Annotated in this window: 46 protein-coding genes (1 of these 46 running past the window's edge); 11 read left to right on the plus strand and 35 right to left on the minus strand. The window is 39.3% G+C overall.

The genetic code is table 11. The features are described 5' to 3' along the window. Positions 1 to 664 precede the first annotated feature (664 nt). The 3 genes from V6W77_RS11030 to V6W77_RS06645 all read right to left on the minus strand — a co-directional run bounded on the left by V6W77_RS11030 (position 665) and on the right by V6W77_RS06645 (position 3,481). The gene (locus tag V6W77_RS11030; RefSeq protein WP_428981779.1) at positions 665 to 892 is read right to left on the minus strand and encodes an IS1/IS1595 family N-terminal zinc-binding domain-containing protein; all 228 of its coding nucleotides are present in this window, start codon (positions 890 to 892) and stop codon (positions 665 to 667) included. A gap of 188 nt (positions 893 to 1,080) precedes the next feature. Beyond that, entirely contained in the window at positions 1,081 to 2,994 is a 1,914-nt protein-coding gene (gene parE / locus V6W77_RS06640) for a DNA topoisomerase IV subunit B (protein WP_334228935.1), read from the minus strand. Between the two features lie 97 nt (positions 2,995 to 3,091). Beyond that, positions 3,092 to 3,481, minus strand: a complete 390-nt coding sequence (locus V6W77_RS06645; protein WP_334254166.1) for a Cu(I)-responsive transcriptional regulator — start codon at positions 3,479 to 3,481, stop codon at positions 3,092 to 3,094. 74 nt (positions 3,482 to 3,555) lie between these two features. Between V6W77_RS06645 and V6W77_RS06650 the strand changes: the two genes are divergently transcribed. Further along, positions 3,556 to 3,756, plus strand: a complete 201-nt coding sequence (locus V6W77_RS06650) for a heavy-metal-associated domain-containing protein (protein WP_334254167.1) — start codon at positions 3,556 to 3,558, stop codon at positions 3,754 to 3,756. Next, positions 3,756 to 5,903, plus strand: a complete 2,148-nt coding sequence (locus V6W77_RS06655) for a heavy metal translocating P-type ATPase (protein WP_334254168.1) — start codon at positions 3,756 to 3,758, stop codon at positions 5,901 to 5,903. The genes V6W77_RS06650 and V6W77_RS06655 overlap by 1 nt, the downstream gene beginning before the upstream one ends. Before the next feature lie 52 nt (positions 5,904 to 5,955). Here V6W77_RS06655 and truA read toward each other — a convergent pair whose 3' ends face one another. Continuing rightward, the gene (gene truA / locus V6W77_RS06660; RefSeq protein WP_025235642.1) at positions 5,956 to 6,741 is read right to left on the minus strand and encodes a tRNA pseudouridine(38-40) synthase TruA; all 786 of its coding nucleotides are present in this window, start codon (positions 6,739 to 6,741) and stop codon (positions 5,956 to 5,958) included. 72 nt (positions 6,742 to 6,813) lie between these two features. Then, a complete protein-coding gene (gene folE, locus V6W77_RS06665; RefSeq protein ID WP_025235641.1) occupies positions 6,814 to 7,503 on the minus strand; it encodes a GTP cyclohydrolase I FolE in 690 nt (229 codons plus the stop codon). Positions 7,504 to 7,602: 99 nt separating this feature from the next. On the opposite strand from folE, the gene V6W77_RS06670 reads away from it, so the two are divergent. Further along, positions 7,603 to 8,313 (plus strand): 3-deoxy-D-manno-octulosonic acid kinase, encoded by a 711-nt coding sequence (locus V6W77_RS06670; RefSeq protein WP_334254169.1) that lies wholly within the window; start codon positions 7,603 to 7,605, stop codon positions 8,311 to 8,313. A 63-nt stretch (positions 8,314 to 8,376) separates the two neighbouring features. Here V6W77_RS06670 and apbC read toward each other — a convergent pair whose 3' ends face one another. From apbC to V6W77_RS06690, 4 genes are all read right to left on the minus strand, one after another. Next, positions 8,377 to 9,474, minus strand: coding sequence for an iron-sulfur cluster carrier protein ApbC (gene apbC / locus V6W77_RS06675; RefSeq protein WP_334254170.1), 1,098 nt, complete (start codon positions 9,472 to 9,474; stop codon positions 8,377 to 8,379). Beyond that, positions 9,471 to 11,024 (minus strand): peptide ABC transporter substrate-binding protein, encoded by a 1,554-nt coding sequence (locus V6W77_RS06680; protein ID WP_334254171.1) that lies wholly within the window; start codon positions 11,022 to 11,024, stop codon positions 9,471 to 9,473. The genes apbC and V6W77_RS06680 overlap by 4 nt, the downstream gene beginning before the upstream one ends. Before the next feature lie 20 nt (positions 11,025 to 11,044). Next, positions 11,045 to 11,695, minus strand: coding sequence for a YchE family NAAT transporter (locus V6W77_RS06685; RefSeq protein WP_025235637.1), 651 nt, complete (start codon positions 11,693 to 11,695; stop codon positions 11,045 to 11,047). 99 nt (positions 11,696 to 11,794) lie between these two features. Then, positions 11,795 to 13,666 (minus strand): SurA N-terminal domain-containing protein, encoded by a 1,872-nt coding sequence (locus V6W77_RS06690; RefSeq protein ID WP_334254172.1) that lies wholly within the window; start codon positions 13,664 to 13,666, stop codon positions 11,795 to 11,797. A 187-nt stretch (positions 13,667 to 13,853) separates the two neighbouring features. Here V6W77_RS06690 and rpsO point away from each other — a divergent pair, with 187 nt between their 5' ends. Both rpsO and V6W77_RS06700 read left to right on the plus strand, forming a co-directional pair. Next, positions 13,854 to 14,123, plus strand: a complete 270-nt coding sequence (rpsO, locus tag V6W77_RS06695) for a 30S ribosomal protein S15 (RefSeq protein WP_005597777.1) — start codon at positions 13,854 to 13,856, stop codon at positions 14,121 to 14,123. Positions 14,124 to 14,194: 71 nt separating this feature from the next. Next, the gene (locus V6W77_RS06700; RefSeq protein ID WP_025235635.1) at positions 14,195 to 15,058 is read left to right on the plus strand and encodes a DUF808 domain-containing protein; all 864 of its coding nucleotides are present in this window, start codon (positions 14,195 to 14,197) and stop codon (positions 15,056 to 15,058) included. Positions 15,059 to 15,097: 39 nt separating this feature from the next. Here V6W77_RS06700 and grxB read toward each other — a convergent pair whose 3' ends face one another. The 5 genes from grxB to hemC are packed head-to-tail and all read right to left on the minus strand — an operon-like array spanning position 15,098 to position 20,199. Next, entirely contained in the window at positions 15,098 to 15,745 is a 648-nt protein-coding gene (gene grxB, locus V6W77_RS06705) for a glutaredoxin 2 (protein WP_334254173.1), read from the minus strand. Between the two features lie 59 nt (positions 15,746 to 15,804). Next, positions 15,805 to 17,070, minus strand: a complete 1,266-nt coding sequence (locus tag V6W77_RS06710) for a heme biosynthesis protein HemY (protein ID WP_025235633.1) — start codon at positions 17,068 to 17,070, stop codon at positions 15,805 to 15,807. 21 nt (positions 17,071 to 17,091) lie between these two features. Continuing rightward, positions 17,092 to 18,483: a uroporphyrinogen-III C-methyltransferase gene (locus V6W77_RS06715; RefSeq protein ID WP_334254174.1), complete on the minus strand. Its 1,392-nt coding sequence runs from the start codon at positions 18,481 to 18,483 to the stop codon at positions 17,092 to 17,094. A gap of 11 nt (positions 18,484 to 18,494) precedes the next feature. Then, entirely contained in the window at positions 18,495 to 19,259 is a 765-nt protein-coding gene (locus V6W77_RS06720) for a uroporphyrinogen-III synthase (RefSeq protein WP_283385605.1), read from the minus strand. A 1-nt stretch (position 19,260) separates the two neighbouring features. Next, positions 19,261 to 20,199: a hydroxymethylbilane synthase gene (hemC, locus tag V6W77_RS06725; RefSeq protein WP_334234118.1), complete on the minus strand. Its 939-nt coding sequence runs from the start codon at positions 20,197 to 20,199 to the stop codon at positions 19,261 to 19,263. Positions 20,200 to 20,488: 289 nt separating this feature from the next. Between hemC and adhE the strand changes: the two genes are divergently transcribed. Continuing rightward, positions 20,489 to 23,101, plus strand: a complete 2,613-nt coding sequence (gene adhE, locus V6W77_RS06730) for a bifunctional acetaldehyde-CoA/alcohol dehydrogenase (protein WP_334254175.1) — start codon at positions 20,489 to 20,491, stop codon at positions 23,099 to 23,101. Between the two features lie 127 nt (positions 23,102 to 23,228). On the opposite strand, the gene V6W77_RS06735 is transcribed toward adhE, so the two are convergent. The 4 genes from V6W77_RS06735 to V6W77_RS06750 are packed head-to-tail and all read right to left on the minus strand — an operon-like array spanning position 23,229 to position 29,552. After that, entirely contained in the window at positions 23,229 to 24,623 is a 1,395-nt protein-coding gene (locus tag V6W77_RS06735) for a TolC family protein (RefSeq protein WP_334254176.1), read from the minus strand. A gap of 3 nt (positions 24,624 to 24,626) precedes the next feature. Then, a complete protein-coding gene (locus tag V6W77_RS06740) occupies positions 24,627 to 25,751 on the minus strand; it encodes an ABC transporter permease (RefSeq protein WP_334254177.1) in 1,125 nt (374 codons plus the stop codon). After that, entirely contained in the window at positions 25,752 to 28,487 is a 2,736-nt protein-coding gene (rbbA, locus tag V6W77_RS06745) for a ribosome-associated ATPase/putative transporter RbbA (protein WP_428981780.1), read from the minus strand. A gap of 3 nt (positions 28,488 to 28,490) precedes the next feature. After that, the gene (locus tag V6W77_RS06750) at positions 28,491 to 29,552 is read right to left on the minus strand and encodes an HlyD family secretion protein (protein ID WP_188155917.1); all 1,062 of its coding nucleotides are present in this window, start codon (positions 29,550 to 29,552) and stop codon (positions 28,491 to 28,493) included. Positions 29,553 to 29,724: 172 nt separating this feature from the next. Here V6W77_RS06750 and V6W77_RS06755 point away from each other — a divergent pair, with 172 nt between their 5' ends. The 3 genes from V6W77_RS06755 to V6W77_RS06765 all read left to right on the plus strand — a co-directional run bounded on the left by V6W77_RS06755 (position 29,725) and on the right by V6W77_RS06765 (position 32,714). Continuing rightward, positions 29,725 to 30,279, plus strand: coding sequence for a TetR/AcrR family transcriptional regulator (locus tag V6W77_RS06755; protein ID WP_334236098.1), 555 nt, complete (start codon positions 29,725 to 29,727; stop codon positions 30,277 to 30,279). 116 nt (positions 30,280 to 30,395) lie between these two features. After that, complete coding sequence (locus tag V6W77_RS06760) at positions 30,396 to 31,292, plus strand: homocysteine S-methyltransferase family protein (protein ID WP_334254179.1); 897 nt, start codon at positions 30,396 to 30,398, stop codon at positions 31,290 to 31,292. A gap of 9 nt (positions 31,293 to 31,301) precedes the next feature. After that, positions 31,302 to 32,714 carry a basic amino acid/polyamine antiporter gene (locus V6W77_RS06765; RefSeq protein ID WP_025235622.1) on the plus strand — a complete coding sequence of 471 codons (1,413 nt, stop codon included), beginning with the start codon at positions 31,302 to 31,304 and terminating at the stop codon, positions 32,712 to 32,714. A 58-nt stretch (positions 32,715 to 32,772) separates the two neighbouring features. On the opposite strand, the gene V6W77_RS06770 is transcribed toward V6W77_RS06765, so the two are convergent. From V6W77_RS06770 to trhP, 6 genes are all read right to left on the minus strand, one after another. Beyond that, positions 32,773 to 33,942, minus strand: a complete 1,170-nt coding sequence (locus tag V6W77_RS06770) for an N-acetylmuramoyl-L-alanine amidase (RefSeq protein ID WP_334254180.1) — start codon at positions 33,940 to 33,942, stop codon at positions 32,773 to 32,775. A 19-nt stretch (positions 33,943 to 33,961) separates the two neighbouring features. Continuing rightward, positions 33,962 to 34,453: a tRNA (adenosine(37)-N6)-threonylcarbamoyltransferase complex ATPase subunit type 1 TsaE gene (gene tsaE, locus V6W77_RS06775; protein ID WP_334234018.1), complete on the minus strand. Its 492-nt coding sequence runs from the start codon at positions 34,451 to 34,453 to the stop codon at positions 33,962 to 33,964. Beyond that, positions 34,453 to 35,007: an oligoribonuclease gene (gene orn, locus V6W77_RS06780; protein ID WP_025235619.1), complete on the minus strand. Its 555-nt coding sequence runs from the start codon at positions 35,005 to 35,007 to the stop codon at positions 34,453 to 34,455. Before orn ends, tsaE begins: the two co-directional genes overlap by 1 nt. Before the next feature lie 23 nt (positions 35,008 to 35,030). Next, positions 35,031 to 35,507, minus strand: a complete 477-nt coding sequence (coaD, locus tag V6W77_RS06785; RefSeq protein WP_334254181.1) for a pantetheine-phosphate adenylyltransferase — start codon at positions 35,505 to 35,507, stop codon at positions 35,031 to 35,033. A gap of 9 nt (positions 35,508 to 35,516) precedes the next feature. Beyond that, positions 35,517 to 36,797, minus strand: coding sequence for a lipid IV(A) 3-deoxy-D-manno-octulosonic acid transferase (gene waaA, locus V6W77_RS06790; RefSeq protein ID WP_334254182.1), 1,281 nt, complete (start codon positions 36,795 to 36,797; stop codon positions 35,517 to 35,519). Between the two features lie 116 nt (positions 36,798 to 36,913). Continuing rightward, positions 36,914 to 38,293 (minus strand): prephenate-dependent tRNA uridine(34) hydroxylase TrhP, encoded by a 1,380-nt coding sequence (gene trhP, locus V6W77_RS06795; RefSeq protein ID WP_334254183.1) that lies wholly within the window; start codon positions 38,291 to 38,293, stop codon positions 36,914 to 36,916. A 129-nt stretch (positions 38,294 to 38,422) separates the two neighbouring features. Between trhP and V6W77_RS06800 the strand changes: the two genes are divergently transcribed. Continuing rightward, entirely contained in the window at positions 38,423 to 38,794 is a 372-nt protein-coding gene (locus tag V6W77_RS06800; protein ID WP_334254184.1) for a cytochrome b562, read from the plus strand. Positions 38,795 to 38,834: 40 nt separating this feature from the next. Here V6W77_RS06800 and dnaE read toward each other — a convergent pair whose 3' ends face one another. The 4 genes from dnaE to V6W77_RS06820 form a co-directional block, all read right to left on the minus strand. Beyond that, entirely contained in the window at positions 38,835 to 42,311 is a 3,477-nt protein-coding gene (gene dnaE / locus V6W77_RS06805; protein WP_334254185.1) for a DNA polymerase III subunit alpha, read from the minus strand. Between the two features lie 84 nt (positions 42,312 to 42,395). Continuing rightward, positions 42,396 to 43,493, minus strand: a complete 1,098-nt coding sequence (gene lptG, locus V6W77_RS06810) for an LPS export ABC transporter permease LptG (RefSeq protein WP_334254186.1) — start codon at positions 43,491 to 43,493, stop codon at positions 42,396 to 42,398. After that, positions 43,493 to 44,602, minus strand: a complete 1,110-nt coding sequence (gene lptF, locus V6W77_RS06815) for an LPS export ABC transporter permease LptF (protein WP_025235612.1) — start codon at positions 44,600 to 44,602, stop codon at positions 43,493 to 43,495. Before lptF ends, lptG begins: the two co-directional genes overlap by 1 nt. A gap of 174 nt (positions 44,603 to 44,776) precedes the next feature. Then, positions 44,777 to 45,592 carry a hypothetical protein gene (locus tag V6W77_RS06820; protein WP_334234030.1) on the minus strand — a complete coding sequence of 272 codons (816 nt, stop codon included), beginning with the start codon at positions 45,590 to 45,592 and terminating at the stop codon, positions 44,777 to 44,779. A 210-nt stretch (positions 45,593 to 45,802) separates the two neighbouring features. Here V6W77_RS06820 and pepA point away from each other — a divergent pair, with 210 nt between their 5' ends. Next, positions 45,803 to 47,299 (plus strand): leucyl aminopeptidase, encoded by a 1,497-nt coding sequence (gene pepA / locus V6W77_RS06825; RefSeq protein WP_334254187.1) that lies wholly within the window; start codon positions 45,803 to 45,805, stop codon positions 47,297 to 47,299. A 68-nt stretch (positions 47,300 to 47,367) separates the two neighbouring features. On the opposite strand, the gene V6W77_RS06830 is transcribed toward pepA, so the two are convergent. The 7 genes from V6W77_RS06830 to V6W77_RS06860 all read right to left on the minus strand — a co-directional run. Further along, positions 47,368 to 48,915 carry an ATP-dependent endonuclease gene (locus tag V6W77_RS06830; protein ID WP_334254188.1) on the minus strand — a complete coding sequence of 516 codons (1,548 nt, stop codon included), beginning with the start codon at positions 48,913 to 48,915 and terminating at the stop codon, positions 47,368 to 47,370. An 18-nt stretch (positions 48,916 to 48,933) separates the two neighbouring features. Beyond that, on the minus strand, positions 48,934 to 50,301 hold the full coding sequence (ppnN, locus tag V6W77_RS06835; protein WP_334228966.1) for a nucleotide 5'-monophosphate nucleosidase PpnN: 1,368 nt from the start codon (positions 50,299 to 50,301) through the stop codon (positions 48,934 to 48,936). Between the two features lie 163 nt (positions 50,302 to 50,464). Further along, on the minus strand, positions 50,465 to 51,223 hold the full coding sequence (tcdA, locus tag V6W77_RS06840) for a tRNA cyclic N6-threonylcarbamoyladenosine(37) synthase TcdA (RefSeq protein ID WP_334254189.1): 759 nt from the start codon (positions 51,221 to 51,223) through the stop codon (positions 50,465 to 50,467). 1 nt (position 51,224) lies between these two features. Then, positions 51,225 to 53,153: an ABC transporter ATP-binding protein gene (locus V6W77_RS06845; protein ID WP_334254190.1), complete on the minus strand. Its 1,929-nt coding sequence runs from the start codon at positions 53,151 to 53,153 to the stop codon at positions 51,225 to 51,227. A 79-nt stretch (positions 53,154 to 53,232) separates the two neighbouring features. After that, positions 53,233 to 56,328 (minus strand): type I restriction endonuclease subunit R, encoded by a 3,096-nt coding sequence (locus V6W77_RS06850; RefSeq protein ID WP_334254191.1) that lies wholly within the window; start codon positions 56,326 to 56,328, stop codon positions 53,233 to 53,235. After that, positions 56,318 to 57,412 (minus strand): anticodon nuclease, encoded by a 1,095-nt coding sequence (locus V6W77_RS06855; RefSeq protein WP_334254192.1) that lies wholly within the window; start codon positions 57,410 to 57,412, stop codon positions 56,318 to 56,320. Before V6W77_RS06855 ends, V6W77_RS06850 begins: the two co-directional genes overlap by 11 nt. 15 nt (positions 57,413 to 57,427) lie before the next feature. Continuing rightward, positions 57,428 to 57,671, minus strand: the end of a protein-coding gene (locus V6W77_RS06860) for a restriction endonuclease subunit S (RefSeq protein WP_334254193.1). Its footprint extends 956 nt past the window's final position; 244 of the gene's 1,200 nt are visible here — the last part of the coding sequence; its start codon lies off the right edge, out of view; its stop codon occupies positions 57,428 to 57,430.

The raw sequence follows: 57,671 nt of genomic DNA on the forward strand, positions 1-57,671 counted from the left end.
TTTTTATTCAAAAAATCCTGTATAAACAATATATTATGCTTTCTCCTTAAGCTACTATATGGGCTTAACTTATCCTTTAATTCCTTAAATAATCCTCTATCCTATTTGTTGTCTTTTCAATATTTAATTCAAGGTGTTTTTCATAAGTAAATAAATAGTCAAAATACCGATTAATACTTGCTAATGCACTTATGACATTTCGATGTTTATACGGATATTTTCCTTCTCGTTCGGTTTATCTGAACGCTCATTTAAAAAATGATTATGTTTTATTTTCCAATCATATATTTTTAAATAAAATTAATTTCTTGAACTCGTTTTTAACGTTTTAATAATAGATTTCAATTCTCTTCTCTACCTGTGTGAGATTGATGTTTCTTTCTTAACGTTCTCATCACAATAGCGACTAAGTGAAATTGACACATTTGCGTAGGCGTATTTAACATATCTTTTACCCCCCCCCCCCCCCGCCTGCCATCACAGGTAATGGATTGAATTTATATAGCCTTTGTCTCGCAAACAATTTAAGGCTTTCTTATAGTAGATATCTTTCTCCGTTCTTACGATTTGATGATACACCACCTTTTTAGACAGTGAATCGATAAATACCATTACACCCAAATCTCGATGAAAGAAGGTGATATTAATAATTAAATTAAGATATTTATGAGAAGGGAGGCTTTAATAAGGATTTAGGGGATTTTTCTAAATATCGGCGTATTGTTCGGGGAGAACAATGACATTTATCGGCTAATTGTTTTTGCGTTTGTTTTCCAACAGAATAATCATACCAAATTAATTCAGGATTTAATTTTTGTTTGAGGGTAAATGTTTTATTACAGTTTAAACATTTATAACGTTGAAGATTATTTTGATTGCCATATTTCTGTATTGGAGAATATTGGCAAAAAGGACAGTTTTTTGTACATTTTTCAAAAAGGTGGCTTAAAGCCTTGTAATATAAAACTTTAAGCTACTTTTTACCAACTATTTTTCCTATATGCCTTTATAGTTTACTTGGTATAGGGAGATGTACCTATCCGTAAATATTCTCGGGTGGGCACAGGACCCGCCCTACATTTACACTGCTAAATCTGCTTCATCACCTCGATTTTGCAGCCATTGTTTACGATCTTCCGCTCTTTTTTTGCCGAGCAACATATCCATAATTTCAAAGGTACTGACCTCGCCCTCTTCTACATCCACACTTTCATCAAATGTGAGTTGCACTAAACGGCGAGTACTCGGATCCATCGTGGTTTCACGCAATTGACTTGGGTTCATTTCACCCAAACCTTTAAAGCGTTGTACATTCGGCTTGCCTTTTTTCTTGGATAAACGTGCTAAAATCGCCTCTTTTTCGCTCTCATCTAAGGCGTAATGCACTTCATCTTTCCCAATATCAATACGATAAAGCGGTGGCATTGCCACATAAACGTGCCCGTTTTTCACTAATTGTGGGAAATGACGGAGGAATAAAGCACAAAGCAAGGTGGCAATATGCAAACCGTCTGAATCCGCATCGGCAAGAATACAAACTTTGCCATAACGTAATTCCTCTAAATTATCGCTATCCGGATCAATTCCCAATGCAATCGCAATATCGTGAACCTCTTGTGAAGCTAATACTTGGTCTGATGATACTTCCCACGTGTTTAAAATTTTACCACGTAGAGGGAGAATGGCTTGATACTCTTTATCACGAGCCTGTTTTGCCGAACCGCCGGCAGAATCCCCTTCCACCAAGAAAAGCTCAGTGCGACTTAAATCTTGTGCAGTACAATCCGCTAATTTACCCGGCAGAGCCGGTCCGCTTACCAGCTTTTTACGTACCACTTTTTTCGCTGCACGCAAACGGCTCTGGGCGGAACTAATCGCCATTTCTGCGATCAATTTACCGGTTTGCACATTTTGATTTAACCACAAACTAAACGCATCTTTTAAAGTGTTATCCACATAGCTTGAGGCTTGGCGAGAAGATAAACGCTCTTTCGTCTGTCCTGCAAATTGTGGCTCTTGAATTTTGAGTGAAAGCACATAAGCACAACGGTTCCAAACATCGTCAGCGGTCAGTTTCACGCCTTTCGGCAACAGGTTGTGGATTTCGCAGAACTCCACCATCGCTTTAAGCAAACCGTTACGCAAACCATTAACGTGTGTGCCACCTTGTGCAGTTGGAATAAGGTTTACATAGCTTTCCGCCACTAACTCCCCACCTTCAGGCAACCAAGTTAAAGCCCAACTTACTGCTTCCGTTTCAGCAGTTACATCACCAATAAACGGTGGATTTGGCACGGTTTCATAACCATTTAAGGCTTCGGTTAAATAATCGGATAAACCGTCTTCATAGTACCAAGTTTCTTCGGTGTTATTGATTTTATCAATGAAATTAATGGTGAGTTTCGGGCAAAGTACCGCTTTGGCACGTAACAAATGACGTAAACGGCTCACCGAAAATCGAGGGCTATCAAAATATTTTGGGTTTGGATAAAAACGAACGGTTGTCCCGGTTTGCTTTTTCGGACAAGTGCCGATAACCGTCAGCTCTTCCACTTTTGCTCCGTTGGCAAATGCAATGGAATACACCTCACCGCCACGTTTAATTTGAATTTCCACACGCTCGGAAAGGGCATTTACCACCGAAATTCCCACACCATGCAAACCGCCGGAGAAGGTATAGTTTTTATTTGAAAATTTACCTCCCGCGTGCAGTTTCGTTAAAATAAGCTCAACGCCTGAAATTTTCTCGGTAGAGTGAATATCCACAGGCATTCCTCGCCCATTATCCACGACTTCTAATGAATTATCGCTATGGAGAATAACATCAATTTTATCGGCATAGCCCGATAATGCTTCGTCCACACTGTTATCAATCACCTCTTGCCCTAAATGGTTAGGACGCGTGGTATCGGTGTACATTCCCGGACGAAGTTGCACCGGCTCAAGATCTTTCAGAACGGTAATTTCATCCGCCCCATAGCGTTTTTCTGACATTATTCTTTCTCTTAGGCTACAAAATAAAATAAGGCTGAATTTTAAGAAAATTTAGCCTGTTTTGCAAAGTTTTAGGTAAATTTGACCGCTTGTCGGCTCAATGATCTCTCAATCCATTTAAAATCGAACACTCAGGGCTGTTGTTGCCGCAACAAGTACGGCTCCAGCTTCTGAGTAATTTAAGCATTTCGTTTAAGCCATTGATTTTTTGTTCCAGCTCCGCAATATGTTGATCGGTCAGCTGTTTTACCTCTCGACTGGTGCGATTTGGGTTGTCATTTAATTTCAATAATGCGGTAATTTGAGCAAGTGAGAAGCCCACTTTTCTTGCATTACCGATAAAAAACAATCGATCTAAATCTGTTTCATTATAAAAGCGATAACCCGATTGTGTACGACTTGGAGCAGGGAGCAGCCCTGCTTTTTCATAATCTCGAATTTGTTTGGTGGATAATCCTGTTTTTTCGGCGGCTTGGCTGATATTCATTTTTCCCTCTTGACTTTAACCTAAGGTTAAACTTTATTATACGCTTAAATAATTACTCAAAATAGGAGAAAATAATGACAATCAAATTACAACTAGACGGATTACATTGTGGCAACTGCGTAAAAAGCGTCGAAAAAGCCTTAAATGAAGTAGTTGGCGTAACACAAGCCCGCGTAACCTTAGAAAATCAAACTGCGATAATCGAAGGCAATGTTGTAGCTGAAGATTTAATTGCTGCGGTTGAAGATATTGGTTTTGAAGCGAAATTAGCGTGATGATAATCGAACAACAACTTTTAATTGACGGAATGCATTGTGCCGCCTGCGTTCGGCGAGTTGAAAAAGCGTTGCTTAAAGTAGAAAACGTCAGTTTTGCCTCTGTTAATCTTGCCGATCAAACCGCTTTTGTGCAAGGAAATGCCCCTTCAGAAGCACTTATTGCCGCCGTTACTAAAATCGGTTTTGGGGCAGAGATATTGGAAAGTGAGGAAGAACGCAGAGCTAAGCAACAAGCTCAAACAAAACGCGTGCTAAACCATAAGCGTACACAATTTATTGTGGCTCTTGTTATTGGCTTTGTATTAGTCGTGTTTGGCTTTTACAAAGGTATGCAGATTACCGAAAACAACCGTTCACTTTGGTTGATTTGGTCTCTCATCACACTTGCTACAATGTATTTTTCAGGCAGAGCGTTCTTTTTAGGAGCTTATAATGCTCTTAAAAATAAATCTGCGAATATGGATGTGTTAGTAGCAATCAGCACCGGCACGGCTTGGCTTTATTCACTTTGGCTTACGCTGTTTCCACAGCCGAATGCTCACGTTTATTTTGAAGCGAGTGTGATGATTATCGGCTTTATCAATTTAGGCAAATATCTTGAACTTAAAGCCAAGCAACGCTCTTCCCTTGCATTGGAAAAATTGCTCGATCTCGCCCCGAAACAAGCGGTCATTTTTGAAGAAAATATTGCAAAAACCATTCCGGCGAAAGGCATTAAGCCTGCAATGCGAGTGCAAGCCTTAACGGGTGATCGTATTGCGGTTGATGGTATTTTAGCAAGCGGCTCAACTTGGGTTGATGAATCAATGCTTACAGGCGAAGCATTGCCGATTGAGAAAAAAATAGGCGATAAAATCCGAGCCGGTACGCTGGTTCAAGATGGCTCAGGTATTTACATTGCCGAACAAGTTGGCTCTCAAACCGCTCTCGCCCGTGTAATTAATGCCGTTCGCCACGCACAAAGTAGCAAGCCTCCACTGGCTCAATTTGTCGATAAAGTCGCCGCTGTGTTTGTGCCTGTGGTGGTTTCTATCGCTTTACTTGCCGCCTTGATTTGGCTTTTTGTCGGGCAAGATTTCGCCTTTGTACTTTCCATTTTTACCACCGTATTAATCATTGCCTGCCCTTGTGCGTTGGGATTAGCCATTCCGCTTTCCACCATTGCGGGTGTAGCTCGTGCGGCAGAATTTGGCGTATTGGTCAGAAATATTCAAGCTTTACAAGCAGGGAGCGAAATTGATACTTTAGTTTTCGATAAAACCGGTACGCTTACCACCGGGCAAATGGAGGTTACGGAAGTTATTACGTTCAATGATTTTGATAAAAATCATTTGATTGCTCTTGCCAAAAGTTTAGAGCAACACGCCTCTCACCCTATTTCGAAGGCGATTGTAAAATTTGCGGAAAATCAGACCGCTTGCGAGGTAAGTGAAATTCAAGTGGAGAAAGGATTAGGCATTCAAGGCAAAGTGGGAGAAGATAAAATTAAAATCGGCAATGCCGTATTTGTAAATTTTTTGGAAAAAACCACCGCTTGTACTGCCACACTTATTTATGTTGCAGTTAATGATGAAGTTGTTGGTAGAATTTCGGTGCAAGACCAACTGCGTCCTGAAGCCAAATCTACAATCCAACAGTTCCAAGCTGAAGGTTATCAATGCTTGATGCTTACAGGCGATCGCCAAGAAACGGCTGACTATTTTGCTAACACGTTAGGCTTAAATGGCGTAATTGCTGAAGTTCTGCCCGAGCAAAAAGCCGAAAAAATTCGTCAGTTGCAGGCTGAAGGGAAAAAAGTCGCAATGATTGGCGATGGCATTAATGATGCTCCGGCTCTCGCCCAAGCGAATGTGGGTATTGCAATGCATAACGGCTCGGATATTGCGGTGGAAACTGCCGATCTTTCCCTAATGAAAAGCGGATTAGAGCCGGTGAGCCAAATCTTCCCTTTCTCAAAACGTGTGCTACAAAATATGAAACAGAGCTTGCTTGGTGCTTTTTTCTATAATATCGTTGCGATTCCTGTCGCTGCGGGAGTGCTTTATCCGTTTACCGGTTGGTTACTTAACCCGATGATTGCTGCGATTGCGATGACATTGTCCTCTATTACGGTAGTGCTGAATAGCCAAAGATTGTTGAAATAATTCAAGCGGTTGAATTTGCAAAAAAATTTACAAATTCAACCGCTTGCCTTAATTAATCTGCCAAAAACAAGGGGCCTAATGCCGTTTTCGGAATACCGAAACGTTCCGGATAATGCACTTCTACCAAATACAAACCTTCCGCTTTGGCTGTGGGAGCGGCTTTTTCTCTATCTCGTTGCTCTAGCACCCATTTTGCCCATTCTACCGGCTGTCTGCCTTGCCCGATTTCAAGCAAAGTGCCGACAATATTTCTGACCATATGATGCACAAAAGCGTTGGCTTGAATATCGACAATCACATAATTGCCTTGACGAGAAACATTTAAATGGTGAATATTTCGCCACGGCGTGTTTGATTGGCATTTCGCCGCACGGAAAGAGGAAAAATCGTTTTCACCCAATAAAAACTGCCCTGCTTGGTGCATTTTGCTTTCATCAAGAGGGAAATGAAAATGGGTTACGCCTTTTGGCAGAATGGCAGAACGCAATTTGCTGTTATAAATAATATAACGATAACGGCGAGCAGTGGCACTAAAACGGGCGTGGAAATCCTCACTGACTTCCACCGCCCATTTCACCGCAATATCATCCGGCAAATGAGCATTAGTGCCGAAACACCAGCTTTGCAGCGGTCGTTCAACTTCTGTTTCAAAATGCACGACCTGCCCTGTGCCGTGTACGCCGGCATCGGTTCTGCCAGCACAAAACACCTCCACTGGCGAATTTGCTACAACCGATAAGGCTTGTTCTAGTTTTTGTTGTACGCTTTCCACCGTCTCTTGCTTCTGCCAGCCAAAATAGCGGCTGCCGTCATATTCAATGCCTAATGCGATTTTCATTATAATATCCAATAAGCAAGCGGTAGAATTTTTGCAAAATTTTGCAAAAATCTTACCGCTTGTAATACAAAATTATTTATTTAATAAGCCTAAAAACTCTTTGCGGGTTTCTCTATCTTCTAAGAACACGCCACCAAATGCAGAGGTAACAGTATAGCTATTAGTATCTTTTACGCCACGACATTTCACGCAAAAGTGCGTTGCTTTCACATATACCGCCACATCATCGGTTTCCAAAATAGTTTGGAAAGCAGTTAGAATTTGCTCGGTAAAACGCTCTTGCACCTGTGGACGTTGAGCGAAAAACTGCACAACACGGTTGATTTTTGAAAGTCCAATCACCCATTTTTTCGGGTAATAAGCAACTGCAACTTTGCCATCAATAGTTACAAAATGGTGTTCGCAAGTTGAGGTAAGGGTAATATCATCAACTAACACCATCTCACTGACTTTCATTCGGTTCTCAATGTTGGTGATTTTCGGGAAAGTCGCATAATCTAAACCGCTAAAAATCTCGTCCACATACATTTTCGCCAAACGATGAGGGGTTTCTTCTAAGCTATCATCCGTTAGATCCAAGCCGAGTAATTCCAAAACCGCTTGCATATGTTGTTGAATTTCCGCTCGGCGACTGTCTTTATCTTTTTGATGTGCAACAGTTGGCGTTTCAATGCCTTTTGCCAATAAAGCTTGGCGAACTTTTTGGGCTTCAGGCGAAAGTTGATTTTCTGCACTATTTAATTCGGGCGAGATCGTTGTCATTGGTTTTCCTCTCAAATATAAGCTGGAAATTCTAACAAATTGACATCAAAAAAAATAGCTCTAAAATGGGCTATTTCAGCCATCACTATTTTCTAAACTATGCAAAATATTCAGTATCTTTTTAATGCCGATCTTATTCCTGAAGAGCAGGCAGAATTTGTGCAATCTTTATTAAGTTGCAAAACGTTTGAAAATTCTGACCGCTTGTTAGGCTTTTCTAAAGGGCGTGGCACAACGTGGTTTTTAAACACAGTGCCGGAGCTCGGCATCAATGTGGTACTACGCCACTATTATCGTGGTGGTTTGTTTGGGAAATTCATTAAAGATAGCTATTTTTTTACCCGTTTTGAAAATACCCGTGCTTATAAAGAATTTTTCTTGTTACAACAAATGTTAGCTTGGGGATTGCCCGTACCTCGTCCTGTTGCAATTAAAGTAGAAAAAACACTTTGCTGCTATCGTGCTGACATTATGCTGGAAAAACTAGAGAATACGCAGGATTTAAGCAAGATTTTGCAATCTCAAGCTCTCTCAAATGAGCAATATGAACAGATCGGAAAACTCATTCGCCGTTTGCATAACCATCAAGTCCATCATTCTGATTTGAATATTCATAATATTTTACTCGGTAATGAGGGGAGATTTTGGCTGATTGATTTTGACAAATGTGGTATTGAGCAAGGTGAAAGTTGGAAACAAAGCAATTTAGATAGACTGTTGCGTTCGTTCAAAAAAGAACAAACTCGGTTGAATATTCTATTTAATGAAGAAAATTGGCAGGCGGTTTTGAAAGGATACTCTGCCCGATAAAAATATACCGCCTGAAGATCATTACAGCTACAAGCGGTATATTTTCCATTTATTTTTGCAAAATTATTTCACTTCACGGATCATAATTTCAGACGGAATAACACTCCCTTGCCAGTAAAGCTCAGCCGCTACTTTTTCAGCCAATGCTAAATAGGCTTGACTGATTTCGTGTTCCGGTGCTGCGACAACCGTTGGCATACCGCTATCTAAATCTTCACGCAGGCGAATGTGTAATGGTAGTTGAGCAAGTACTTGCGTACCGTATTTTTGTGCGATTTTATCCGCCCCACCTGTGCCGAAAATCGCCTCAGAGTGTCCGCAATTTGAGCAAATGTGCATTGACATATTTTCAATCACTCCCAACACCGGCACAGAGACTTTTTCAAACATTGAAATGCCTTTTACCGCATCTAATAATGCAATATCTTGTGGTGTGGTAACTACCACTGCACCTGTTACAGGGATTTGTTGTGAAAGCGTAAGCTGAATATCCCCCGTACCCGGTGGCATATCAATCACCAAGTAATCCAATTCATTCCACCACGTTTCATTTAACAATTGGCTTAATGCACTACTTGCCATCGGTCCACGCCAAATGGTCGCATTGTCTTCTTCCATCAAATAACCAATTGAGTTTGATTGCAAACCGTGAGCTGTAATTGGTGTAATATGTTTGTTATCCGGTGAAGTTGGGCGTTGATCTTTCGCACCAAGCATATGCGGAATAGACGGACCGTAAATATCCGCATCTAAAATTCCTACCTTTGCCCCTTGTGCTTGCAACGCTAACGCAAGATTTACCGAAGTGGTTGATTTACCCACTCCGCCTTTACCGGAGGTTACCGCAATAATATTTTTTACTCCATTTACCGCAGGGTGCTTGTTGGCACGTTTTAAGGTAGCAATTTGGTAATTTAAGACCCATTTTACACCGCTTGCAGCCGTTGCTTGCTTCAGTTTTTCTTCAGTTTCTGCTTTTAATGCGGCAAAACCGCTGTTCCACGCAAAAGGCATTGTTATTTCAATGCGTAAAATGCCTCCACCTAATTCTGCTTTTTTGAAAGCATTAAGGGCAACAAGATCTTTTTGCAATGTCGGGTGAGCAAATTGTTGTAAAATATTTTTAATTTCAACAAGTTGCGGTTCGGTTAATTGGTTCATTGTTTATCCTTTTGTTCTGAAATACGTTTTAAATCCTTGCTATAAATTACTTCGCTATCGTTGCTTAAATCAATACCCCAAAGGGAGGAAACTACGCCTATTCTGTGTTGATACTGAAATAACGGTAATACTGCAACATCGTTATAAAGCTGGTCGTTAATCTCGTTAATCAATAGTGAGCGTTGCTCTTGGTTTAGCGTTTCTGCTTGTAATTGATTTAACTTTTCATCAACTAAATCGTTTTTATAACCGGAGTGATTATCCGGGCTTGCTGAATGAAATTTCTGTAAAAAGATGAGCGGATCAGGATAATCTGCACACCAGCCGGAGCGTATTAGCTGATAATCTTTCTGCTCGCGTAATTGATTAGCCGTCTGCCAATCCACCGGTTTCGGCGTAATATTAAACAGTTCTGATTGTGATAATGTGCGAGTAATCTGGTTTGCAATATCACTATTCATCTCACTATCATCATATAACAGAGCAAGTTTTAAAGGATTATGCAAACTCACACCGGCTTTCATTAACAGTTGCTCAATAATGATTGGCTGCCATTGTCTTTCTCGATCTTTTACTAAGTTATGTGGAATAACCGACTGGCTTTGAATACCGTGATCGTACCCAATATTTGCCGAAGCTACCATCGATCTTAATGCTTCGCGAACTTCTTTCTTACTGAGCTGCTCGTCATTAAAATTAAATTCATAATAATATGAACATAAACGAGGAAGCTTAACGATATTAGTTTTCTGGCTTGATAGTGGATTTTCCACAATATCAAACGGCGAATAATTTTGGATAGTCGTAATCAAATTGTACTCGACGGTTTGAAACGGCACATTTTCAGAACGAGCTTGTAGCAGGAGTTTTTTATCTGCTATTTGTTTGATTTGGTAAGCCGCATTGCTGACAAAACCAGCAGAATCAGGATCTTTTCCTTGATAAGTCGGTAACAATGCAACGTGTGCCAACATTGCCGGTAATTGGCGATTTGGCTGGTTAAGGCGAATTTGTAGGGTATGGTCATTTAATGCACTAACACCTAGCTCCGAAGCCGGTTTTTGCTGTTCTGTAATCGCTTTAGCATTTTCAATACCCATATAAACCAGATATTTTGCCAATAAAGAATGATTGGTCGGGTCAATCAAGCGTTGCCAGCTTGCGACAAAATCTTGTGCGGTAACAGTTTTACCGTTCGACCAAGTAGCTTTATCGTCTAAAATAAATAACCACGACTTTTCATCTTCAGTAAACCAATTTTGTGCAATGGCTGGCACAACATCACCTTTTACGTTGTATGCCATCAAACCTACCAATAAATCTCGTAGCGGTGCAGCATCAGCCGATACCTTTACTTTATGCGGATCGAGCTGGAAAATCGCAGAATAGATAGCTCGTTTAAGCTCCGTGCTACTTGGCTGATTTTCAATAGGCGACTGAGAAATCGGTTTCGGGCTATTTAATTTATCACAAGAGGTGAGCAGTAACACGCAAGCGGTCATTTTTGCAAATCTTTTTGCAATTTTAACCGCTTGTAACAATTTCAACATAAGCATCTCGCCAAAATAAGTTATTTAACAAGAAGTGCAGGGAACAATGTTGTCAAACCTGCCACAATAATTTCAATACCAAGAGCCATTAGAATTAACCCCATAATACGGGTAACCACATTTGAGCCTGTTTTGCCTAATTTTTTAACTAACGGAGCTGAGTAACGAAATAAGATATAACAAATTAATGCAAAAATAATGATGGCAATACTAAAGCCGACATAGTCTTCCCAAGCGTGATAACGCGTTCCCCATACAATGGTTGAGCCTATTGCTCCCGGTCCCGCCATAATTGGCATTGCAAGTGGCACAACACCAATATTTTCATATTCGGTAATATCTTCGTTTTTCTCTTCTTTATTTTGCTTGTGTTCACCGAGCTTACCGCTAATCATCGTCATTGCTATGCTGACAATCAAAATACCACCTGCAACTCTAAAAGAACTGAGTGAAATACTAAAGGCATTTAGAATGAGATTTCCAAAATAAAGGCTGACTAATAAAATCACACCAATAGAAACAGCAGTAATAAGACTGGTGCGGTTTCGCTCCCCTTCATATTGGTGGGCTGTCATACTGAAGAAAATAGGTAAAGAACCAAAGGGATTAACAATAGCAAACAACCCAATGAAGAATTGGAGGTAAATGGCAAAATTAATGACGATTTCCACAAACACTTTCTCAAATAACGATATTTCAGCCGTATTATATAGGAAAAGCACCCGGTCTTAAACAAGACCGAGTGCTTTTTTACTTAAGCAAAATTTAGACTATCGTGATGAGTTTTGTTGCATAAACTCGTCATTAATTTCTACAGAGGCTTTTGCTCGAAGGGCTTTTAATAGCTCATTACGCAACATTAGTTGGTTAGCTTGCTCAAATTGTGGAGCAAGAGCTTTAAATTGTTCCGTATTCCCCTCTACAATTTTATCCAATGCCACAATCACAACATCACCTTTTTGATTACGTGCAATTTGGTAAGCCGGTTTATTTTGCTCTTGTTTCATTGCAAACACTGTTTGAGCTAAGGCAGGATTTTCCACCTCTGACTGCATATAAACTAATGTTTGTGGAGGATTAAATTTCACATTAGCTGATTTGCCTTCATTTAACGCTTTTACGTTTTCTTCTGCCTTAGCTAATAATGCTTTCTCCGCTTTCTCTGCTTTCACAAAGTTTTCAACCGCCGATTTTGCTTCTTCTAACGTTTGTGGGCGTTCTGCTTCGTACTCACTCACACGCACAAATAATGTTTGTGGGGCGGTATCTGTACCGATATCTAACGCATCAGAGTTTTGTTTATTTTGGCGTAGCTCGCCTTCAAATAACGCTTTTAATACTTTCTCATTCTGTAATGCAGCCGGTACATTTGCACGAGTAAATTGTTCGGTTTTTTGAACTTTCACATTACCGGCTTTTGCGACTTCTTCCAGTGAAGAATTATTTTCAAACGCTCTGTTTGCCATTTCACGAGCGATATTTGAATATTCGGTTAATACTAACTCTTGACGAATCGTTTGAGCAATTTTGTCTTTTACTTGAGCTAACTCAATCGCTTGCTCAGGCTTGCGTTCTAACACTTTGATAATATGGTAAGCATTATCCACTTTAACCGGATTACTTACTTGCCCTACCTCTAAATTTGCTACTGCATCTTCAAATGCTTTCGGGAAAGTGCCTGCTTTTGCCCAGCCTAAATCACCGCCGTTATTAGCTGATAATGTATCTGCTGATTTTGCTTTTGCAGCAGTGGCAAAATCTGCACCGTTTTTAAGTTCTTGCTCAACGGCTTGAGCCTCTGCTTCTGTTGCAACTTGAATATGGGCTAAATGTGCTTCACCTTTAGTAACATAATCGCCTTTATTGCGTTCATAATAGGTTTGAATTTGCTCATCAGTAATATCTATTTTGCTCTCAACATCTTTTGGTGAAAAAGCTACATATTCAACCGTTAATTTTTCAGGTGCCAATAACTTGGTTTTATTCGCATCATAGTAGGTCTGTAATTCTTCTTGTGAAGCGGTCTGATTTTCCATTTCTTTTGCAATTGAAAACTCAGCTAAACGCACTTCACGTTGTTGTAGCAATAATTTTGCTAATGTTTCTTGCTGTGCCGGCACAGTAAAATCACTACTTACGATCCCTTCTTGAATTTGGGATTGCAACATACCCTCGTGTACAATTGCTGCATAAGCATCAGGGCTTAAATTATTGTGGCGTAAGGTTTGTTGATATAATTCATTACTAAATTTACCATCTTGTTGGAACATTTGGCTGTTTACGATTTCAGATTTAATTTGTTCCGCACTCACGCCTAATTTTAGATCTTTTGCATATTGGCGTAACAATTCTTCATCAATCAAGCTATTTAGCACTGATTGATTAAATTGTTTTGTATATTCAGGGTTGTCCATTAAATCCCAAAAACGGCTGCCCATTTCGGTATTTAAAACATTTTGCTGACGATTAACCGCGTTATTAAAAAGCTGTTGGCTAATTTCTTCGCCATTCACTTTAGCCACAGAATTATCTGTCGCCATTAAACCAGAACCCACTCCACCAATAACAAATGAAAGTGTGATTAAGGCAAAAATAATTTTAAACACAGGTCCTTTTGACCGCTCGTGCATTGATTCAATCATTTAAAAATTCCTAATACTTAAAACATAAAAAATTGCTATTGATTATACTCTTTCTCACATTAGAAATAAATTGCAAATTTTTATTGAAATTTAGCCGCTTTCTCTTTAAAATTCGCAATTCCTGTCATAGCTGAGTTAGAGATCGGCTATTGATGTATTATCAACCCTTAACAAAAAGGAAATAAAAATGTCTCTAAGCGTAGAAGCAAAAGCAAAAATCGTTGCTGAATTTGGTCGTGATGCAAAAGATACCGGTTCTTCAGAAGTTCAAATTGCATTATTAACTGCACAAATCAACCACTTACAAGCACACTTTGCTGAGCACAAAAAAGATCACCACGGTCGTCGTGGTTTATTACGTATGGTTTCACGCCGTCGTAAATTATTAGACTACTTAAAACGTACTGATCTTGCTAAATATTCAGAAACTATCGCACGTTTAGGTTTACGTCGCTAATTTCAAATATTGAATATGAGAGCCGAGCTGAAAAGTTCGGCTTTTTTATAAATTTTATTCGAGGAAAAATTATGGCATTTGCATCATTATTTACTTTATTAGATGATATTGCTGCTGTTCTTGATGATGTGTCTATTATGACTAAAATGGCTGCAAAGAAAACCGCTGGTGTAATTGGCGATGATCTTGCCTTAAATGCCAATCAAGTGAGCGGAAAAAATGTAACCCCAGAGCGTGAATTGCCGATTGTTTGGGAAGTTGCCAAAGGATCATTTATTAACAAAGTGATCTTAATTCCCGTTGCATTACTTTTATCATTCTTTCTTCCACAATTAATTGTTCCATTATTAATGATTGGTGGAGCTTATTTGTGTTTTGAAGGTGTGGAAAAATTACTTCATCACGTCTTCCATAAAGGCGAAGACAACCCTAAAGAAGAACTTTCGGAAAAAGATAAAATCAGAGGAGCTATTCGTACCGATTTTATTTTATCTGCAGAAATTATTATTATTGCTTTAGGAGTGCTACAAGACTCATCTACTCTGACCAAAATTTTATCGCTTTCTGCTATTGGAATCGGTATTACAGTGTTTGTGTATGGTTTGGTTGCATTAATTGTAAAATTAGATGATATCGGCTTATGGCTTATTCAGAAAAAAAGTGCATTCTCACAAGCGGTCGGAAAAGGCTTATTATTTACAATGCCTTGGTTTATGAAAGGACTTTCTGTTATCGGAACTATCGCAATGTTTTTAGTAGGCGGTGGAATCTTTACCCATAATTTACCAATAATTCATCATTTCGTCGAAACATTAAATATCAACCCAAATTTTTCATTCTTAGTTGATTTAGTGGTTGGTATCATTGTCGGCACTATTGCTTGTTTAATTATCTTACCTCTTATAAAAGTATTTTCTAAAAAGAAAGCACACTAAAATTTAAAAGCGTTGATTTTCAAAACCAACGCTTTATTTCTAAATTGCTTTAGCAAAATATAAATCAATTTTGCTCAATTCTGCCATTTTATTAATATAATCTAACACTTTTGGTGAGAATTGGAGGGCTTTCACACAAGTTAAATTTCTAAGCATCGGGAATACGATAATATCCTCTAAAGATAACTCACCGTTCAATGCTCTCTCTGATTTAATCAGATCTGATAAGTCATCAATTAATGGTTGAACAGTAGCAATGTGTTTATCCGTTTCTGCTAAATTCTGCTCAAAATCGCCAATGTTTTCTGTTTTCTTTTTCACGAAATAGTCAATTGCACTCTGCTTTTCAAATTCCGCTAGATCTAATTTCACGAAACGAGGAAGTAATAAATGATTATAAACTTTCGATAATTTGCTAACCCATTGTTCAATTTCCGGTCGAATGTTATCTGTAATCATCGGATTGCTGTAATGCGTATCGACATAACGTACAATATCTAAACTTTCAGGCATTGCAGTGCCATCTTCTTTCACTAAAATCGGCACAACTTTTTTGCCTACTAAGCCAATAGGTGTTGCTTCATCATCATTTGCAATCATTACCAATTCCACCGGTAAATCTTTTAATCCAAAAACCATTCTAGCCCTTGCACAATATGGGCAGTGATCGTAAACGTATAATTTCATAACAACTCCGTTGAAAAGGAAAATACAAAAATAGCAGGGAAAACCTGCTATTTTTAACATTATAATGCTTTCACATTATCTACATTTTCAGGTAACGCGAGAACCTCATCTGGCTTAGGTAAAACGTCCATATTTACTTGTTTGAGGTTCTCCTCACGGATACGATTTGCAAGTATATGGTCATTTGTTTGTTCTGCAACGTGTAACGCCATAATGCGGTCGTCAGGCTGACATTCATCGTGGGCTAATAACAACTCAAACTGCGTTTTCGCTTTTGCATATTCACTGTTACGCGTGTAAACATAACCTAAAGCTCTTGCATAATCATCTGTATATTTAATATTCGCTTTATCGGCACGTTTAGTTAATACTTTCACTAATTTGCTGTCAGAAGCCACTTGTAGGCGAGTTAATTGTACGAATAATCCGTGTAATTGCTCATCTTCAAATTTTTTCAAGGTTTCTAACGCAATTTCTTCTGCTGATTGATGATCATCACTGTCAATTAAGCGTTTAATCACACCAACACGGCTGTAAACCGATTTACGACGGCGATTTGGCTGATTTTCCCACCAAGTGAGTAGACCTTCTTGCCCTTCTTCTTGTAAGCGTTCATCTTGTAAACCATCATCAACAAAATGTTCTAATTCCGCATACTCTACAGGTGTTAAGAAATTACGTTGCCCTATTTCTGATAATAAGCGATCTAAAGCGATATAGGCTTTTGATTCTCTGTAGATTTGAACTGCTAAACGTAGTACTTCATCATTATGCGGAGCTAACTCTAATAAGCTATCAATCGCAGTACGAGCAGCCGGTAGTTTACCTTGCTGTAATAAGATTTTGGTGCGAGCCAACTCAATCGCAACATTATTTGGTCCTGCAATTTCAGTGGCTTTAATTAAATATTTATTCGCCGCTAAATCATCACCATTTTGTTGAGCAGCTTCAGCCGCTTTAATCAGGTTCAGTACAGGCTCATCTGCGTGTTTTGCATTTTTACTAAATAGTTTCTCTGCTTTGGAGTAGTTACCTTCACTCATACGCATTAAGCCTTCAAGGGTTTCTTGCTGAGCTTTTTTATGCTTACGTGTTGAGAACCAATTATAAGCCCCACTACTCATACGACAAATTTTAGTAAAAATCCATTCAAGCAGATAAACTACCGCCATCGTAACTACAAAGAACACCACAAGCATTACAATGCTCATTTCAATAACTGTAGTTGCCGTTTCAATTCTGACGTAACCTTGATTTCCTGAAATATAAGGTCCTGCAATTAAGCCTGCCAATAATAAAAGCATTAAAAAGAGCGTTCTAAACATAATTTAATTCTCCTTTTATTCTTATTGTGCGGAAGGAGTTGGCTGTTCAGAAACTTCCTCTGATTTAGCCGCTTCTGTTTCTGCAGGTTTCCCAGACTCTGTCTGTTCTTGCTTCACAGGTTCTGCTTGCTCCAATTCTTTCTCAGCTTTAATTTCTACTTTCTCAATTTGTTGAGGTGCTTTATTAATTTGCTGAGATAATACTTTCAAACTTTGTAATGAATCCGGAGTATCAACATAAATAGTTTGTTCTGCTAAATCATCAACTTCTTTTAAGAAATTTTGTACATTTTCATTTGAAGTATCAAAATAACTTCTTACCCAAGAACCCACTGTTTGCAGTGATTTTTTATAGAATTCACTTTGCTGGCGAGGAATTGCTAAAATCGCAATCTGTAAACGTAAACGGATATTTTCACGCAAGTAAATTTCCTGGTTAGGGGCAACAAAAGCTTTTTCATCAGCAACGTTACGTTTAGAAACACGAATAAAATGATCTAAGAATGAACTTGCACTTTTCTCTAAGTTTTTCTCCCAATCAGCAATCGAATCACTGACTTGACCTTCTGCAATAGCAGCTTGCGATTGTTCACTTTCTAAAATCGGCAAGTCATCTAATCGGTTAGTTAAATTCGCTACACGCTGCATTAATGCATTTTGATCAATGTTGTTGATACTGGTTAAAGTATTCAAATCGGATTTGATTGCTTCACGCACATTTGTTGCACTCGGTACTTGAGTTAAAACTTGATCAGCCTCTAACAACAGATTTTTCGCTGTATCAATATCATTATCCAAAACCACTTTACGAGCAGCATTGTTTAATAGGAAATCGGCTTCTGATAATAGCCAGAAGGTTTTATCCGAACCCGAAGAATTATTTAATTTTTGCAATTGTAGCTGTAAACCACTAATTTGTTGAGTATAACCACTTTGTGCGTTTTCAAGCTCTTTAATACGATCTAACGCTTTTTGATAATGAGTTGAAAGCTCTGCAATTTGAGCTTTTTCATTATCAAAATTTGGCATTTCAACTGCAGTTTGGGCTGATGCTTGCTGATTTGCTTTAGTAGATAAGGCTTGAATTTGGGCTTCCACCTCATCAAATTTTTTATTTGCCATAAAATGACCGGCACCACCCACAGCAAGTGCCACTAACAAGGCTAATAAAGCCAAACCTTTTCCGCCCGACTTCTGAACAATCACTTTTTCTTCAGCTGTGATTTTTTCCTCTGCCGGAATACTCTCTTTTAGCGGTGCTTCTTTTTCTTCAATAATAGTCTCGTTCAAAATATCTTCCTCAATCTCATTTTTTGCAAAAGATTGTGTAGAATTGACCGCTTGTTGGTTTTCTACTACAACATCCTCTGTCGTATTTTCTACTTTTTCAGGTACTTTTCTTGATTTTGACATACTCGCCCACCTTAGTTAGATTTGTCAATTTTAAATAATAATGTATTCATCAACGTTACATTATCTGCTTTATCCGATACAAAAATTTTATCTGATTGCCACCCCATCTGCTTAGCAATTTTGCCTATACGCTGGCTTACCACCACAAGATTACACTCAAATAGCCATTCTCGGCAATTTTCATTTGTTTGTTCATACAGGCTTTTTAAAATTTCACTGCTGGTAATCACAATAGTATCCACGCCTAAACGCTTGCAAACGCTAATTTTTTCCGGAATATCTACCGTAACAGGTTCTCTACGATAACATTCCAAATATTGAATGCTTGCCCCACGCAACATTGCAGTTTCAGCTAACAACTCACGCCCGGAATTTGCCCGTAAAATCAAAATCGTTTTATCGGTTAAATCTTGCATATCCGGCAATGCTAACACACCTTCACTATTTTCTGATTCTAGCGGATAAATAACCGCTTGTTCAGCTTTTTCGGTAAAATATTTTGCCGTTCGTTGTCCTACCGCAAAATATTTTAAATCCGAACGAAAGTGGAACCCTGTATCCGTTAATGTTTTCACTGCATAATCCACTGCATTTGGCGAAACCACAAAAACATAATCGCCCGATTTAAGACGAGACAGTACAGAAGGCAATAGCGGTAATTCACTGCCTGCCTCAATCGTAAATAACGGCTGATGTACGGCAAAAATTTGTCGTTCATTGAGCATATCGACCAATTCTTGCCCTCGATTATCAGGGCGTGTTACAAGTACATTCATTTTATTTGATAGGATTATCGCTATAAACTTCGGCTAAAATTTTATCTGCACCTTGTGCAAGTAATTGTTCCGCAACGGAAATGCCCAACTGCTCTGCATTTTCTTTATGCCCTTTTGCAGAGGCTCGAATAATCTGCGAACCGTCTAATGCTCCCACTAAAGCATTTAGTGTAATTTCATCACCGTCTAAAGTGGCAAAACCACCTATCGGAACTTGGCAACCACCTTGCAAGCGAGTGTTCATCGCTCGCTCAGCCATCACACAACAAGCGGTCGAATTATGCTTTAATTTTGCAACATAATTTAGCACACGCTCATCATTCACTCGGGTTTCAATCCCTACTGCACCTTGACCCGCTGCCGGCAATGATTGTTCCACCGAAAGATAACTACGAATTCTCTCTTGTAACCCTAAACGAATTAACCCGGCAGAAGCCAGAATAATTGCATCGTATTCATTGTTGTCCAATTTGCTTAAACGAGTTCCAACATTACCACGCAGAGATTTCACTTCTAAATGCGGATATTTTGCCATTAACTGACACTGACGGCGTAAACTTGATGTGCCAACAATCGCCCCTTCGGGTAAATCATCTAAACTATCATATTTATTGGAAACAAAAGCATCACGCGGATCTTCACGCTCACAAATGACCGCCAAACCTAATCCATCAGGAAAACTCATCGGCACATCTTTCATTGAATGCACGGCAATATCGGCTCTGTTTTCCAACAAGGCTAATTCTAACTCTTTAACAAACAAACCTTTTCCGCCAATTTTTGCCAACGGCGTGTCTAAAATCACATCGCCTTTTGTTACCATCGTAACCAGCTCGACAGATAATTGTGGAAAATGTTTTTCCAACTCATTTTTTACAAAATTAGCCTGCCATAAAGCAAGTGGGCTTTGGCGAGTTGCAATGCGTAAAATGTCTTTCATAAGTTCTAAAAATTAAAACAGCATAGTAAATGCTAATTATCCTAACACTTTTTTAGCTTAACTGCCAAAAATAATCGCGGTTTTCTATTTGCGTTTAATCAAAACCCGGGCTTTTTCTTAAAAAATTATTTCCCTATTTTTATAGCATATATACAACCTTAAAAAGGTTGACATAGATCAAATCAACAATAAAACTTTGTGAATTTTTAACGACAAAATAACTCTTTTGGGTAATAATTTCATCAGTTAAAAAAATTATCAAATTTTAAATCTTATGAGGAAACAAACTATGGCTAAAAGCACTCAACCATTTGATGCCCAAGCAGAAGTCAATTCACTTGTCGAAAAAGGCTTAAAAGCACTTGATGAGTTTAGAAAGCTGAATCAAGAGCAGGTCGATTTTATTGTCGCCAAAGCCTCTGTTGCCGCCCTTGATAAGCACGGCATTTTAGCAATGCACGCTTATGAAGAAACAGGACGTGGCGTATTTGAAGACAAAGCCACTAAAAACCTGTTCGCCTGTGAGTATGTTGTCAATAATATGCGACATTTAAAAACAGCAGGGGTAATTAGTGAAGATGATGTATCAGGTATTACCGAAATAGCCGACCCGGTCGGTGTTGTCTGCGGAATTACCCCAACTACTAACCCAACCTCAACCACTATCTTTAAAGCGTTAATCGCCCTCAAAACCCGTAATCCAATCGTTTTTGCTTTCCACCCATCAGCTCAACAATGTTCTGCTCACGCTGCTCAAATTGTGCGTGATGCTGCCGTTGCCGCAGGTGCTCCGGAACATTGTGTGCAATGGATTACACAGCCTTCAATGGAAGGCACTTCCGCATTAATGAAACACCCTGGCATTGCTACCATCTTAGCTACTGGTGGTAATGCAATGGTGGAAGCCGCTTACTCTTGCGGTAAACCGGCGTTAGGGGTTGGAGCAGGTAATGTACCCGCTTATGTGGAAAAAACAGCCAAATTAAAACAAGCGGTGTATGACATCGTAATGTCGAAATCTTTCGACAACGGTATGATTTGTGCTTCTGAACAGGCTGCAATTGTCGATAAAGAAATCTACAACGATTTCATCAAAGAAATGCAATCTTACGGCGTTTACTTAGTAAATAAAAAAGAAAAAGCTTTACTTGAAAAATATATCTTCGGTGTTGATAAAGCCAAAGACGAAAACTGCTCAGGGGCAAAACTCAATGCGGCAGTGGTTGGTAAACCAGCAGCGTGGATTGCAGAGCAAGCAGGTTTTAAAGTGCCGGAAAAAACCAATATTTTATTAGCAGAATGTGCTTTTGTAGGCGAAGGCGAGCCACTTACACGTGAAAAACTTTCACCTGTGTTAGCTCTACTCAAATCGAACTCAACTGAACACGGCTTAGAACTTTCTGAAGCAATGGTGAACTTTCACGGTTTAGGACATAGTGCGGCGATCCACACAGAAAACAAAGAGCTTGCTAAAACATTCGGCGAGCGTGTAAAAGCCATTCGTGTGATTTGGAATTCACCGTCTACTTTCGGCGGTATCGGCGATGTGTATAATTCTTTCCTCCCATCGCTCACATTAGGTTGTGGCTCTTACGGCAAAAACTCCGTAGGCAACAACGTGAGTGCAGTGAACTTAATCAACATTAAACGTGTGGGCAGACGGAGAAATAATATGCAATGGTTTAAAGTACCATCAAAAATCTACTTTGAGCGTGATTCAATCCAATATTTAAAATCGATGCACGATGTACATAAAGTGATGATCGTAACCGACCGTTCAATGGTAGATCTCGGCTTTGTGGATAGAATTACCGAGCAACTCCGCCAACGCCGCAATCAAGTAATGATTCAACTTTTCACCGATGTTGAACCGAATCCAAGCCTACAAACCGTGCAGCGTGGTACAGAATTAATGCGTAGCTTCCAACCGGATACCATTATTGCATTAGGCGGCGGCTCGCCAATGGACGCAGCGAAAATTATGTGGTTATTCTACGAACAACCTGAAGTGGATTTCCGTGATTTAGTGCAAAAATTTATGGATATTCGCAAACGTGCGTTTAAATTCCCACAATTAGGCAGAAAAGCGAAATTTGTTGGTATTCCAACCACTTCCGGTACAGGTTCTGAAGTAACACCATTCGCAGTAATTACTGACGGAGATATTAAATATCCGTTAGCAGATTACTCTTTAACACCAACCATTGCGATTGTTGATCCTGCATTAGTGATGTCAGTACCGTCTCACGTTGCAGCTGATACCGGCTTAGACGTTTTAACCCACGCAACCGAAGCCTATACCTCGATTTTAGCTAACGACTACACAGATGGTTTGGCGTTACAAGCAATCAAATTAGTGTTTGAAAACTTGGAAAAATCGGTAAAAGAGTTTGACGAAGCTGCTCGTGAAAAAATGCATAATGCCTCTACAATGGCAGGTATGGCATTCGCCAATGCATTCCTTGGTATTTGCCACTCAATGGCACACAAAATTGGTGGTAAATTCCACACAATTCACGGCAGAACCAATGCGATTTTACTGCCACACGTGATTCGCTATAACGGTACTCGCCCAACTAAAGTAGCAACTTGGCCAAAATACACCAACTATGTTGCGGATATTCGTTTCCAAGATATCGCAAGAATGCTGGGCTTACCAGCTGAAACACCGGAACAAGCAGTTGAATCTTACGCCAAAGCGGTTCACGATTTAGCCGTACGTTGCGGTGTAAAAATGTCATTACGTGAGCAAGGCGTTGATGAGCAAGCATTCTTAGATGCTCGCCGTGAGCTTGCACTACACGCATTTGAAGACCAATGTACGCCGGCAAATCCACGTTTGGCAATGATCGAGGATATGGAAGAGATTATGACAAAAGCCTACTACGGCAAAACAGAATAATCTTTCACTATGACAGAATGACCGCTTTACAAGCGGTCATTTTTGTTGGCTTTTTTGCAAAAATAACGGCATAGTAGACAAAATAACAAAAAGTGCAAAAATAATAAAAAATCTCACCGCTTGTAAGTTATCGCCAGCCTCCGCCAAGTGCTTTATACAAGCTAATTAAATTTAAGGCTTGTGAAAGTTGAGATTGAACCAATTGTTTCTGATAATTCAGCACCGATGTTCTTGCTCTAATCGCCACATCTAAAGTTTTTTCGCCATATTTAAACAACCTTTGAGCATCATTTGCCTGTTTTTGGGCTTGTCGTACTGCATTTTGCAATAATCGGCTTTGCTTAGCTAAACTAGATTGATGTTGATAAGCAGAATCTACCTCGCCGAGAGCTTTTAAGAGACTATTGTCGTACTCAATCATTGCTGCTTGCAAGCGAGCATCTGAAGCATCGATATTCGCTTGAATTCTGCCATTGGTAAAAATCGGGAGCTTCACGCCAACACTCACGAGGTTAGCCAAAGCCGAAATTGGCGATAGATCATTGTTGATTTTGATATAACCGCCCTGCCCTAAGAACTGGATGTCAAAACGTGGGTAGAGATCTGCTTTCGCACTTGCAAGCTTAGCCGCCATTGCTTCTACCTGACGGGCATTTGCCTTTATATCCGGGCGGCGTTCAATCACTGTACTTGGCATTTGCCCACTTGGGCTATCCGGAATTTTCGCTAATGGATTACCACTTTTGGCAATGTGAAAACCTTGTGGTACAGAGCCAATCAATACCGCAATATTACGAGTGAGGGCATCAGCTTGTGATTGTAACATTGATTGTTGAGCCTGTAATGCAGTGATTTGAGCTTTAATTTCACTAATTTCATACGCAGTTGCCTGCCCTGCATTAAAACGCCCTTGAATATAACGCTGTAGTTCATTCAAGATAGCCACATTTTTACGAAGAATTTCTTGTTTCTGCTCAATGGCATAAATTCGGAAATAATTTTCCGCAATGCTGCTGGAAACTAAAAGCTGTGCACCATAAACTTGTTCTTGGCGTGCTAACGCTCCTGCTCTTGCAGCATCAGCATCGCTGCGTTTTTTACCAAAAAAATCTGGCTCCCAAGAAGCAGAGATTCCACCTTGTATCGCTGCTACATCAGAGCGTTTTGGGTCAAACAACCCGGTGTCCATATCCATCAGACCTCCACCAACAGAACCACTTGCCCCAATGTTAATCCCTTTATCGGCTTCGGTATATTGGCTGTTGGCTTGAGCTTCCGCTAATCGGGCTTGGGCGAGTTTGATATCAAGGCTGTTAGCTAATCCTTTTTCAATCAAGGCTGTTAATTGCGGATCATTCCAGTTTTTCCACCATTGCTGGATTTCATTTGCTCCTTTCGCTGCTTGAGTTTGATCAAACTCAAGCGGTACTTCAACGGAAGATTGGGTATCGACGGTAATGCTATTACAAGCGGTCAAAAAAGCGGTAAAAATTGCAATTGTTGATAATTTATAAAGATTCATTTTTTATCCTTGTTTAGATAGCATAGATTTAAATTGCATTAATGCGATGCCTAAAAAAACCGCCCCAATTAACGCCATTTTTACTAAGTGCAACCACACCAAATCTAAGCCTGCATTGCGAAATAATACATCTTGAGCATAACTCCCCAGAATAGTAGTGGGCGAGAATTGCGTTAATTGCTGTGCCAATTGGGGCATATTTTCAAGCGGAGAATTTGCCCCTGAAAGCATATACATAACTAAATAAATCGGAATACAGAGCAAGCCAAATTGTGGCATTGTGGGGGCAAAAACCGCCAATAAAATCCCTAGTGAAGCAATCGAAAACAGAAAAATGGCTACGCCTAAAATGAAAATCGCAATTTGTTGATTGCTTATCGGTGCACCGAGAAAGCCCGAAACAATAAATTTCAGTGAGAATAAAGTAACAATTAACAGTATTACACCATTAGCAAGAATTTTTGATACTGCAATTTCACTTGAGCGAACAGGCATTACCAATAAATGCTCTATTGTGCCACGCTCTCTTTCCCGAATTACCGCAGAACCTGAAAGCAACAAAGTTAATAAGGTAAGATTACCGACAATCTGCCCTGCTCCCATAAACCAAGCACTATCATAATTAGGATTATATAGCACATTGATTGCGGTATTGAACGGAACAGGCATTTCTGTAGAACCAACAAAACGCTGAATTTCTTGGCTAAAAATTTGACTGATGTAATGAGCCCCGATATTTGCTTGCGTCATCGCTGTTGCATCAACCAACAACTGCACTTTGGGTTCTTTGCCTGCTAAGGAATCTCGTTGATAATTAGGCGGAATTTCGACAATAAAGGTATATTTCCCCACGTCCATTGCACGATCAACCGCTTGAGGCTCAATATCTTCCACTGTTTTGAAATAAGGCGGAATTAATGCATCTTTCAAACGGTAAGATAGTGCTGAATGATCGTAGTTAATTATTCCCACCGAGCCATTTTTAACATCGGTCATTCCTTGTTTCGCAATAGTAATAACGGCAAATGAAAACATATAGATAATCAATAAAACTAATACCTTATCACTAAATAAACTTTTCAACTCTTTAACTGCGAGGAAACCAACATTTTTAAACCAACGGTTCATCTATTTCTCCTGTTTCTTCAACGCAAAAGTTGCCAATACAAGGTAAACGGCGTAAATAACCGCTAATGCTAAATAAGGTTGGAGGAAATCAGCAAAGCCAAGCCCTTTAGTAAATCCGCCTAAGCTGATTTGCTGAAACCAAGCTCCCGGGAATATCTTTGAAACCAGCTGCACATTTTCATCTAAACGAGATACAGGATACATCATTCCTGAGAAGTTAATAGTCGGTACAATTGAAATAATTGCGGCGGCAAAAATAGCAGCTACTTGTGATTTCACAAAACTAGAAACCAATAAGCCAAAACCTGTTGAAGCACAAATTGCCAATAACACACCTAAGAACATTGCGGTTATTGAGCCTTTAATCGGCACCCCAAATACAAAAATCGCCGCCAGTACCATAATTAAATAGCTGATAAATGAAAGTGCAATATAAGGAAGCTGTTTGCCTAACAAAAACTGGAATTGAGAAGCAGGTGATCCGTAGAGGTTCATAATCGTTCCCATCTCTTTCTCTCTGACTACGCTAAGTGCGGTCATCATTGGGGGCACAAGCATCATCGCAAGCATAATAATGCCAGGTGTCATCGCAAATACACTTTTGAAATCTTGGTTGTAGATCATTCGAGGTTCGGTTACCGAAGGAATGCTTGCACTAATGCCATTTTCTCTTAACATCTCTTGCATATATTGCCCAATAACGCCTTGTGCAGAGCCTCGTAAATTCTCTGCGGTACTTGGGAAAGCTCCATCAATAAATATACCGACCTCAGGCATTCTTTGGGCTAAAAGATCCCGACCAAAATCAGACGGAATTTCTAGCACTAATTTTACCTTACCCGTTTGCAGGCTGAGGTTTATCTCATCTATCGAATAAATATTGTCTTGCCGAATAAAATAAGGCGAGCCGGAAAAGGCTTCAATCAATTTACGGCTTTCTGAGCTATTATCGTGATCAAGCACGGTAAAATTTAAAGGTTTGATATCAAAAGATATACTCGATCCCATCGCCAGCAACATTACCAGCGGTCCAAGCAAAGCAAACAGTAAACGTATATTGTCTCTTAACAATTCTTTTCCTTCACGCACGGCAAAAGTCCAGATGACACTCAGCCCATTTGCAAAAAACTGCCGATTTTTGACCGCTTGTAATGAACTATTTGCTTGCTCTTCGTTATCAACAGTCTCTTTTGGAGCAGTTACTTCATCATTTTGCTCTTCTAAATAAATAATAAAGGCTTCTTCAAGTGTTTTCGCATTTTTGCCTAACCTTAATGCTTCAGGTGTGCCAACGCCAAGTACTTTTCCTCGGTGCATAAAAGAAATGCGATCACAACGAGCCGCTTCATTCATAAAGTGGGTGGTAATGAAAATGGTAATACGATCTTCTCTGGAAAGTTTAATTAAATACTCCCAAAACATATCACGAGCTGCCGGATCAACCCCAGAAGTAGGTTCATCTAAAATCAACACTTCAGGTTTATGCAAACAAGCAGCGGCAAGCTGTAAGCGTTGTCGAATGCCAAGTGGTAACGATAAAGGTTTTTCCTCAGCTAAATCGGCAAGGTCAAATTGGTTCATTACATTATTAACATAATGCGACCATTCACTACGCGGAATTTGATAAAGTTTGGCGTGTAGTTCAAGATTTTCTTGTACTGTTAGCTCTTCATAAAGTGAAAATGCTTGCGACATATACCCCACTCGCTTTCGAGTATTGATATTGCTCGCATCAATTGGCTGACCCAGCAGTAATGCCGAGCCTTCAGTTGGCTCAAGCAAACCTGTTAGCATTTTCATTGTGGTGGATTTGCCACAGCCGTTAGAGCCTAAAAAGCCGAAAATCTCACCTTTAGGGATAACGAAGCTCACATTATCTACTGAAACAAAATCGCCGAATTTCTTGGTTAATCCTTCCGCTACAATAACGGGCGGCTCATCTTTTAATGGCTCAAAAGGAGGAATAACCAAGCCATCTACTGCCCCCCGTTTTTCAGGTGGCAATAATTTAATGTAGGCTTGCTCTAAATTTTGGCTATTGGTTTCAGCAATAACAGTTTGAGTGGGTTTATCAACAATTAACTTACCATCGTCCATCGCCATCACATACTCAAAACCTTCGGCTTCATCAATATAGGCGGTGGCGATAATCACTGTCATCTCTGGTGTTTCAGCACGCAACTCTTCAACTAACTCCCAAAATTGACGGCGTGAAAGCGGATCAACCCCCGTTGTTGGCTCATCTAAAATCAGTAATTCAGGGCTATGCACCAACGCACAGCAAAGGCTGAGTTTTTGCTTCATTCCTCCCGAAAGTTTACCTGCAGCTCTATCGGAAAACGGCAACAGCCCCGTCGCTTTCAACAAACGATGAATCCGAGCTTTTCGCTGGCTTGGAGATAACCCAAACATTCGGGCGTGAAAATCAATATTTTCATAAATGGAAAGAGTAAGGTAGAGATTTTTCCCCAACCCTTGCGGCATAAAGGCTACTTTATGGGTTAAGATGTCTCGGTCTTTCGCTTTTGCTACATCTAAACCAAACACCGAAATCTCTCCCTGCTGAAGAATTTTTACCCCAGCAATCAGCGAGAGCAAAGTTGATTTACCCACACCATCAGGTCCAATCAGCCCAACTGTTCTGCCTTTCGGAATTTCAAGCGAGATATTATTAACCGCTACTGTGTTTTTATAAGTATGGCGAAGATTGCTAATTTTAACCGCAAGTTCAGTCATCATTTATCGGCTCTCTGGCAGTTTTACAGATAATGTTTCAGACCAATCCAAGCTGCTATCATATTTCACATAACCCATTGCTGTCATACCGCCCTTGAAAAATCCAACATATTGTTGGGCAATTTCCTCTGGAATTTGTAGCTTCACTTTAAACATTAATTTTGTGCGTTCCTCCAATGTCTCCACCGATTTTGGCGTAAATTGAGCTTCACTCGCTACATAGCCAATGTATGCAGGGAAAACATAGTCTGTGCCATCAATTTTAATGCGGGCTTCTTCACCTATTTTGATATTATTCGACTGATACGCAGGTAAAAATACATTTAAGTAAACATCTTTAGTATCAAGCAAACTCACCACTTTTGCCCCCATACCTACTACATTACCGACATCAACAATGCGATATTCTACTCTGCCTGCAATTGGTGCTTTAATTAACATATCATCATTTTGTGAAGTTGCTTGGTTGGCTGCTGCTTCAGCTTGATTAACCGTTGCTTCTGCTTGAGAAATCACTGCCTTTGCTTGATTAACTGCTGCCTGAGCTTCTGCCCTTGCCGCTTTTGCCGTTTCAACTGCCGCTAAAGCCGCTTTATGAGCCGCTTGTCGGCGTTCTAGTTCACTGGCAGAAACTAAGTTTTCACGGCGTAATTTTCTTGCATTATCTAATTCTAATTTAGCAACAGAGACTTGCTGTTGCTGGGCACTCATTTCCGCTGAAGCTCTAGCCACTGCTTCTTCTGCACGTAATTTTTGAGCTTTGGCACTTTCTACTTGAGCTTTCGCAGCGGAAATTTGAGCCTCTGCGGAAGTTACCTGGCTTTGTGATTGCGTAGAAGAGAAGCGTACAAGCGGTTGATTTTTCTCAACGTTTTGTCCCTCTTTAACTAAAATTTCTTCTACTTTTCCTGCATAAAGGGTTGCAACATCTAAACGTTCTAACTCCAAGCGTCCATTTACTGCAACAATCCCTGATAATTCCGTACGCTCACCCTGTATTTGCTGCCACAAATAAGCCCCACCTGCGGCAAAAACAACCAAAGTTGCAATTAATAATTTCTTCATCTTCTATCCTTATCATCAACCTAACTGGTCTGAAGTGTAAAAAAATAGCATTCTATTAGCAACCACCAAAAAACGATAAAATGTTGTCTAATGATACAAAAAACCATAAAATGTTGTCTAATGATACAAAAAACCATAAAATGTTGCTTATTTACAATGGTTAGTGGGAAATATGAAAAAAGAAGATCCTAGAATTACCCGCACAAAAGAGATTATCCACCAAGCTTTCATTACAACGCTTGAAAAGCAAGATTATGATGACATTACGGTGCAAGATATCTTAGATAATGCCAAAATTAACCGATCCACCTTTTATAAGCACTATTTAAATAAAGACCATCTGGCAACCGATATTATCGAAAAACTCAAAAACAAATCTCTTATTCCTCTTCTTGAAGAGCGTTTTAGTACCCCTACTCTGGAATTTGCAATCAAAGCAGCCCCTGTTATTAATACACTTCGCCACACATTACAGACCTTATGGAAAATTGATACCCACCGTATTAGCTTAAAAAGGCAAATTCAAGAAGAAGTAAAAAAGAAATACATTGACGTTATTTCAACACGAAAAAGTCTTAATGATATTGATGCTGAGTTTCAAGGTAAACTCTTTGCAACGCTTTCTATTGCAATGATGGAACACGTTGTGATGTCAGATAATCCGGTCAATCCGATGGTAATACAAACTAATCTCCAAGAAGTGCTTTCTTATTTTAGCTTGGAATAACCATCTGTTTTACAAAAAAATCTAATTTATACTATTTAGTTATAAGCACTTATTCAAAAAGCCAGTAAACTACTCCAATTTATTCTATTGTTCTTACCTTTTAATTAGGAAATTGTATGTCAATCACAATATTAGACGGCGGAATGAGCCGTGAATTAATGCGTCGTAACGCTCCTTTCCATCAGCCCGAATGGTCTGCAGCCGCTTTGTATGAAGGTCCACACTTTGTGCAAGCTGTTCACGAAGATTTTATCGCTCACGGAGCAGAAGTTATTACTACCGATAGCTATGCTGTTGTACCTTTTCACATCGGCGAAAAACGTTTTTCCGCTGATGGCAAAAGTTTGGCTGATTTGGCTGGTCGTCTTGCTAAACAAGCGGTCAAAAATTCCGGAAATTTTGCAACTCAAATTGCAGGCTCGCTCCCACCGATGTTTGGTTCTTACCGAGCGGATCTGATAAAAATGGAACGTTTTGCAGAAATTGCTCAACCCTTAATTGATGGGCTTTCGCCTTATGTAGATATTTGGTTATGCGAAACTCAAAGTGCCATTATTGAACCCATTTCAATCAAAGCACTATTACCAAAAGATAACCGCCCATTATGGGTTTCGTTCACACTCATTGATGATGAACCAACTACAGAGCCGAAATTACGCTCAGGAGAGACGGTAAAACAAGCAGTAGAGGAAATGGTAGCATTAGGTGTGCAAGCCATTTTATTTAACTGTTGCCAACCCGAAGTGATTGGTGAAGCCTTAGCGGTTACGCAAAAAACGTTAGCTGAACTCAATGCAACTCATATCCGCACAGGAGCTTATGCTAATGCGTTTGCACCTCAGCCTAAAGATGCAACCGCTAATGACGGCTTAGACGAAGTTCGTAAAGATTTAGATCCGAATGCTTATTTAGCGTGGACAAAAAAATGGACGGAACAAGGAGCAACCATTATCGGTGGCTGTTGTGGTATCGGTGTGGAATATATTGAAACACTCGCAAAAAATTTAAAGTAAGGAATAGCAATGTCAAATAAAAAAATCGGATTAATTTCCCTTACTGCACTTGTATTAAGCTCAATGATTGGCTCAGGCATTTTCAGCTTGCCGCAAAATATGGCGGAAGTAGCAGGTGCGGAAGCTATTACCATTGGTTGGCTGATTACCGGTGTTGGTATCATCTTTTTGGGTTTATCATTTTTCTTTATTTCCCGCCTTCGCCCTGATTTAGATGGCGGTATTTATACCTATGCACGAGAAGGCTTCGGCGAGTTGATGGGTTTTATGTCCGCTTGGGGTTACTGGTTATGTGCCACTATCGGTATTGTGGGCTATCTTACCGTTGCTTTTGAAGGTTTAGGCGTATTTACCGATAGTGAAAATACGGTGATTTTCGGGCAAGGCAACACCCTTGCTGCATTCATCGGCTCATCAATTATTGTGTGGCTGGTTCACGCTTTAATTGCAGGAGGGATTAAAGAAGCCGCTTTCGTAAACCTCATCGCGACCTTTGTGAAAGTTGCTCCACTTATTCTATTTATCGGGCTAGGCGTTTGGTATTTTGATGTCGATTTATTTAATTCAGATGTGAAAGCAACTGCATTGAATAATAGCGTAAGCGATCAAGTAAAAAGCACAATGCTGATTACCTTATGGGTATTTACCGGAGTGGAAGGGGCTTCTGTACTTTCTGCTCACGCTAAAAAACGTTCTGACGTAGGCTTAGCAACGGTGTTAGGGATCTTAATTGCGTTGGCACTTTATGTTGCGATTACCATACTTTCGCTCGGGATCTTACCTCGTGAAACCATTGCCAATATGGCAAATCCATCAATGGGTCCACTACTTGATGCAATGATGGGACCAACAGGCAAAGTAATCATCACCGCCTGTTTGATTGTTTCTGTGCTTGCTTCTTATATTAGCTGGACGATGTATTCTGCTGAAGTGCCTTATCGTGGTTCTAAAAATGGGGCTTTTCCTAAAATTTTAGATAAATTGAATGAAAACGGCACGCCGATTAACTCTCTTTGGTTCACGGGTGTTGTAGTGCAATTCTGCCTTGTGTTGGTTTTTGTATTTGAGCAAAGCTATAACACGCTATTATTGATTTCTACTTCAATGATTTTAATTCCGTATTTCTTAATCGGGGCGTATTTATTCAAATTAGCTATTCAAACCAATGCCGCTTGGTACATTAAACTCACAGGCTTTATGGCATCAATTTATGGCTTATGGATTGTTTATGCAGCAGGGTTAGAATATTTACTGCTCTCGGTTGTGCTTTATGTGCCGGGTATTTTGTTGTATCTCTATTCTAACTATAAATTCAACGGTAGATTAACGCTTTCAAACGCAGAAAAGATGATTTTAATTATCTTGCTTGTGATTTTTGGCTACGCAGTGATTGAATTACCAACGCTATTAGCAGAAAGCTAAACGTGAAAAGACCGCTTTTACAAGCGGTCTTTTTTTAAAATTTTTTGCAAACGTTGATTTACTTCACTTTCAACTTTTTACCCACAGTAATCTGATAATTTTTTAAGTTATTCAGCTCACTAATTTTTTGTGGAGTTGTGCCGTATGCTCTGGCAATGGAGTAAACCGTTTCATCTTGTTGAACAATGTGATAGCCATTATTCGAGGTCTTAATCTCTTTTTGGGAAGAGGATTTTTCTTCCTTATTTTTTGACTCTTTGGCTTTTTCTTGTTCTTGGTTTTTAGATGATTTTTCTTTTACGCTTTCTTTCTTTTTATCCGATTTAGCGTTTTGCTCTTTCTTTGTCTCTTTTTGAGCTTCTTCTTTTACTTTCTTGGTATCCGTTTTATCTGCTTTTTCTTCTTTTTTCGTTGCTTCTTGTTTATCGCTCTTATCTGCTTTTTTACTGACGCTTGCTGAACTTATTCCATCATTTTTATAACGATAAGCCACTAAACCTTGATAAATCGCTTTTGCTAATTGACGGCGATAGTTTGCACTAGCAAGCTTTGCTTCCTCTGTTGAGTTAGATAAAAAACCGGTTTCAACCAATACAGAAGGAATATCAGGCGAACGCAACACACTTAAACTCGCGTGTTGTGGGCTGGATTTAGCTAATGAGGTCATTCCAGCCATTTTGCTTAGAATACTTTTCCCTAACTCATAGCCTGTACGCTGAGAATGTGAAAATTGCAAATCTAATACCGTTTGGTTTAAGTAACGCTCTTTATTGCTGGCAAGTACTGCCCCCGCACCACCAAGCAATTCCGATTGTTTTTCGTGATCTTCTAGCCATTTCCCCATTTCATCACTGGCACGACTGTTTGACAGTACCCAAACAGACGCCCCTTTTAAGGAATCCCCTCTTGGAGAGGAATCTGCGTGGATAGATACTAATAGATCGGCACGATGTTTACGGGCAATTTCCGTCCGTTCCGGAAGTTGGATAAAATAATCACCATTACGTGTCATCACCGCTTTAAAGTTTGGGTCAGCATCTAATAAAGCTTTTAGCTCTTTGGAAATAGCAAGCGTAACATTTTTTTCTAAAATGCCTAAGTTTTTGCCGATAGCTCCTGGGTCTTTTCCGCCGTGTCCGGCATCAATAGCCACAATGGTTTTAGCAAAACTCGAAAAACTTAACAAACTCAATGCACTAAAAACAATATATTGGATAACCTTCTTCATCACCTTCCCTACAAGCGGTCTATTTTTGATTAAAATTTACTAAAATATCTGTTGCCGATTGATTTTGCGGAACAACCGTAATTTGTCGTCCTTCATTCATATAATCAATTTGAATGACAAAATCAGCTTCCGGAATCATTCCTTCACCTTTGCTTGCCCATTCCAACAAACACAATGTTTGTGGTTTGAAATAATCACGAATACCCATAAATTCTAGTTCTTCAGGGTCAGCTAAGCGATATAAGTCAAAATGGTAAATATTCAAAGGGTCGAGATGATACTCTTCAACTAATGTATAAGTAGGGCTTTTCACATTACCTTGATGCCCAAATGCTCTTACAATACTACGAGTTAGGGTCGTTTTGCCTGCCCCTAACTCGCCGTTTAGGTAAATAACCAGAGAGCGGTTGCTGTCTTGCAACAAATAGTTTTTTAGCCCCAATGCGAATGATTGACCAAATTCAAGTAATTTAGTTTCATCTTCGCAGTAAAAAGAGAGTAAATCAGCCATTATTTTTCGTCTAAATTAATAAAATGTTCCCGATAAAATTTCAACTCATTGATAGATTCACGAATATCGTCCAATGCCAAATGAGTATTCCCTTTACTGAATTTATCCAATATTTCCGGTTTCCAGCGTCTTGCTAATTCTTTTAAGGTACTCACATCTAAATGACGATAGTGGAAATAATCCGCTAAATCAGGCATATATTTATAAAGGAAACGTTTATCCTGTGCAATACTGTTGCCACAAATTGGCGAACTCCCTTTTGGCACCCAACGCTTTAAGAAATCAATAGTTTGTAATTCTGCCGCACGCTCAGTGAGTTTACTCGCTTTCACTCGCTCAATTAAGCCGTTTGCCGTATGGGTTTTCACACACCAATCACTCATTTTTCCTAATAATTCATCAGATTGATGAACCGCCAAAACCGGACCTTCCGCTAAAATATTCAGATCTTTATCGGTTACGATAGTGGCAATTTCGATAATGCGTTCTTTTTCCGGATCTAAGCCTGTCATTTCAAGGTCGATCCAAATTAGATTTTGTGCATCTTGGCTCATTTTATTTCCTTTTTATTACTCAATTATTTTGCAAATTTTAGGGCATTTTTGACCGCTTGTGGCACGAATTGGCTCACATCACCATTGTGGAGGTAAATCTCTCTCACCATTGTAGAAGAAAGATAACGCCACTCCACTGAAGGCGGAAAGAAGATCGTTTCTAAATCGCCCGATAATTTGTGATTTAGTTGAGCAAGTTGAATTTCATAGTCAATATCGTCTGCACCACGAATGCCACGAATAAGCACCTTCGCATTCTGCTCTTTAGCAAAATCCGCCAGTAAACCACTAAAGCCAATCACTTCAATATTATCAAGCTCTGCACAACTTTTTTTCACTAATTCAACACGCTCTTCTAGCTCGAAAAGCGGTTGCTTACTTGGATTTTTAGCCACCGCAACAATCACTTTTCCAAAGAGCATTGAAGCCTTACGAATAATATCTAAATGCCCGTTGGTAATAGGGTCAAAAGTCCCTGCATAAATTACGTTATAGCTCATTTTATTTCTCTATTCTATTATATAGGGAGCAAGCAAATCTAAATGGCGTTTTAATGCACCTTGATTTTCTTGTAAGACACTAAAACCTGAAGCGGCTATGTCTTGTCCGATTTGTGGCTGAGTTAATAATAATTCGATACTTTCAGCTAAGGCTTTAGCAGAACTTTCAACCTCAATCACACCTTTAACTTCTCTCAGTTTTTTAAATACTTCCGGAAAATTGTAGGTAAATAACCCTGAAATAACCGGTATGTTAAAAGCGATTGGCTCAAGCGGATTATGTCCGCCGTGTTTAACTAAACTCCCCCCCACAAAAGCAATATCAGAAAGCCCGTATAGTAACATCATTTCGCCCATTGTATCGCCTAGTAACACCTTCGTTTCTTGATTTAATGCCTTATGTTCTGAGCGTTTTATATAATCTAAGCCTGATTTTTTAACCAAAAGCTCGACTAACTTAAAACGTTCCGGATGTCTCGGCACTAAAATCAGCACTAAATCAGGATACTTATTCAATAAAATTTGATGGGCTTCTAAAATCAATTTTTCTTCACCTTCGTGCGTACTGCCCGCAATCCAAATTGGTCTTGCCTGCAAATTCAGAGCTGACTTTGTTTCCAGCACGCTTTGGTGTAGCTCCGGCGTAATTTCCAAATCAAATTTAAGGTTGCCTGTATTTACCATTTTGGCAGGATTATAGCCTAATGCCAAATAGCGATCTTTGCTCACTTCATCTTGTGCCAAAATGAGCGAAATTTGATTGAGCATATCCTTCATACTGCCTTTAATCCAACCATAGCGTTTGGCTGAACGAGGTGAAAGTCTGGCATTCGCAATTACAAACGGAATATTTCGCATCTCCACTTTACGGATTAAATTTGGCCAAATCTCCGTTTCGATCACAATAATCAATTTAGGATCAACAAAATTCAGAAAACGCTCTATAGCGTCAGGTAGATCATAAGGTAAATAAAAATGCGAGACAGAATTACCAAAAGCTGACATTACACGATCCGATCCTGTCGGTGTAACCGTTGTAACAATAAGCGGTAAATCAGGATACTGTTTTCCAATCGCTTTGATTAGCGGTGTTGCTGCAATCACTTCACCTACAGAGGCTGCGTGAATAACCACACCTTTAGCTTTTGGTTTTTCGGCTTCGTCATATACGCCATAACGTTCCCATAAACGTTTGCGGTAGGCAGGCTGCTTACGCCCTTTGTACCACATTAGAAAAAGTACAACGGGTTGTAATAAATAACTTAGACAAATATAGAGTAAACGGAGCATTTATTTTCCTTACAAGCGGTCTTTTTTTCTAATTTTTTTACCAATCAGTCTTATTATACCTAAAAATAAACCACGAAATAGTTTGGATTTCGTGGTTTACATTATTTTAAACGAAATTAAGCTTGATGCGGATTGCGAGTATTTGCATTTACTAAGTTACGCATTAAAAGGGCAAAATCCAACTCAATGTCTTGTGGCACATCTAAAAAAACAAAGTGTCCGTCCCCTAAGGCGGCTTCTACGCTTTCGTTTTTGCGGTTTAGCATACGTTCAATTTTGAACACGATATTGCCTTTTGGCGTCATCATTTCTACCGAATCGCCGACTAAGAATTTATTTTTAACGGCAACTTCCGCCATACCTTGCTCATTGCGTTTACCGGTAAATTCCCCCACAAACTGTTGGCGTTCGGAAATCGAATAGCCGTATTCATAATTTTGATATTCATCGTGCGTGTGGCGGCGTAAAAAGCCTTCTGTATAACCACGGTGAGCCAAACTTTCTAAGGTATCCAATAACGATTCATCAAACGGCTTACCGGCTGCGGCATCATCAATCGCTTTACGGTAAACTTGGGCGGTTCTCGCACAGTAGTAGAAGGATTTCGTTCTACCTTCAATTTTCAGAGAATGTACGCCCATTTGGGTTAAACGTTCCACGTGTTGCACCGCACGCAAATCTTTCGAGTTCATAAAATAAGTGCCGTGCTCATCTTCAAAGGCAGTCATTTGCTCGTCAGGACGTTGTGATTCGGTGTAAAGGAACACTTTATCGGTTGCCTCACCGCTACCTAAAGTTGGGGCAACATTTTTAATCTCAATTTCAGGCTCGTATTTCGGTACAATTTGACCGACTTCATCGACTTTGCCCTCTTCCATTTTGTATTCCCAACGGCAAGCATTGGTGCAAGTGCCTTGGTTTGGATCTCGTTTATTGATGTAACCTGAAAGCAAGCAACGACCTGAATACGCCATACACAAAGCACCGTGAACGAAGATCTCAAGCTCCATTTCCGGCACTTGTTGGCGGATTTCTTCAATCTCTTCAAGCGATAATTCACGAGATAAAATCACACGAGTTAAACCCATTTGATGCCAAAACTTCACCGTCGCCCAGTTCACTGCATTTGCTTGAACAGAAAGATGGATATCCATTTCAGGGAAATTCTCACGCACCAGCATAATCAAGCCCGGATCTGACATAATCAGTGCATCCGGTTTCATATCCACAACCACTTTTAAATCTTTAATGAAGGTTTTAAGTTTTGAGTTGTGCGGTGCGATATTCACCACCACATAGAATTTTTTGCCGAGAGCGTGTGCTTCATCAATCGCAATTTTTAAATTTTCGTGGTTGAATTCATTGTTACGCACACGCAAGCTATAGCGTGGCTGTCCGGCGTAAATCGCATCTGCCCCGTAGGCAAAAGCATAACGCATATTTTTTAAAGAACCTGCAGGCGAAAGCAACTCAGGTTTGGCATATTTTAAAGTCATAAGTAATCTCTTTTCTGATAACAAGTCAGGGCTTTCCACCAAAGGAAAGCGTAAGCGGTCTATTTTCCAAGAAATCTTGCATATTGGCAAGTCAATCTATTACAATCTGCTTTTTTATGTGGGGAAACTATGAAACTTAAACTACTTTTAGCAACAACATTATTCGCCTTTTCAGCATTAAGTAATGCACAAAGCATCAAAATGGAAATGATGCAAATGAATATGAACGCCAACAAATTAGTTAGAGCTAATTCGGCAGAAGAATTTCAACAAGCTGCGAAAAATTTTGTTGAAATTACTGAGAAAACCAAAGCTATTTTTCCAAATAGTGTAAAGGGCGATAAAGCTGCTGAAGAAGATTACCAAGCAGGCATTCAGAAATTAATTGATGTCGTAAAAGAAGCGGATAAAAAAGCTCAAGCCGGCGATTTGCAAGAAGCCAAAATTATGATTTCAGAGCTTGAAGTTCTTAAGCGTGAATATCACAAAAAATATAAATAATCGCAAAATAAAGGGTAAGTTAAAACTTACCCTTTATTATTTATTCAAATTCCAACTCAACTGAATTTTCACCCAGTAACTCTTTTAGTTCCGAGAACATCTGCTCGTTCGGCATTACTCGCCATTCCACGCCACCTTTTAGTAACACACGCCCTTCCGGACTTTGATAATAGAAGTGTAGTGGCAATGTACCTTCCTTGTGAGGTGCAATGATAGCGGTCATTTTTTTGATAAAATTTGCAGAAAGCTGTTCTTTGTTAATTGCCAATGCCAAGCTTTTTGCAAATCGGCTACGTGCTTCATCAAGAGAAAGCACCTCTCTTGCAGACATTTTTAATCCGCCACTGAAATCATCAAACTGCACCGAACCTGTTGCCACAATGATTTGATCTTGTTGCATTAAATGCCCAAAGTTTTCTAATGCTTCAGAGAAAAGTGTGATATCGAGTTTACCCGAACGGTCTTCAATAGTCGCAATGCCGATACGGCTTCCCCGTTTCGTTACAGCTACCCGTGATGCCATCACAATCCCCGAAACCGTTGTCATCTGCCCTCTGAAAGTCGGTTGTAGCTCATTAAGCCTATTTGGGGCATAGTGCGATAGCTCTTTTAAGAACCTGCCAATTGGATGCCCGCTTAAATAAAGCCCTAACGTCGCCCTCTCTCCGTCTAAAATCGTTTGTTCCGACCATTTCGGTGTGTTCGCATAAGCATTTTGCACCTCTTCAGGTGTTTCAGTCAGCACGCCGAACATATCACTCTGTCCAAGCTCTTCCATTTTGCTGTGCTGATCCGAGGCTTTTAATGCATCTTCTAAATTTTTCATTAAAGCTGCACGATGCGGACCTAATTTATCAAACGCTCCGGACATAATCAGGCTTTCAAAGGTGCGACGGTTAATTTTTTTCAGATCGACACGGGCAGTTAAATCAAACAGATCGGTAAAACGCCCACCTTGATTGCGAGCCTCCAAAATCGCCTCAATCGGACCTTCCCCCACGCCTTTAATTGCCCCTAAGCCGTAAACAATTTCGCCTTTTTCGTTTACGCTGAAACGGTGTTTACCACTGTTCACATCAGGTGGCACAACCGTTAAGCCCATATTGATACATTCATCATAAAAGCCAACGATCTTATCAGTATTATCCATCTCTGAAGTCATTACCGCCGCCATAAATTCTGCTGGGTAATGAGCCTTTAACCAAAGCGTTTGGTAAGATACCAACGCATAAGCGGCTGAGTGCGATTTGTTAAAACCATAGCCGGCAAATTTTTCTACCAAGTCAAAAATTGCTCCGGCTAATTCTCCGTCAATCCCTTTGGATTTCGCTCCTTTCTCAAACACTTCCCGTTGAGCCGCCATTTCTTCTGGTTTCTTCTTACCCATCGCACGGCGAAGTAAATCCGCCCCACCGAGCGTATAACCGGCAAGCTCTTGTGCAATTTGCATTACCTGCTCTTGGTAAACAATCACCCCATAGGTTGGCTCTAAAATCGGTTTTAGGCATTCGTGCTGATATTGTGGATCAGGGTAAGACACTTCTTCCTTGCCGTGTTTACGGTCGATAAAGTTCTGCACCATTCCCGACTCCAGCGGACCCGGGCGGAATAATGCCACCAAAGCGATAATATCTTCAAAACAGTCCGGTTTTAGACGAGAAATCAGATCTTTCATTCCACGGCTTTCAAGCTGGAACACCGCCGTGGTTTTTGCCGCTAATAGCAGATCAAAAGATTTTTTATCATCAAGCGGAATACTTTCTATGCGAACCGGTTCTTTCCCTTCTCGTTCAAGGCGAGCATTCACCATCTCTAATGCCCATTTAATGATGGTTAAGGTACGCAAGCCCAAGAAGTCAAATTTTACTAAGCCGGCATATTCCACATCATTTTTATCAAAATGGGTAACAGGGTGTAAACCTTCGCTATCACAATAAAGTGGTGAGAAATCGGTGATCGCAGTAGGAGCAATTACCACGCCCCCTGCGTGCTTACCGGCATTTCGGGTTACGCCCTCAAGCTTGCGAGCCATATCGATCAGATCTTTCACTTCCTCATCGGCTTCATACAGTTCAGGGAGTTTTGGTTCAGCGGCAAAAGCTTTTTCTAATGTCATTCCCGGATCGGGTGGAATCAGCTTGGAAATTCTGTCCACAAAGCTATAAGGATGTCCAAGCACACGCCCCACATCACGAATTACCGCTTTTGCTGCCATCGTTCCGAAGGTAATAATTTGCGATACCGCTTGGCGACCGTAAGTTTCTGCCACGTGTTCGATAACACGATCTCGCCCATCCATACAGAAATCGACATCAAAATCGGGCATTGAAACCCGCTCAGGGTTTAAAAAACGTTCAAAAAGTAAGTCAAATTCCAGTGGATCTAAATCGGTAATTTTAAGTGCATAAGCCACCAACGAACCCGCTCCCGAACCACGTCCCGGACCAACCGGAATATCGTTATCTTTCGACCATTGAATAAATTCCATCACGATCAGGAAGTAGCCCGGAAAGCCCATTTGGTTAATTACATCTAATTCAACTTGTAATCTTTCGTCATAAACTGACCGCTTGTTAGCCCTTTCCTCAGGGTCAGGAAATAAAAATTCAAGGCGTTCTTCTAAACCTTCTCTTGATTTTTTCACTAAAAAATCTTCGGTTGAAAGATCGCCTGTCGGGAAATTTGGCAGGAAATATTCGCCTAAACGCACTGTAACCGAGCAGCGTTTTGCAATTTCTACCGTATTAGCTAAGGCACTCGGCAAGTCTGCAAACAGCTTGCACATTTCCTCTTCTGAGCGGAAATATTGCTTTGGAGAATATTTTTTCGGGCGTTTCGGATCATCTAAAGTATAGCTGTCGTGAATTGCCACACGGATTTCGTGAGCATCAAAGTCATCTTCTTTTAAGAAAACAACATCATTCACTGCCACTAAAGGAATTGCATTTTTTTGGGAAAATTCGACCGCTTGTTTGATATAGCGTTCTTCGTCTGCTCGCCCTGTGCGGCAAACCGACATATAAAAATGATTTGGGTAATATTGTTGATAAAAAGAGAGTTTCTCAGCAGCTTCCGATAGATTTTCTTTAAGTAAGGCTTTACCCACATCTCCCATTCGTCCGCCTGAAAGCACAATAATGCCTTCATTCAGCTCAGCCAGCCATTCTCTCTCTACCATTGGAAATTCAATGTATCCTTGTTGATAGGCTTTGGAGAGAATTTGGGTAATATTGTGGTATCCTTTATTGTTTTTAGCTAATAGCGTTAGCTCAAAATAATCATCACTACCAGTATCCGATTTAACATATACATCAGCACCGATAATTGGCTTAATGCCCGCTCCTAATGCCTCGCCATAAAATTTCACCAAGCCGCAGAAGTTGGTGAAATCGGTTAGCCCCATCGCCACCATATTATTGGCAACTGCCGCTTTGACTAAAGGTTTCACTTTGGCTAAACCGTTAATCATTGAGAAATCACTGTGAACTTTTAAATGGACGAAACGACAATCAGACATAATGCTAAGGTAGAATTAAGATTTAAAGGAATATTCAAGCGGTCATTTTTGCAAAAAATTTTGTAAAAATAACCGCTTGTAAAATTAATCACGTTTTTTGCTTAGTAACCACCAAACAATTACCAGACAGAGCAAACTTGGAATTAATGCCCCAACCGGTACAGGTAGCCAAGTGGCAATAAGACTTAAATTCCCAAATACAATGTTCGCCACGTAGAACATAAAGCCGGCAACAATCCCAATAACAATTTTCGCCCCCATCGTACTACTACGAAGCGGTCCGAAAATAAAGGAGATCGCAAGTAACATCATCACCGCCATTGAGATCGGCTGGAATACTTTACGCCAGAACGTAATTTCGAAGCGTTTCGGATCTTGCCCAGTGTCTTTTAAAAAGCCGACATAATCCGCCAAGCCCGAAATAGACAGCGATTCAGGCTTAAGTGAAACAATCCCTAATTTGCTTGGCGTTAAGCTGGTTTGCCAACCTTGATCGGGTTGCTTGCCTTGCTGGATCTGATTCTCACCAAGTTCTGATTTTTCAACGTTAGAGAGTATCCAGCCTTTTTCATCGCTATATTGAGCCTCACTCGCTCGTAATACCGATTGCAATTCACGTTTATTTTCGCCTTCGCCAAATTCGTAAATAAGTACGTTACTCAGGCTTTTTTCATTATTGATACGGTTGATATAGATAAATGAGTTTCCATCTTTCGCCCAAAAACCATCTTTGGTGGCAAGCATTGAGCCGCCACTTTGAGCAATAGAACGCATATTACGGGCAAATTGTTCGGTTTGCGGTACGCCCCATTCGCCGATAATCATTGTAAAGATCACAAGTGGCAAAGCAGTTTTCATTACCGCTAAACCAATGCGAAAGCGAGAAAAACCGGAGGCTTGCATTACAACTAACTCACTACGGCTGGCAAGATTTCCCAAGCCTAAAAGAGAACCTAATAAAGCTGCAATCGGAAAAAAGGTTTCAATATCTCTTGGAATAGTTAAAAAGGTGTAATAAGCCGCTTTCAAACCATCGTAAGAGCCTCGTCCAACATCACGAAATTCCTCTACAAATTTAATGATTGCCCCAAGCCCTACCAATAAAAATAGAGTGAGGAAAATTGCCGATAAAATCGTTTTACCGATGTAGCGTTCTAAAATGTTCATTGAGAAAATTTTCATTATGCCACCGCCTTATTAGTGATTTTTTTAGCACTAAACTGATAGCGTAATTTAGACATAAATTTACCATTCCACATATTCAACACAATACCTAAAATTAAAAAGGCAACGGAGACTAACGGCATTAAAATTTCTGCATTTAGCTTGCCCGATCCACCCGATGATTTGAGTGAGCTTTGCAGTAGGAAATAGATTAAATAAAGCAATAGTGCAGGCAATAATTTAGCAAAACGTCCTTGTCGAGGGTTTACGCTACTCATCGGTACTGCCAATAACGCCATTAACGGCACGGCAAAAATTAACGCTAAACGCCAATGTAATTCAGCTTTTGCTTCCGGACTATCGGTTTCCATTAATGTTTTAAAATCGGCACGTTGCACTAATTTTTCGTCCGATTCCACATCTTGATAACCTAAATAAGCGGAATAATTTTCAAAGTGAGAAATACGGAAGTCGGCACTTTGCGGCGTACCCTCAAAACGTTTGCTTTCTGCTAACGTTAAAACCTGATCACCATTTGGCAAACCTTGTAAAGTACCGTTTTCAGCCACCACGACCGAAGGTTTGTTATTTTTTTGCTGTTCCGGTTGGAAAACGTAAATATCATTAAGGCTACTATTTTCAATTTTATCAATAAATAATACATAACCACCTGCCGACATAAACTGACCTGCCGAAAGGGCAGCAAAACGCGGATTAGCTTTCGCCTCTGCTAACATTTCACTTTGTTTGTTAATCGCCCAAGGGGTCAGCCAAAAGACGTTATATACCGCTAAAGCTGTCGTAAAAATGGAGAGGAACATCGCCACTTTTACCAATAAACCTTGCCCGATCCCACACGCACGCATCACTGTAATTTCACTTTCCGCATAAAAACGCCCAAGTGTCAATAATAGTGCGATAAAAAGAGATAACGGCAACATTAATTGTGCCATTGTCGGCATTCCCAGCCCTAATAAGCTGACGACTAAATCTGCCGGTACTTTACCACTTACGGCAGAACTTAAAACTCGAACTAATTGCTGGCAGAAAAAAATCAGCAAGAGGATAAACAATATCGCTACTTGGCTTTTAAATATCTCTTTGGTTAAATATCGGCTTAAAATCACAGTTTTTCTCTATAATGTCTAAAATTAAGAAACACTAAGCTATAACAAGCGGTCTCTTTTAACAATTTTTTGCAAAAGTGTCTTGCATACGAATATGCAATAATACCTTTTTTAGCTAGAAAAATCATCTATAGAAAAATTACGCACGGTTTAACCGTGCGTAAAATTCATTATTTATTTTTTAGATTTCTTAGATGATGCTACTTTATGAACCTCAAGAATTAATTTTTTACCTTGCTCATTTGCGATTTCAATCTTAGCCGGTGCATCTGATTTTTGGTGAAGAATTGCGACAATATTTTCTCCTTGTGCCAACTCTTCAAAATTCCCTTTTACGGTTAATTTTTCTGCATCGACTTGGCTATCAAAAATCAAGAAAGTTGCTAATGGTGTTACCCTAATATTTTTTAGTCCCAAATTGTCCTTAGTAACCGTTTTATATTGAGGTGCTTTTTTATTTTTTGCTGCTGCAATATTGTTTTTATCTGTTGCAATACTAAAAATATGTTGAACTTTCGCCGCTGAGCTTGATTGAGATGTTGAGCTTTCTTCAATTGGAGCTGATTGAGAGGTTGTCTGCTCGCCATCGAAAATAATATCTCCTACAAATTGCTCTTTTTGAGGAAGAGCTTTTAATAATGGTTCAACGCCTTTCGCAGAAATCACCATAAATAAACGCTCGCCTATTTTTTCAAAGCGAACATCAGTATCAGAGAGTTGCTTCCCAATTTGCTCATTTATACTTTTAATAGAGGTTTCAGCACTGTTTTGAATTGACACTTTACGAGTTGTATCAACATCATAAGCAATAAAACCTACTTTCAAACGTTGTGAAAGTTGTTGAAGTAAACTACCCACTTCACCTTCATAAGAAAGGCGTAACTTTGCCTGCTCATAGCGACTAATTTGAGTATCATCGGTGGCTAACGCTGATGTTTGAATAAATAATCCAACCATACCTGCAATTAATGTTTTACCTAAAAACCGCATTTTTATCTCCCATAATCTTGAAACCTCAATATTTCTTCTAGTATAAAGTAAGCAAACTAAAAGAAAAACCAATAAAATCATCTATATGACCAAAAAATTAGCTGATATTTCAATATAAAGCGTAAATTTTTGAAAATTTTATTTATACTAAGCATTTATTTATTATTGAACACTCTACCTAAACTGAAACAATAAATAGGGGACAAAATAATGGAATTTAGTGTTAAAAACGGCAGTGTTGAAAAACAAAGAACCGCTTGTTTGGTCGTTGGGGTTTATGAACCTCGCAGACTTTGTACTGCTGCGGAACAATTAGATAAATTAAGTAATGGCTATATTAGCTCACTACTCAGACGTGGCGATTTAGAAGGCAAAGCAGGGCAAACATTATTATTACACAATGTGCCGAATGTGCCTGCTGATCGTGTATTACTGGTTGGTTGTGGCAAAGAGCGTGAATTAACCGAGCGTCAATATAAACAAATTATTCAAAAAACCGTGCAAACAATTAATGAAACTGGCTCAATGGAGATGGTCTGTTTTTTAACTGAGTTGCACGTTAAAGGCAGATCAGCCTATTGGAATGTACGATTTGCGGTTGAGGCAATGCAAGAAAATCAATATGCCTATAACGATTTCAAGAGCATTAAGCCGGAAGTTCGCCGTGAATTGCGTCGTGTAGTGTTCAATGTCGCAAATCGTAAAGATTTAGCAGAAGCCGAGCGTGCATTAGAACACGGCAAAGCAGTAGCATTGGGCGTAGCGAGTGCCAAAAATGTGGCAAATTGCCCGCCGAATGTGTGTAATCCAAAATATTTATCCCAGTTGGCTCAAGGTTTAGCCGCAGACTATGAGGCAGTATCGACCACAATTATTAATGAAAAACAGATGGCTGAATTAGGAATGAATGCTTATTTAGCGGTTTCTCGTGGTTCTGAAAACGAAGCGTTTTTATCGTTAATTGAATATAAAGGCAATCCAAACCCTGATGCTAAACCTATTGTGTTAGTTGGCAAAGGTTTAACTTTCGATTCAGGCGGTTTATCGATTAAACCGGCAGAAGCAATGGATGAAATGAAATACGATATGTGCGGTGCGGCGAGTGTTTACGGTACAATGAAAGCCATTGCTGAAATGAAATTACCGCTTAATGTTATCGGTGTTTTAGCAGGCTGTGAGAATGCCGTTGATGGTAAATCTTACCGCCCGGGTGATATTCTTACTACAATGTCGGGCTTAACCGTTGAGGTGTTAAATACGGACGCCGAAGGACGTTTAGTTCTATGTGATACACTCACTTATGTTGAACGCTTTAATCCAGAGTTAGTGATTGATATTGCTACCCTCACTGGAGCTTGTATGATTGCGTTAGGTAATCACAACAGTGGCTTAATGTCGCCATCTAATAGTTTAGCCAACGAGCTATTAACGGCTGCCGAACAAGCAGATGATAAAGCGTGGCGTTTGCCGTTAGGGGAAGAATATCAAGAACAGCTTAAATCTAATTTTGCCGATCTTGCCAATATCGGCGGACGTTTAGGTGGGGCAATTACTGCAGGGCAGTTTTTATCAAACTTTACTAAAAAATACACTTGGGCACATTTAGATATTGCCGGTACTGCGTGGAAATCAGGTGCGGCAAAAGGGGCTACAGGTCGCCCTGTCAATCTTTTAACCCAATTCTTAATTAATAAAGCGGAAAGTTAATAAAACAAGCGGTTAAATTTCAGGAAAGATTTGCAAAATTCCCCGAAAATTTAACCGCTTGTTATTCGTTATTTTCTAACCAACGCTAACACATCAGCAAATAATTTTTTAAATAGAGGTGGGACACTATGTTCGCCTCTATTTCTCATCTCATTCGCTAAGGCTATGGCTAAATCAGGCTTAGAGCTTTTTTGAATAGCTCTTTTGATAATATATGAAACCGGATATTTTTCCTGAGAACGCCAATTTGCAAGGCGAATAAATACATTACGCAAACCTGCTTTATAGAAGAAATGTTCAATGTCTTTTTGCGGCAATGCCGTTAAGCGTTGAGCAAAATCGTCATCTAAACTTTTAACGGTTTCTGCGTAGCGTTTGCCTGCATCATCGCCATCAGTGAGCACATACCATTCAATCCCCATTGCTCTGGCATATTTAATCAGAGGGCGTAAACCGCATTGGGCAAATTCGACAATTTTGATGCCTTCCATTTCTAAGTTGATCTCTAATAATTTTGCCAGCTCTTCTAAAATCCAAACTTCGGTTTCCCCTTCTACTAAGATCCACGCTTTTGCAAATAAGGCTAATCCTCTGTTGTGATGGATATGGAAGGTTAATTTACGCAGATCTTCTCTACCGATGCTTTGACGTTCCAACCAATAGGCTTGAGTGTGAGAGTCATAACGCACTAAACGACCAATTTCGCGTAACGGCACTTGTGAAAGCAATTCAATGGAATTCGTTGTGGTAATACGTTGGCTGGGTAGAACGCTGAGTAGCTCCCAGAAAATCGCCACCATTCGAGGGTGTAAAAACGCATTAAAATCTTCAAATAAGATAATCGGTTTTTCAATAACTGCTACTTTAGGCTTAAAAAGAAAAAGATCTGAAATATGCTGTTGAACCAGCTCCACCAACTCTTCATTTTGTTTTAAACGCAGACAGAGTGATTTTACTTTTTCCCACCACAATGTGGTGTCTTGCATACTATTTTTCATTAAATGGCGGCTTTGGCTGGTTAAAAAATAGTATTTCAGTAAGGAAGAAAGAGCGTTTAATTCACGCTGAAAATCGGTATCAGGCTGATTGTAACCATTAAGTAATAACTCGTTATGCACTCTTTTATTTAGCCGTGCATCACGTAAGCGGAAAACAGGATGATGATAAATAAATTGCTTAATCCATTTTTCCGCTTGCTCAATGTGGATAGGTTTTAAATCTTGATCGACAAACTGATATTCAGTGCCAATCTGCTCAGCTAACAATCTTCCTGTTACTTTTAAGGAAATGCACCGTTTGTTCTCTAAATAAAATGAACAGAACGACAATGCAGGAGGAAGTTGAAGTAACGAGCTATCGTCAGCAATTTCTTCACAAAAAGTGAAAACAAGCGTGATGTCTCGCACTTGGTTTGGCGTATCGCTATATTGAATATGGAAATCTTTAAACTGGAATTGGTACAATTTATGTTCTAAGTTAAAAATTAAGCTTAAGGCATCAATCAGGCTCGATTTCCCCCACGCATTTTCGCCAATTAACACCATATTTGGACGTAATTGTAGCGATAAATGATTAATTCCCCGAAAGCCACTGATTTCAATATGTTTTAGATACATACCGCCCCCTTATTACTACTATTCTTTTACAATTTCATAGCAAGGTTGATAAGCATCTCCCGTTGGGATTTTCATACGATGTTGAACCACAAAACTTTCGAGTAATCTATCCATATGATCCATTAATTTGCGATCGCCCCGTAATTTAAACACGCCATATTGTTCAATCAAATCGGAAGTTTCAGGCTTAATGTTACCTGCCACAATGCCTGAAAATGCTCGTCTTAAATTCGCCGCCAGCTGCTCTTTTGACTGCTCCAGACTTAAATTCAGATTTGCCATACTTTCGTGAGTTGGAATAAATGGCGTAATAAAATCTTCTTCGATTTTTAATGACCAGTTGAAATTATAAGCATCACCACTTTCATAACGACTGTTTTTTACTTCCACCATCGATTGCTTCACTTTACGAGCAACCAATACAGGGTCATCAATAATAATCTCATACAGGCTACGAGCCTCTTCGCCTAAGGTATCGCCAATGAATTTATCAATAACATAGAAATAATCGGCAGATTCTTTCGGTGCGGTTAAGATAAGCGGTAATTTTTGCAACTTATTTTGCGGATTTAACTTAATGCCGATAATATACAGCAGCTCTTCCAATGTGCCCGGTCCGCCCGGAAAAACCACAATAGCGTGTCCTAAGCGAACAAATGCTTCCAAGCGTTTTTCAATATCAGGCATAATCACTAATTCATTGACAATCGGATTTGGTGGTTCAGAGGCAATAATCGACGGCTCAGTAATACCAATAAAACGCCCGTTTTTATAACGCTGATTGGCGTGCCCGATGGTAACACCTTTCATTGGTGCTTCCATTACACCCGCACCGCAGCCTGTTACAATATTCAGCTCACGTAAACCAAACTCTTGACCTACCGCTCGGCAATATTGGTATTCAATGTCATTAATAGAATGACCACCCCAGCAAACAGCTAAATTCGGGTCAGTGTTCATCTCTATCGCTTTTGCATTACGCAAAATCGAAAACACAATATTTGTGGTTAGCGTTTCTACTGATGTATTTTCAAGCGGTGGAATTGCCTTTTTTAAAGCATTAACAAAAATAATGTCTCTTAACACTGCAAAAAGATGATACTGAATATTTAAAATCATCTTACCATCAACAAAAGCGGTTGCGGGTGGATTATGCAACTCCAGCGATACCCCTTTCTCTCGGGTTAATAATCGGATTTCAAAATCAGGATATTGATTTAACAAAGCACGGCTGTCATCAGTATGCACGCCTGAATTCAGCACCGCTAATGAGCAGTTACGATAAATTTGATATAAATTGCCCCGTGTATTTTTAGCTAATAGCTGCATTTCCAAATGAGAAAGTTGCTCCATACTGCCTTTAGGGTTAATTCTGTGTACTGCCATTTTTTCTCCTTGCTATTTGTAAGAAATTCCATAAATGTGGGTAACCTTAAGTCATTTGCAAAAAGTTACTCTTTTTTATTCACAATCCTTGTAAGGATTGTTCACGGCTTCGCCGCCGTTGGCTAGCCAACGTTCAAAAAGCTCCGCTTTTTGTGACCGCTTGTTACTTCAATAGTTTATCAATAACACGACTTACCGCAAAAAAACCGAATGTTGCAGTAACCATTGTAACCGCCCCAAAGCCATTAGCACAGTTCATCGTGGCGGATACTTCACAACCCTCGCCCATTTTCGGGAAAATTAATTGTTGGGTGGATGAAACACAATCCACGCCAAATTTACTCTTGTTGCTAAAGCCATACTCTTTACGCAACAGGGTACGAACCCTTGCCGCCAGTGGATCTTGCACCGTTTTGCTTAAATCGGTAATTTGAATTTGGGTCGGGTCAGTCTGCCCGCCTGCCCCGCCGGTGGTAATTAATTTGATTTTGTTACGCTTACAGTAAGCAATCAACGCAGCTTTGGTTCTGACCGAATCAATCGCATCAATCACATAATCGTAGCCACGATTGAGATAGTCAGGGATATTTTCAGGCGTGATGAAATCATCAATAATCTCCACCGCACATTCAGGGTTGATTAGCTGAATGCGTGCTTTCATCGCCTCAGTTTTCAACTGAGCTACTGTGCCACTCATTGCGTGAATTTGGCGGTTGATATTGGTTACGCAAATATCATCCATATCAATCATCGTAATCTTGCCAATGCCTGAACGTGCCAACGCCTCCACCGCCCAAGAACCCACTCCGCCAATGCCAATCACACAAATATGCGAACGGCGGAGCTTTTCTAGCCCTTCCGGTGTGTAAAGGCGACCAATGCCGCCAAAGCGTTGTTCGTAGTTGTCTAGTCTTTCCGCCATTTTAAACATTTCCGTTTTTGATATTTTCCAGCATTTCCCAACGCTCAAAAGCGTGTTCTAATGCCAATTCCTTGTCGGCGAGTTGCTGTAATTTCGCTTGAGTGTAAGTCTGATCTTTGGCAAAGAAATCGGTACTATTTACTTCAGCTTGCAAAGCCTCTATTTCAGTTTCTAAGGATTCCATTTTTGCCGGTAATTCTTCTAACTCACGTTGGTCTTTATAGGAAAGTTTGACCTTTTTCGCCTCAGTTTTGGGTTTCTCTTGCTTAGGCTCTTCTACAAGCTGTTCTTTTTTAGTGGAATTTTGCAAATTCACCGCACGGGTGGCGTGGTAATTATCTTTCTGCTGTTTAGCATCAAAATAGCCGCCGATGTATTTATTCAGCACACCGTTGCCTTCAAAGAAATAGCACTCCTCCACCGTATTATCAATAAATTGACGGTCGTGGCTGACAACCAACAATGTCCCTTGATAATCAGCTAACATCTCTTCTAATAGCTCTAAGGTTTCTACATCCAAATCATTGGTCGGTTCGTCCAGAATCAACAAGTTATTCGGTTTCAACAACAATTTTGCCAATAACAAACGGTTACGCTCTCCGCCAGACAAAGCTTTTACTGGGGTCATCGCCCGTTTCGGTGGGAACAAGAAATCTTGCAAATAGCCAAGAACGTGGCGTTTTACCCCATTTACTTCCACATCTTGCTTACCGTCCGCTACGTTATCCATTACGGTTTTTTCTAAATCCAATTCAGCACGGTATTGGTCAAAATAGGCAACTTCTAATTTTGTACCACAACGGATTGTGCCTGAAGTGGGCTGCAATTCGCCTAACAGTAATTTGATGAAAGTCGTTTTACCACAACCATTCGGACCAACCAAGGCAATTTTATCGCCACGTTGAATGGTTGCCGTAAAGTTTTGCAGTAAATTTTTACCCTCAATTTCATAGCTTGCATTTTCAAGCTCAAACACAATCTTGCCCGAACGTGCGGTTTGGTCGAGCTGAATTTTTGCCGTGCCTTGTACTTCTCGGCGATTGCGGCGTTCTTCCCGCAGGGCTTTCAATGCACGCACACGCCCTTCATTACGGGTACGGCGAGCTTTAATCCCTTGGCGGATCCACACTTCCTCTTGAGCCAATTTTTTATCAAACAGCTCATTTTGTAAGGCTTCTACACGCAAATCTTCGGCTTTTTCTTCCAAATATTTATCGTAATTGCTCGGGTAAGAAATCAACTTACCACGATCTAAATCGACAATTCGGGTTGCCATTTTGCGGATAAAGGAACGGTCGTGGGAAACAAAGATAATTGCCCCTTTAAAATCGAGCAATAAATCTTCAAGCCAAGTGATTGCCTCCACGTCTAAATGGTTGGTTGGCTCGTCTAATAATAAAATATCCGGATCTGCCACCAACGCACGAGCAAGAGCCGCACGGCGAACCCAACCGCCCGAGAGTTCGCATAAGCGTTTTTCAGGATCAAGCTCCAATAATTTCAAAGTATCTTGAATTCGATTTTCAAACTGCCAACCGTTGTTATGCTCTAATTGAGCTTGAATATGGGATAACTTCGCCAACAGTTCATCGCTGTAATCTGTCAGCATTTGTTGCGAAATGTGGTGATATTGCTTTAAAAGTTCGCTTAAATGGGCGATTCCTTCCGCCACATAATCAAATACAGTATCTTGAATATGGCGAGGTGGGTCTTGCTCTAAACGTGTAACCACAATGTCTTTTTCAAAAATCAGTTTGCCATCGTCTAACTGCACTTCGCCGGCAAGTACTTTCATTAAAGTCGATTTGCCCGCCCCGTTTCTGCCCACCAAACAAACTCGCTCGTTCGGTTCAATGTGTAATTCGGTGTGATCTAATAAAGGATGATCGCCAAAACCTAAATAGGCGTTGGATAAATTAAGTAGTGCCATAGTTTTATATCAGAGTGATTTTACAAATTTTAAATTGATCGATTATAAAAGAAGGATGGGACATAGCCCATCCTTATACTTAAGATAAAAATCCGCCAACCCCTTTAAACTTCTCCACAAATGCCACGATTTTCTGAAAAACCGTTTGCTTTTTAGTATTATATTGTGGGTTTAGCGGGCTCATTTTAGGTAGAAGGTCATTTAAATCTGTACCATTTTCGCTAGCGTATTCTCGTTTAAGAGAGGTCATTATATACCGTTTTGCTGCATCTATATTTAAATTTTCGCTCTCAATTAAGTTCTCAGCCTCTCTTTTTTGCTCTTGCTGAGCAAATAGGAAAAATTCCTCAATAATAGTCGATTTATCCGGAATTTTATCTAAATCAGTTTGATGGATAAAATCAACAACCAGTCCTTCTTTGGCTCGGTTATCCAAACTCGAACGAATAGTCCGGCGAATTTCCTCAATGAGTGCCGGTTTATTTTTGCGTTTTTTATTATGTTCAAAAATCAATTCTAAAATATAATCTAAATTGATTTCTTGTGATTTTAATAAATCGATTTCAAAAACCACATCGCTCCAATCAATTTGAGATTTTCCAGCATTACCATTTTGATTTTGTTTTCTCTGCCATTCCCGAATATCATTATAGGTTGAACGATAATCTTGTAATTTTCTCTCTGGCAAAATCACATTATTTCCAACAATATATGTGCCATCAGGCTCTTTTACGCTATTTTCATTCTGTTCAGTATTTTTTAACTCGTGAAATTCATCGTAATTATGCAACACATTTTCCAAACGCAGATATTCACCAAATAATTGGGTAAATGCTTTTTTATCATCCTCAGTTTCGAGTTGAGCAGGATCAGGGAATTTCGTTTGCAACGCTTTAACTACTTCTTTATAACCTCGATGATAATTTCCCTGAGCATCTTGATAACCTTCCATATATTCTTTAAAGCTGCGTTCTAATACCACATTACGCGTATTTTTATTACCAAATAAGGTAATGGCATTAATGGTATCTTGCTCTAAATCACGGAAAGTCACGATATTACCAAATGCCTTAGTCGCATCATAAATCCGATTTGTACGGGAAAAGGCTTGCATTAAACCGTGATAACGCAAATTTTTATCGACAAATAAAGTGTTTAACGTTGGGGCATCAAAACCGGTTAAAAACATTCCAACCACAATCAATAAATCGATTTCCTGATTTTTAACCCGCATTGCTAAATCACGGTAATAGTTTTGAAATTCTTTACTTTCTACACCATAATTTGTTTTAAATAGACGATTGTAATCATCAATTGCCAAACTCAAAAATTCTTTTGCCGAACTATTCATTGCGGTAGGTTCAAAAGTTTCATCAGCAATTTCACCAATCGCATTTTGTTCTTCATTTGCGGCAAAAGAAAAAATGGTTGCAACTTTCAACGGATTTTCGACCGATTGTTGTTGCAATTTAAACTGCTCGTAATACAGTTTTGCTGCTTCAACCGAACTTACGGCAAACATTGCATTAAACCCTTTTCCTGATGAATTTAAACGGTGTGTTTTTTGCTTGAAATGGGTCAAAATATATTGCGTAATTTCCTTAATACGTTCTGGGTGTAATAACGCCTGTTTATTTTCAAGTGCGGTCAATTTTTCTTGATTTTTTTCACATTCAATCTCTTTGAATTTAGGACGAACATTATTGTAATCTACCTTAAATTTCAGCACTTTTTCATCACGAATGGCATCGGTAATCACATAAGAATGTAACTGTGAGCCAAATACACTACCCGTATTTTCTGAGCCTAATGCATTACCTTTACTGATTAATTTTCCATCTTCTATTTTGTCTGGAAATATAGGCGTACCAGTAAATCCAAATTGACAGAATTTTTTAAATTTTTTCTTTAAATTCTTTTGTGCTTCACCAAATTGAGAGCGATGACATTCATCAAAAATAAATACCACAGGCTGTTTATAAATTGCTAAACTATCTTCTGATTTCATCAGGTTATTCAATTTTTGAATAGTAGTCACAATAATTTTATTATCTTCTTTTTCTAAATTCCGTTTTAAGCCGGCTGTACTTTCCGAACCATTCACACTATCAGGCGAAAAACGTTGATACTCTTTCATTGTTTGGTAGTCTAGATCTTTCCTATCCACCACGAAGAAAACTTTATCTATAAAATCTAATTCAGTGGCAAGGCGTGCGGCTTTAAAGCTGGTGAGTGTTTTACCCGAACCTGTGGTGTGCCAAATATAACCGCCGCTTTCTAAATTTCCCCAATTTTTAGTGAAATGCGTATTTTGAATTTTCCATAAAATCCGCTCTGTTGCGGCAATTTGATAAGGACGCATCATTAAAAGCGTATTATTCACATCAAATACCGAATAATGAATCAACACATTAAGTAAAGTATTTTTCTGTAAAAACGTAGCGGTAAAATCTTTTAAATCCTTAATCAAAGTATTATCCGATTTCGCCCAATTCATCGTAAAATCAAAACTGTTTTTGTCCCGCTTAGTTGTATTGGCAAAATAACGAGTATCCGTACCATTTGAAATCACAAAAATTTGTAAAAACTTAAATAACGAATTTTCAGTATTAAAACTCTCTTTGCTATAACGATGAATTTGGTTAAAGGCTTCACGAATTGCTACCCCACGCTTTTTCAATTCAATTTGTACCGACGGCAAGCCATTTACCAAAATAGTTACATCATAGCGATTAAGATGAGAACCTCTTTGCTCAAATTGATTGATTACCTGTACTTTATTACGGGCAATTTCTTTTTTATCTAATAAATAGATATTTTGGATACGACCGTTATCAAATACAAAATCATAGATATGATCCTGATGAATTTTTCGGGTTTTCTCAATAATACTCTCTGAAGCTTTATCGAGATATTCATCAAGAAAGCGTTTCCATTCTGAATCTAAAAAATGCACATTATTCAAGCGTTCCAACTGCTCACGAACATTGTCTAATAAAGCCTGTTGCGAGTTTAAATCAGGACGATATTCATAGCCCTGAAATTGTAAATCAGCAATCAATTCTTTTTCTAAATCTGATTCGGTTTGGTAAGAATTCGGTTGCTCAATTTTTTCATATTTATCTAAAACGATGAAATGGTTGGTTTCGGTGATGGGGGTGGTTTCAAGATTCATTATTTACATCCTTCCAATAGCTATAATTATTAATTAAATGATTTAATAAATAGACTACAATATTCTTTTCGGCTTCTGTTGGCTCTGCCACTTCATCGTCGGTTAATGTTGAATGACTAAATCGGTTAATTTGTCTAGTATATAACTCTTTCTCATCGGGCAATAATTCAGACCATTTTGCATAACCCAAAAAATTAGCAGTTTTTTCATAAAGATTCCGTAACAAAGTAAAGTGATACTTTTGAATCTCTCCATTTTTAATAGCTTCTTCAATAGTTTTCTTTAAAAACAAATGATAAGAAAATGCTTTATTGGAATCTCCTTTTTTCTCATCTAGCTCAAAACTACCATCATCATATTTTTTAAGAAAATAACCATTTTTCAAACCTAGCTCATTATATAAAACATTATAAAATAAGGTGTTATGTGTAGAGATAACAAACTTTAAACCTCTTATAGACTTAGTTAAATCTGCTAAATCAATTGCTAATTGTATTAGATGATTCTCATCTAATGAGCTAACTGGATCGTCTATGAAAATATACTGCAATTTATTAAAATCTTGCGTAGAACGATCATTCTCGTCCATTTTCAACTCTTCGATCACTGATTTAAGTAGCGAGTAAAAAACACTCCATACAAAATTACTTTCCTCTCCTTTTGAAATTTTAATATTTTCTTCTATATCATCATTACCTCTAGTAAAAGAAAAGGTAACTTCATTAAAGTCTTCACTAAATTTTGGTGTTAATTTATCATTGGTATAACGTTGAAAGTGAGTAATAATATTTTGATCTTGAGCCTGCTCTTTTAATACCCAGTTGGTGAAAGTATTTGGCTGAATTTTTAACTTAGGCTGACTATCTTCATTTAAATCATTATCCCAATAAAACAGATCTTCAGTAAATGCGTTATAGTAAAGAATGTCATTTCTTGCCACTTCTCTATTATTCTTAGGTGAAACTAACTCTTTGAATGCTCTTGAAAGTCTTGTTTTACCTGTACCATTGAATGCATAAATTAGTTGAACATTCTGCTGTTTGTCCCTTAGCATTGTTGCAATTTCAGTCAAATCTTTACTCATAATCTTACTACCTCATTATTTCGGAAAATCCAATAACTGTTCCCGATAATACTCATACTGTTTCCGTCTTAATTCAATTTCTTTCGGCAATCCTTCGCTAATCGAATTAGTCAAGCGGTCAAATTTATCTAAAATTTCAACAATTTTTTGTTGTTCAGAAATTGGAGGAACTGCAATTGTAAATTTTTTTAGCCAGCCAGTATTCAAGTTTATTTTTGCAGAACCGTGAACACTTTTGCTAACTTGATCCCAAAATAAT

The organism is Mannheimia indoligenes, assembly GCF_036880405.1.
Classification (GTDB): domain Bacteria; phylum Pseudomonadota; class Gammaproteobacteria; order Enterobacterales; family Pasteurellaceae; genus Mannheimia; species Mannheimia indoligenes.

What these genes read in the sequence shown, in the direction of transcription:
- parE (WP_334228935.1), bottom strand. Translation starts at nt 2,994, where the DNA reads ATGTCAGAAAAACGCTATGGGGCGGATGAAATTACCGTTCTGAAAGAT.
- V6W77_RS06645 (WP_334254166.1), bottom strand. Translation starts at nt 3,481, where the DNA reads ATGAATATCAGCCAAGCCGCCGAAAAAACAGGATTATCCACCAAACAA.
- V6W77_RS06650 (WP_334254167.1), top strand. Translation starts at nt 3,556, where the DNA reads ATGACAATCAAATTACAACTAGACGGATTACATTGTGGCAACTGCGTA.
- V6W77_RS06655 (WP_334254168.1), top strand. Translation starts at nt 3,756, where the DNA reads ATGATAATCGAACAACAACTTTTAATTGACGGAATGCATTGTGCCGCC.
- truA (WP_025235642.1), bottom strand. Translation starts at nt 6,741, where the DNA reads ATGAAAATCGCATTAGGCATTGAATATGACGGCAGCCGCTATTTTGGC.
- folE (WP_025235641.1), bottom strand. Translation starts at nt 7,503, where the DNA reads ATGACAACGATCTCGCCCGAATTAAATAGTGCAGAAAATCAACTTTCG.
- V6W77_RS06670 (WP_334254169.1), top strand. Translation starts at nt 7,603, where the DNA reads ATGCAAAATATTCAGTATCTTTTTAATGCCGATCTTATTCCTGAAGAG.
- apbC (WP_334254170.1), bottom strand. Translation starts at nt 9,474, where the DNA reads ATGAACCAATTAACCGAACCGCAACTTGTTGAAATTAAAAATATTTTA.
- V6W77_RS06680 (WP_334254171.1), bottom strand. Translation starts at nt 11,024, where the DNA reads ATGTTGAAATTGTTACAAGCGGTTAAAATTGCAAAAAGATTTGCAAAA.
- V6W77_RS06690 (WP_334254172.1), bottom strand. Translation starts at nt 13,666, where the DNA reads ATGATTGAATCAATGCACGAGCGGTCAAAAGGACCTGTGTTTAAAATT.
- rpsO (WP_005597777.1), top strand. Translation starts at nt 13,854, where the DNA reads ATGTCTCTAAGCGTAGAAGCAAAAGCAAAAATCGTTGCTGAATTTGGT.
- V6W77_RS06700 (WP_025235635.1), top strand. Translation starts at nt 14,195, where the DNA reads ATGGCATTTGCATCATTATTTACTTTATTAGATGATATTGCTGCTGTT.
- grxB (WP_334254173.1), bottom strand. Translation starts at nt 15,745, where the DNA reads ATGAAATTATACGTTTACGATCACTGCCCATATTGTGCAAGGGCTAGA.
- V6W77_RS06710 (WP_025235633.1), bottom strand. Translation starts at nt 17,070, where the DNA reads ATGTTTAGAACGCTCTTTTTAATGCTTTTATTATTGGCAGGCTTAATT.
- V6W77_RS06715 (WP_334254174.1), bottom strand. Translation starts at nt 18,483, where the DNA reads ATGTCAAAATCAAGAAAAGTACCTGAAAAAGTAGAAAATACGACAGAG.
- V6W77_RS06720 (WP_283385605.1), bottom strand. Translation starts at nt 19,259, where the DNA reads ATGAATGTACTTGTAACACGCCCTGATAATCGAGGGCAAGAATTGGTC.
- hemC (WP_334234118.1), bottom strand. Translation starts at nt 20,199, where the DNA reads ATGAAAGACATTTTACGCATTGCAACTCGCCAAAGCCCACTTGCTTTA.
- adhE (WP_334254175.1), top strand. Translation starts at nt 20,489, where the DNA reads ATGGCTAAAAGCACTCAACCATTTGATGCCCAAGCAGAAGTCAATTCA.
- V6W77_RS06735 (WP_334254176.1), bottom strand. Translation starts at nt 24,623, where the DNA reads ATGAATCTTTATAAATTATCAACAATTGCAATTTTTACCGCTTTTTTG.
- V6W77_RS06740 (WP_334254177.1), bottom strand. Translation starts at nt 25,751, where the DNA reads ATGAACCGTTGGTTTAAAAATGTTGGTTTCCTCGCAGTTAAAGAGTTG.
- rbbA (WP_428981780.1), bottom strand. Translation starts at nt 28,487, where the DNA reads ATGACTGAACTTGCGGTTAAAATTAGCAATCTTCGCCATACTTATAAA.
- V6W77_RS06750 (WP_188155917.1), bottom strand. Translation starts at nt 29,552, where the DNA reads ATGAAGAAATTATTAATTGCAACTTTGGTTGTTTTTGCCGCAGGTGGG.
- V6W77_RS06755 (WP_334236098.1), top strand. Translation starts at nt 29,725, where the DNA reads ATGAAAAAAGAAGATCCTAGAATTACCCGCACAAAAGAGATTATCCAC.
- V6W77_RS06760 (WP_334254179.1), top strand. Translation starts at nt 30,396, where the DNA reads ATGTCAATCACAATATTAGACGGCGGAATGAGCCGTGAATTAATGCGT.
- V6W77_RS06765 (WP_025235622.1), top strand. Translation starts at nt 31,302, where the DNA reads ATGTCAAATAAAAAAATCGGATTAATTTCCCTTACTGCACTTGTATTA.
- V6W77_RS06770 (WP_334254180.1), bottom strand. Translation starts at nt 33,942, where the DNA reads ATGAAGAAGGTTATCCAATATATTGTTTTTAGTGCATTGAGTTTGTTA.
- tsaE (WP_334234018.1), bottom strand. Translation starts at nt 34,453, where the DNA reads ATGGCTGATTTACTCTCTTTTTACTGCGAAGATGAAACTAAATTACTT.
- orn (WP_025235619.1), bottom strand. Translation starts at nt 35,007, where the DNA reads ATGAGCCAAGATGCACAAAATCTAATTTGGATCGACCTTGAAATGACA.
- coaD (WP_334254181.1), bottom strand. Translation starts at nt 35,507, where the DNA reads ATGAGCTATAACGTAATTTATGCAGGGACTTTTGACCCTATTACCAAC.
- waaA (WP_334254182.1), bottom strand. Translation starts at nt 36,797, where the DNA reads ATGCTCCGTTTACTCTATATTTGTCTAAGTTATTTATTACAACCCGTT.
- trhP (WP_334254183.1), bottom strand. Translation starts at nt 38,293, where the DNA reads ATGACTTTAAAATATGCCAAACCTGAGTTGCTTTCGCCTGCAGGTTCT.
- V6W77_RS06800 (WP_334254184.1), top strand. Translation starts at nt 38,423, where the DNA reads ATGAAACTTAAACTACTTTTAGCAACAACATTATTCGCCTTTTCAGCA.
- dnaE (WP_334254185.1), bottom strand. Translation starts at nt 42,311, where the DNA reads ATGTCTGATTGTCGTTTCGTCCATTTAAAAGTTCACAGTGATTTCTCA.
- lptG (WP_334254186.1), bottom strand. Translation starts at nt 43,493, where the DNA reads ATGAAAATTTTCTCAATGAACATTTTAGAACGCTACATCGGTAAAACG.
- V6W77_RS06820 (WP_334234030.1), bottom strand. Translation starts at nt 45,592, where the DNA reads ATGCGGTTTTTAGGTAAAACATTAATTGCAGGTATGGTTGGATTATTT.
- pepA (WP_334254187.1), top strand. Translation starts at nt 45,803, where the DNA reads ATGGAATTTAGTGTTAAAAACGGCAGTGTTGAAAAACAAAGAACCGCT.
- V6W77_RS06830 (WP_334254188.1), bottom strand. Translation starts at nt 48,915, where the DNA reads ATGTATCTAAAACATATTGAAATCAGTGGCTTTCGGGGAATTAATCAT.
- ppnN (WP_334228966.1), bottom strand. Translation starts at nt 50,301, where the DNA reads ATGGCAGTACACAGAATTAACCCTAAAGGCAGTATGGAGCAACTTTCT.
- tcdA (WP_334254189.1), bottom strand. Translation starts at nt 51,223, where the DNA reads ATGGCGGAAAGACTAGACAACTACGAACAACGCTTTGGCGGCATTGGT.
- V6W77_RS06845 (WP_334254190.1), bottom strand. Translation starts at nt 53,153, where the DNA reads ATGGCACTACTTAATTTATCCAACGCCTATTTAGGTTTTGGCGATCAT.
- V6W77_RS06850 (WP_334254191.1), bottom strand. Translation starts at nt 56,328, where the DNA reads ATGAATCTTGAAACCACCCCCATCACCGAAACCAACCATTTCATCGTT.
- V6W77_RS06855 (WP_334254192.1), bottom strand. Translation starts at nt 57,412, where the DNA reads ATGAGTAAAGATTTGACTGAAATTGCAACAATGCTAAGGGACAAACAG.